The sequence below is a fragment of the Paenarthrobacter sp. TA1.8 genome, assembly GCF_048595705.1.
Lineage (GTDB): Bacteria > Actinomycetota > Actinomycetes > Actinomycetales > Micrococcaceae > Arthrobacter > Arthrobacter nitroguajacolicus.
The window spans coordinates 2,231,855-2,289,093 of record NZ_CP184287.1 but is presented as its reverse complement, the minus strand read 5'-3'; the positions used below and the strand labels follow the sequence as shown (position 1 = coordinate 2,289,093).

General features: G+C 61.0%; 53 protein-coding genes and 1 pseudogene (2 of these 54 running past the window's edge). 23 read left to right on the top strand and 31 right to left on the bottom strand.

The window, feature by feature from the left end:
• The 5 genes from ACNAOT_RS10560 to ACNAOT_RS10540 all read right to left on the bottom strand — a co-directional run.
• A protein-coding gene (locus tag ACNAOT_RS10560; protein WP_420181001.1) for an APC family permease crosses the window boundary here: on the bottom strand, positions 1-30 show its 5' portion. The gene continues 1,443 nt to the left of window position 1, outside the view; the window shows 30 of its 1,473 coding nt (coding positions 1-30); the start codon lies at positions 28-30; its stop codon lies beyond the left edge, outside the window.
• Positions 31-168: 138 nt separating this feature from the next.
• Complete coding sequence (locus ACNAOT_RS10555; RefSeq protein WP_420181000.1) at positions 169-1,149, bottom strand: NAD-dependent epimerase/dehydratase family protein; 981 nt, start codon at positions 1,147-1,149, stop codon at positions 169-171.
• Positions 1,146-3,854, bottom strand: a complete 2,709-nt coding sequence (locus ACNAOT_RS10550; protein WP_420180999.1) for an alpha/beta fold hydrolase — start codon at positions 3,852-3,854, stop codon at positions 1,146-1,148. The genes ACNAOT_RS10555 and ACNAOT_RS10550 overlap by 4 nt, the downstream gene beginning before the upstream one ends.
• Positions 3,848-4,870, bottom strand: coding sequence for a 3-oxoacyl-ACP synthase III (locus ACNAOT_RS10545; protein WP_091467199.1), 1,023 nt, complete (start codon positions 4,868-4,870; stop codon positions 3,848-3,850). Before ACNAOT_RS10545 ends, ACNAOT_RS10550 begins: the two co-directional genes overlap by 7 nt.
• Positions 4,871-5,020: 150 nt before the next feature.
• On the bottom strand, positions 5,021-5,446 hold the full coding sequence (locus ACNAOT_RS10540; protein WP_420180998.1) for a ChaB family protein: 426 nt from the start codon (positions 5,444-5,446) through the stop codon (positions 5,021-5,023).
• Between the two features lie 168 nt (positions 5,447-5,614).
• On the opposite strand from ACNAOT_RS10540, the gene ACNAOT_RS10535 reads away from it, so the two are divergent.
• Together ACNAOT_RS10535 and iolB are read left to right on the top strand one after the other, a co-directional pair.
• A complete protein-coding gene (locus tag ACNAOT_RS10535; protein ID WP_017199821.1) occupies positions 5,615-6,355 on the top strand; it encodes a GntR family transcriptional regulator in 741 nt (246 codons plus the stop codon).
• A gap of 44 nt (positions 6,356-6,399) precedes the next feature.
• Positions 6,400-7,293, top strand: a complete 894-nt coding sequence (gene iolB, locus ACNAOT_RS10530; RefSeq protein ID WP_420180997.1) for a 5-deoxy-glucuronate isomerase — start codon at positions 6,400-6,402, stop codon at positions 7,291-7,293.
• Positions 7,294-7,362: 69 nt separating this feature from the next.
• Here the strand turns inward: iolB and ACNAOT_RS10525 are convergent, their stop codons facing one another.
• The 23 genes from ACNAOT_RS10525 to ACNAOT_RS10415 form a co-directional block, all read right to left on the bottom strand.
• On the bottom strand, positions 7,363-8,397 hold the full coding sequence (locus ACNAOT_RS10525) for a Gfo/Idh/MocA family oxidoreductase (protein ID WP_420180996.1): 1,035 nt from the start codon (positions 8,395-8,397) through the stop codon (positions 7,363-7,365).
• On the bottom strand, positions 8,390-9,451 hold the full coding sequence (locus ACNAOT_RS10520; protein WP_420180995.1) for a Gfo/Idh/MocA family protein: 1,062 nt from the start codon (positions 9,449-9,451) through the stop codon (positions 8,390-8,392). Before ACNAOT_RS10520 ends, ACNAOT_RS10525 begins: the two co-directional genes overlap by 8 nt.
• Positions 9,448-10,446 (bottom strand): Gfo/Idh/MocA family oxidoreductase, encoded by a 999-nt coding sequence (locus tag ACNAOT_RS10515; RefSeq protein WP_420180994.1) that lies wholly within the window; start codon positions 10,444-10,446, stop codon positions 9,448-9,450. The genes ACNAOT_RS10520 and ACNAOT_RS10515 overlap by 4 nt, the downstream gene beginning before the upstream one ends.
• 125 nt (positions 10,447-10,571) lie before the next feature.
• The gene (locus tag ACNAOT_RS10510; RefSeq protein WP_091467187.1) at positions 10,572-11,498 is read right to left on the bottom strand and encodes an ATP-binding cassette domain-containing protein; all 927 of its coding nucleotides are present in this window, start codon (positions 11,496-11,498) and stop codon (positions 10,572-10,574) included.
• A 12-nt stretch (positions 11,499-11,510) separates the two neighbouring features.
• Positions 11,511-12,557: an ABC transporter permease gene (locus tag ACNAOT_RS10505; RefSeq protein ID WP_420180993.1), complete on the bottom strand. Its 1,047-nt coding sequence runs from the start codon at positions 12,555-12,557 to the stop codon at positions 11,511-11,513.
• 55 nt (positions 12,558-12,612) lie between these two features.
• A complete protein-coding gene (locus ACNAOT_RS10500) occupies positions 12,613-13,608 on the bottom strand; it encodes a substrate-binding domain-containing protein (protein ID WP_420180992.1) in 996 nt (331 codons plus the stop codon).
• A gap of 236 nt (positions 13,609-13,844) precedes the next feature.
• Complete coding sequence (locus ACNAOT_RS10495) at positions 13,845-14,717, bottom strand: sugar phosphate isomerase/epimerase family protein (RefSeq protein ID WP_420180991.1); 873 nt, start codon at positions 14,715-14,717, stop codon at positions 13,845-13,847.
• A gap of 12 nt (positions 14,718-14,729) precedes the next feature.
• Entirely contained in the window at positions 14,730-15,743 is a 1,014-nt protein-coding gene (locus ACNAOT_RS10490) for a Gfo/Idh/MocA family protein (RefSeq protein WP_091467175.1), read from the bottom strand.
• 88 nt (positions 15,744-15,831) lie between these two features.
• Entirely contained in the window at positions 15,832-16,749 is a 918-nt protein-coding gene (locus tag ACNAOT_RS10485) for a sugar phosphate isomerase/epimerase family protein (RefSeq protein ID WP_420180990.1), read from the bottom strand.
• Positions 16,750-16,781: 32 nt separating this feature from the next.
• Positions 16,782-18,293, bottom strand: a complete 1,512-nt coding sequence (locus tag ACNAOT_RS10480) for a CoA-acylating methylmalonate-semialdehyde dehydrogenase (RefSeq protein ID WP_091467171.1) — start codon at positions 18,291-18,293, stop codon at positions 16,782-16,784.
• A 30-nt stretch (positions 18,294-18,323) separates the two neighbouring features.
• Positions 18,324-20,270: a 3D-(3,5/4)-trihydroxycyclohexane-1,2-dione acylhydrolase (decyclizing) gene (gene iolD / locus ACNAOT_RS10475; protein WP_420180989.1), complete on the bottom strand. Its 1,947-nt coding sequence runs from the start codon at positions 20,268-20,270 to the stop codon at positions 18,324-18,326.
• 6 nt (positions 20,271-20,276) lie between these two features.
• Positions 20,277-21,239 (bottom strand): Cgl0159 family (beta/alpha)8-fold protein, encoded by a 963-nt coding sequence (locus tag ACNAOT_RS10470; RefSeq protein WP_420180988.1) that lies wholly within the window; start codon positions 21,237-21,239, stop codon positions 20,277-20,279.
• Positions 21,236-22,270: a 5-dehydro-2-deoxygluconokinase gene (gene iolC, locus ACNAOT_RS10465; protein WP_420180986.1), complete on the bottom strand. Its 1,035-nt coding sequence runs from the start codon at positions 22,268-22,270 to the stop codon at positions 21,236-21,238. Before iolC ends, ACNAOT_RS10470 begins: the two co-directional genes overlap by 4 nt.
• Before the next feature lie 161 nt (positions 22,271-22,431).
• The gene (locus tag ACNAOT_RS10460; protein ID WP_420180985.1) at positions 22,432-22,836 is read right to left on the bottom strand and encodes a tautomerase family protein; all 405 of its coding nucleotides are present in this window, start codon (positions 22,834-22,836) and stop codon (positions 22,432-22,434) included.
• 176 nt (positions 22,837-23,012) lie between these two features.
• Positions 23,013-24,596: an ATP-binding cassette domain-containing protein gene (locus tag ACNAOT_RS10455; RefSeq protein ID WP_420180984.1), complete on the bottom strand. Its 1,584-nt coding sequence runs from the start codon at positions 24,594-24,596 to the stop codon at positions 23,013-23,015.
• Positions 24,589-25,434, bottom strand: coding sequence for an ABC transporter permease (locus ACNAOT_RS10450; RefSeq protein WP_179018344.1), 846 nt, complete (start codon positions 25,432-25,434; stop codon positions 24,589-24,591). The genes ACNAOT_RS10455 and ACNAOT_RS10450 overlap by 8 nt, the downstream gene beginning before the upstream one ends.
• Positions 25,418-26,359: an ABC transporter permease gene (locus ACNAOT_RS10445; protein ID WP_420180983.1), complete on the bottom strand. Its 942-nt coding sequence runs from the start codon at positions 26,357-26,359 to the stop codon at positions 25,418-25,420. The genes ACNAOT_RS10450 and ACNAOT_RS10445 overlap by 17 nt, the downstream gene beginning before the upstream one ends.
• A gap of 38 nt (positions 26,360-26,397) precedes the next feature.
• Positions 26,398-27,987 (bottom strand): ABC transporter substrate-binding protein, encoded by a 1,590-nt coding sequence (locus tag ACNAOT_RS10440; RefSeq protein WP_420180982.1) that lies wholly within the window; start codon positions 27,985-27,987, stop codon positions 26,398-26,400.
• Positions 27,988-28,101: 114 nt separating this feature from the next.
• Positions 28,102-29,082, bottom strand: coding sequence for a D-2-hydroxyacid dehydrogenase (locus tag ACNAOT_RS10435; protein ID WP_420180981.1), 981 nt, complete (start codon positions 29,080-29,082; stop codon positions 28,102-28,104).
• A complete protein-coding gene (locus tag ACNAOT_RS10430; protein WP_420180980.1) occupies positions 29,079-30,197 on the bottom strand; it encodes a tartrate dehydrogenase in 1,119 nt (372 codons plus the stop codon). The genes ACNAOT_RS10435 and ACNAOT_RS10430 overlap by 4 nt, the downstream gene beginning before the upstream one ends.
• The gene (locus ACNAOT_RS10425) at positions 30,194-31,744 is read right to left on the bottom strand and encodes an aldehyde dehydrogenase family protein (protein WP_420180979.1); all 1,551 of its coding nucleotides are present in this window, start codon (positions 31,742-31,744) and stop codon (positions 30,194-30,196) included. The genes ACNAOT_RS10430 and ACNAOT_RS10425 overlap by 4 nt, the downstream gene beginning before the upstream one ends.
• A gap of 17 nt (positions 31,745-31,761) precedes the next feature.
• Positions 31,762-33,039 carry an NAD(P)/FAD-dependent oxidoreductase gene (locus ACNAOT_RS10420; protein ID WP_420180978.1) on the bottom strand — a complete coding sequence of 426 codons (1,278 nt, stop codon included), beginning with the start codon at positions 33,037-33,039 and terminating at the stop codon, positions 31,762-31,764.
• A gap of 26 nt (positions 33,040-33,065) precedes the next feature.
• Positions 33,066-33,740 (bottom strand): haloacid dehalogenase type II, encoded by a 675-nt coding sequence (locus ACNAOT_RS10415; RefSeq protein ID WP_420180977.1) that lies wholly within the window; start codon positions 33,738-33,740, stop codon positions 33,066-33,068.
• Positions 33,741-34,075: 335 nt separating this feature from the next.
• Between ACNAOT_RS10415 and ACNAOT_RS10410 the strand changes: the two genes are divergently transcribed.
• The 8 genes and pseudogenes from ACNAOT_RS10410 (at position 34,076) to ACNAOT_RS10375 (ending at position 41,383) form a co-directional block, all read left to right on the top strand.
• A complete protein-coding gene (locus ACNAOT_RS10410) occupies positions 34,076-34,996 on the top strand; it encodes an ABC transporter substrate-binding protein (RefSeq protein ID WP_420180976.1) in 921 nt (306 codons plus the stop codon).
• A 44-nt stretch (positions 34,997-35,040) separates the two neighbouring features.
• Positions 35,041-35,937: an amino acid ABC transporter permease gene (locus ACNAOT_RS10405; protein ID WP_420180975.1), complete on the top strand. Its 897-nt coding sequence runs from the start codon at positions 35,041-35,043 to the stop codon at positions 35,935-35,937.
• Positions 35,934-36,701 (top strand): amino acid ABC transporter ATP-binding protein, encoded by a 768-nt coding sequence (locus ACNAOT_RS10400; protein ID WP_420180974.1) that lies wholly within the window; start codon positions 35,934-35,936, stop codon positions 36,699-36,701. The genes ACNAOT_RS10405 and ACNAOT_RS10400 overlap by 4 nt, the downstream gene beginning before the upstream one ends.
• Before the next feature lie 2 nt (positions 36,702-36,703).
• Complete coding sequence (gene solA, locus ACNAOT_RS10395) at positions 36,704-37,837, top strand: N-methyl-L-tryptophan oxidase (RefSeq protein WP_420180973.1); 1,134 nt, start codon at positions 36,704-36,706, stop codon at positions 37,835-37,837.
• Between the two features lie 80 nt (positions 37,838-37,917).
• Positions 37,918-39,171 (top strand): aspartate aminotransferase family protein, encoded by a 1,254-nt coding sequence (locus tag ACNAOT_RS10390; protein WP_420180972.1) that lies wholly within the window; start codon positions 37,918-37,920, stop codon positions 39,169-39,171.
• 25 nt (positions 39,172-39,196) lie between these two features.
• Positions 39,197-40,651: an NAD-dependent succinate-semialdehyde dehydrogenase gene (locus ACNAOT_RS10385; RefSeq protein WP_420180971.1), complete on the top strand. Its 1,455-nt coding sequence runs from the start codon at positions 39,197-39,199 to the stop codon at positions 40,649-40,651.
• A gap of 33 nt (positions 40,652-40,684) precedes the next feature.
• Positions 40,685-40,861 (top strand): annotated as a pseudogene (locus tag ACNAOT_RS10380) (GntR family transcriptional regulator); the annotation flags it as partial.
• A gap of 30 nt (positions 40,862-40,891) precedes the next feature.
• The gene (locus ACNAOT_RS10375; RefSeq protein ID WP_420181152.1) at positions 40,892-41,383 is read left to right on the top strand and encodes a GntR family transcriptional regulator; all 492 of its coding nucleotides are present in this window, start codon (positions 40,892-40,894) and stop codon (positions 41,381-41,383) included.
• 80 nt (positions 41,384-41,463) lie between these two features.
• On the opposite strand, the gene ACNAOT_RS10370 is transcribed toward ACNAOT_RS10375, so the two are convergent.
• On the bottom strand, positions 41,464-41,820 hold the full coding sequence (locus tag ACNAOT_RS10370; RefSeq protein ID WP_054808428.1) for a cupin domain-containing protein: 357 nt from the start codon (positions 41,818-41,820) through the stop codon (positions 41,464-41,466).
• A 269-nt stretch (positions 41,821-42,089) separates the two neighbouring features.
• Between ACNAOT_RS10370 and ACNAOT_RS10365 the strand changes: the two genes are divergently transcribed.
• Positions 42,090-44,246, top strand: a complete 2,157-nt coding sequence (locus ACNAOT_RS10365) for a glycogen debranching N-terminal domain-containing protein (protein ID WP_420180970.1) — start codon at positions 42,090-42,092, stop codon at positions 44,244-44,246.
• A gap of 45 nt (positions 44,247-44,291) precedes the next feature.
• On the opposite strand, the gene ACNAOT_RS10360 is transcribed toward ACNAOT_RS10365, so the two are convergent.
• Positions 44,292-44,525, bottom strand: coding sequence for a hypothetical protein (locus ACNAOT_RS10360; RefSeq protein ID WP_402941562.1), 234 nt, complete (start codon positions 44,523-44,525; stop codon positions 44,292-44,294).
• Positions 44,526-44,774: 249 nt separating this feature from the next.
• On the opposite strand from ACNAOT_RS10360, the gene ACNAOT_RS10355 reads away from it, so the two are divergent.
• From ACNAOT_RS10355 to ACNAOT_RS10300, 12 genes are all read left to right on the top strand, one after another.
• Positions 44,775-45,464: a haloacid dehalogenase type II gene (locus tag ACNAOT_RS10355; RefSeq protein WP_402941559.1), complete on the top strand. Its 690-nt coding sequence runs from the start codon at positions 44,775-44,777 to the stop codon at positions 45,462-45,464.
• A 14-nt stretch (positions 45,465-45,478) separates the two neighbouring features.
• Positions 45,479-45,949: a RidA family protein gene (locus ACNAOT_RS10350; protein WP_402941556.1), complete on the top strand. Its 471-nt coding sequence runs from the start codon at positions 45,479-45,481 to the stop codon at positions 45,947-45,949.
• A gap of 118 nt (positions 45,950-46,067) precedes the next feature.
• On the top strand, positions 46,068-47,174 hold the full coding sequence (locus tag ACNAOT_RS10345; protein WP_420180969.1) for an alanine racemase: 1,107 nt from the start codon (positions 46,068-46,070) through the stop codon (positions 47,172-47,174).
• Positions 47,175-47,224: 50 nt separating this feature from the next.
• Positions 47,225-47,959: an SDR family NAD(P)-dependent oxidoreductase gene (locus tag ACNAOT_RS10340; protein ID WP_420180968.1), complete on the top strand. Its 735-nt coding sequence runs from the start codon at positions 47,225-47,227 to the stop codon at positions 47,957-47,959.
• 30 nt (positions 47,960-47,989) lie between these two features.
• Complete coding sequence (locus ACNAOT_RS10335) at positions 47,990-49,396, top strand: NAD(P)/FAD-dependent oxidoreductase (protein ID WP_420180967.1); 1,407 nt, start codon at positions 47,990-47,992, stop codon at positions 49,394-49,396.
• A 39-nt stretch (positions 49,397-49,435) separates the two neighbouring features.
• On the top strand, positions 49,436-50,569 hold the full coding sequence (locus ACNAOT_RS10330; RefSeq protein ID WP_420180966.1) for an FAD-dependent oxidoreductase: 1,134 nt from the start codon (positions 49,436-49,438) through the stop codon (positions 50,567-50,569).
• Between the two features lie 48 nt (positions 50,570-50,617).
• The gene (locus tag ACNAOT_RS10325; protein ID WP_420180965.1) at positions 50,618-52,072 is read left to right on the top strand and encodes an NAD-dependent succinate-semialdehyde dehydrogenase; all 1,455 of its coding nucleotides are present in this window, start codon (positions 50,618-50,620) and stop codon (positions 52,070-52,072) included.
• 25 nt (positions 52,073-52,097) lie between these two features.
• Entirely contained in the window at positions 52,098-52,760 is a 663-nt protein-coding gene (locus ACNAOT_RS10320) for a GntR family transcriptional regulator (RefSeq protein ID WP_420180964.1), read from the top strand.
• Between the two features lie 304 nt (positions 52,761-53,064).
• Positions 53,065-53,991 carry an ABC transporter substrate-binding protein gene (locus ACNAOT_RS10315; protein ID WP_420180963.1) on the top strand — a complete coding sequence of 309 codons (927 nt, stop codon included), beginning with the start codon at positions 53,065-53,067 and terminating at the stop codon, positions 53,989-53,991.
• A 45-nt stretch (positions 53,992-54,036) separates the two neighbouring features.
• A complete protein-coding gene (locus ACNAOT_RS10310; RefSeq protein ID WP_420180962.1) occupies positions 54,037-54,933 on the top strand; it encodes an amino acid ABC transporter permease in 897 nt (298 codons plus the stop codon).
• Positions 54,930-55,697 carry an amino acid ABC transporter ATP-binding protein gene (locus ACNAOT_RS10305; protein ID WP_420180961.1) on the top strand — a complete coding sequence of 256 codons (768 nt, stop codon included), beginning with the start codon at positions 54,930-54,932 and terminating at the stop codon, positions 55,695-55,697. The genes ACNAOT_RS10310 and ACNAOT_RS10305 overlap by 4 nt, the downstream gene beginning before the upstream one ends.
• A gap of 74 nt (positions 55,698-55,771) precedes the next feature.
• A complete protein-coding gene (locus ACNAOT_RS10300) occupies positions 55,772-56,446 on the top strand; it encodes a GntR family transcriptional regulator (protein WP_420180960.1) in 675 nt (224 codons plus the stop codon).
• Positions 56,447-56,521: 75 nt separating this feature from the next.
• Here ACNAOT_RS10300 and ACNAOT_RS10295 read toward each other — a convergent pair whose 3' ends face one another.
• Positions 56,522-57,239, bottom strand: the 3' portion of a protein-coding gene (locus ACNAOT_RS10295) for a haloacid dehalogenase type II (RefSeq protein ID WP_420180959.1). 2 nt of this gene lie beyond the right edge of the window; 718 of the gene's 720 nt are visible here — the last part of the coding sequence; the start codon is cut by the window's right edge — 1 of its three bases falls inside, at position 57,239; the stop codon is at positions 56,522-56,524.

The following is a 57,239-nucleotide window of genomic DNA, read 5'->3' as shown; positions in this document are numbered from 1 at the left end:
TTCCAAGGCGTTGTCTGACGTGGTGCTCATGGTCCACCCCCGGCCCGTACACGGCCCCCCGGACCATGTAAGTGATCTGATTTATCTCACTTTGATCCTGCGGTTAGGGTTTGGCAACACTGATCCGGTGAAAAGGCAGAACCGCTCTTCCAAACCCGGCCTGTTTCCCTATGTCCGGATACTCGAACCGTAGTATTCGGCCAGCCTGGCCAGTCCTTCATCAATCGAGACAGCAGGTGCCCAGTCGAGGAGGTCACGGGTCACTCGCTGGTCGAACCAATGCGCGGTGGAGAGCTGTTCGGCGAGGAACCTGGTCATCGGCGGTTCCTCTTTGCGCCCCGCCCAGGTCCAGAGTTTTTCCACTACTGCTCCGACTGCCCGTGCCGCACCGCCCGGCACAGACCACGACGGCGGGGCCACGCCACCCGCTGAGCAGATGCCGGCCAGCAGCTCGCCGATGGGCCGGGGCTCACCATTGCTCACCACCACGGCCTTGCCGTGGACGTGCTCCATCCGGCGCAGCGCAGCAACGATGGCGGACGCGGCGTTGTCCACATAAGTCGTATCGATCAGGGCAGCGCCGGCGTCGAGCAATGGCAGACGACTGCGACTGGCGCGAGCCAGGACGCGTTCCACCAACTGGGTGTCGCCGGGGCCCCACACAATGTGGGGCCGCACTGCTGCCACCCGGAATTCCGGTCGATCCGCCGCGAGGGCCAGCAATTCTGCCGCGGCCTTGGTACGGGCATAGTCGCCCCGCGCATGACGTGGGTCAGCCTGCTCCGCCCCCAATCCCACGATGGCGGCGCCGGAGTGGGCCACCGACGGAGACGAAACATATACGACGTCCCGCACCCCCGCCGTCCGGGCCTCATGAAGCAACCGGCGGGTTCCCTCCACATTCACTGCCTCAAACTCGGCCGTGCGCCCTGTGATGGACACTTTGGCGGCGAGGTGGATGATCCCTTCCGCCCCGGCGACTGCGTTGCGGAGAGCCGCAACATCGTCAATGGAACCGCAGAAGTCCTCCGCACCGTCCACGCCCGACGGGCGGCGCTGAAAGGTTGCGACGGCATGGCCTTGGCGAAGCAATTGCCGTGCAACTTCCCCTCCCAGGAGCCCGCTGGAACCGGTGACCAGAACCCTCATGGCTTCCCCGGACGTCCGCCAGCCAGCACTCGTGAAGCCCAGCGGGCCAGGCGGGTCCTGTCGATCTTGGCATTGTGCCGGATGTCGGTGGGCTGCGCGGGGACCACCAGCACGGCACTGACATCGACCCCGGCTTCGGAGGCCGCGCGTCGGACACGCCCCGCGAGTTGCGGCCCGGCGGGGCCGGCTTTGGGAACGGGAGGCGCGGTCTCCACCACCGCAACCACCGCTTGGGTTCCCGACGGTCCAACCCCGGCGATGGCAGCCACCCGTACGCCGTCCAGGCGTTCGATGGATTGTTCTGCCCCGACTGGCGTCACCACAGTCCCTGGTGCCGTCACAACATGGGCAAGGCGTCCCTCCACCCACAGTCGGCCAGCGGCGTCGAAGTGTCCCACGTCGCCCGTGCGGTGCCATCCGGTAACGCCGGCACTCTCCCGTTGGGTCAGCCAGAGCCTGTCATAGGCCTCCTTGACGTGCGGCGCGCTGACCAGGATTTCGCCGGTGACCCCCGCCTCTGTCACAAGGTTCGATCCGGTTGCGGTTCCATCCGCCGCCAACGGAACAACAGCCAGATCGGCTCCGTGTACCGGCTTCCCCACGCAAACCCCGTTCCCGGCTCCGATCACGGTCCCGGCAGCCGCGTCGGCTTCCGCCGCTTGAATTTCTTCCAGGCTGATGTCCGTGACCGGAAGCGCCTCCGTCATCCCGTAGGGAGTATGCAGGGACGCTTGGGGCATCAACTGCTGCACCTGTGCCAGGAGCCGCTCAGGGACGGGCGCGCCTGCGGACAGGAGCAGCTCAATGTTTTGAAGAGCAATGCGCCCTGTCCCGCTCAGGTCATCCCGGGTAGTAATGACATTACGCAACGCTGCGGGCGAGGCGAAGACCACGGTAGCGTCGATGGCGGCGACAGCGTCTGCCAGTGCCCGGGCAGTCAAGGTGCGGGGCGCAGTAACGTCCATGGCCGGGGTCACCGAAACTGCTCCGAGCGCCGGACCCAGTAAAGCAAAGGGGGCGAAGCCCGCTACAAGGCGGGCACCGGCACGGATTCCAAAAGTCGCGGCAACCGTATCCCGCATCGCGGCCAGCTGCCCGTGGGTGTACAGCACGCCCTTAGCGGGGCCAGTGGAGCCGGAGGTGAACAGGACAGCGGCGGGGGCAGCCGGGTCCACACTCGTCCTTGGCACCTCACCGCCGCGCCCGGCGTCGCCTGTTGCTCCACGCCGCCCCAAGGCCGCGAGCGAGGTCTCAACCCCCAGGATTCGACGGCGGGTGGCGGGGAGGTCCTGCACGCTGATGCGCCGCCCCGGCCAGCCGAGCACCGAGGCTGCCGCAAGTGCCTTGTCGATGCCAATGAGGAAGTCGGCAGTGGCACCCTTCACGGCGCGGCTCATGCCTTTGGTTCCCAGTCCGGCGTCGGCCACCACTACTACCGCGCCCAATTTCAGGCAGGCGTAGAGTGCCACGGTGAGCTCAGTGCCGGGCGGGACCATCAGGCTCACCCGGCTACCGCCCCCTACACCGACTTCCCGCAGGCCATCGGCCAAATCGCGGATGTTCCGGTCCAGCTGTTGCCAACTGAGCGCCCGACTCACGCTGCCGTCGGGCGACATTTCGGCCACAGCGATGCCGTGCTTTCCCGGACCAGCAGCCAGCTCGCGCAGCGAGTCCCACAGTGGACGGAACGCTGGATCCTTCTCTCCGGACACATCCTTGACCGGCTCTCCGCCGACAGTAGCAACGGCCACTTGGGAATCGTCGCCACTGATGACGGCACCATGTACAGCAAGCCAGTCAAAAACAGGCGTGGCAATGTCCCGGTCCTCCGGCAAGAGGTGTCCTGCTCCTTCGAAGCGATGGACGTCTGCGTGCGGAAGCCGGCCGATGAGATCTTTGAGGTACCGATCGGAAAATATCGGATCCTTGGGGCCCCAGAGCATCAGGACCGGCGCCTTCAGCCCGCGCAGGCCTTCCGCTACACGGGTCAGCGCAGAAAAGCTGGGATGGTCCGCATCCGCGGGGATATCCGCAACAAAATTCCCCACCCCTGCCCGGCGTCCGGCTCCGCGGTAGGGGGCCATGAAAGCCCTTCCTACGTCGGCCGGCAGCTGCGGGGTTGCCAGCGAGTGCGTCACGCGCAGGAAGGCGTCCGACGTCGTGGTGCCCCACCGGTGCACGGCGGGGTGCAAGGCGAGCCGCAGTGCCGACGGGATGGGCGAATCCGAAGGCTGATGGACGGCAGTATTAGTCAGCACCACACCCCTGACGAGCTGAGGGTGCTCCAGCGCCCAGCCTGTGCTGATCACGCCACCCCAGTCGTGGCCCACCGTCACAACCGGCCCCTCCAGGCCCAACGCATCTGTGAGATCACCCAGGTCATTGATCCTGTCAGCCAGGCGACGGAATGTTCCGGTGCGCTCTGAATAGCCCATGTCCAGCTGGTCCACAGCTACGACCCGCCACGGATGCGCGGCGTCTCCACCAGCGCTCAACAGCGTCCGCCATAAATAAGACCAAGTGGGGTTGCCATGCACGCACAGCAAAGTCCCGAGCGGAGTCAGGCCACGGCGTGCGAGCTGGGCACCGTTATCCAGCACATGCCAGCGGCGAACAGAGCCCGGCGCGTCCACCTCCGACGTGGAAACTACACGGATTGTCCGCGACCATTCCGGGTCCACACCGGGCCAGTTGGTGGCTACCAAACGATTTCCACCATTCCGGCATTCAGTCCCGAGCCCACGCCCATGCACAGGACCCGGTCACCCGAGGTCAATGACTGCGCCTGGGCGGCGAGCGTCATGGGGAGCGATGCTGGCCCCACATTGCCCCAGTGCGGGAACGTAATGGGAACCTTGTCCGGGTCCAAGTCGATGGCATTGATGATCGCCTGGGTGTAGGCGTTACTGACCTGGTGAGTGACGTAGCGGTCCATGCTGGCCCAGTCCCATTCAGGCTGGGCTTCATGCCAAGCGTCCACCACAAGCTGCAGGCCGCCGTCGAGCAAGCCCTTGGTATCGGTGGACATGCCATCGATACCGCCAACGCACAATTCGTGGTGTTCCGTGCCGGCACGCATCACGCCGCCCACAAGCCGGTGTGCTCCCGGGTGCTCGTCCACCGGGCCCAGGACGGCCGCGGCGGCCCCGGACCCAAGGGTCAACGTGGCAAACTCCCGGTTGAAGTCTTCGCGCGTGGTCTCAGGCCTCTGGAGTCGCGCCAGCGTAGCCTCTTGGGTGCCCTGCGCGTCCTCTCCGTTGACGATGACCGCATACCGGATCTGGCCCGAGTCGATCATGTTGGCCGCCAGGATCAAGCCGTTCACGAATCCGAGGCAGGCGTTGGCCAAGTCAAAGTTCATGGCCGACGACGGCAGGCCGAGTTCGTGGTGGATTTTGACCGCCACGGACGGCTCAAGGTTGCGCCTGGTAACCGAGGTGTTGATCAGCAAGCCGATTTCCGAGGCTTCGACGCCGGCTTCAGCCAAGGCTTTTGCGCCCGCCTCCACCGCAGCGTCATCGAACGATGTCCCTGCCGCCCACCAGCGGCGGTGCGTGATGCCGGCAACGCGCTCGAGCAATCGCGGTGGAAACTTCAGCCGCTGCAGGGTCGAAGCCAATCTCCGGTCGAAATCCGTGGAGCTCACTATCCTCGGAGCCTCGACGCTGCTCACCGAGAGCAGCGCGGTGTTGCTGTGCCGGAAGGTCGCATTCCCTGCCAAGTTAAGCCCCTGTTCGTTTCTGTCCTGCCTTCATGCGGTGACTGTACCCATAAAGTGCAACCCCAAGACGTTAACTATGCCGGTGTGAACCGGTTCCTGCATATTTGGCGCATGTCGGACCGACCCAAGACCAGGCGGGATGACCGGGGGCTAGCCTTCCCGAGCCTTTCGCGTTGCGGCGTCGTTGGCCTTCTGCAGTGGTTCCACCAGCTCTTTCTTGTCCATTTTCGAGCGACCCTTGATATTCAATTCCCGCGCCCGCCGGTAGAGGTGCTCTTTGGAAGCATTGGCATCCACACCCCCGGCCGTGGGCTTGGCTGAATCCACGCCCTCCTCGGCGTGGGCATCGGAAGGTCCGCGTTCCTCTTTGGGCTCCCAGTGGTCGCCCACCTTTTCGTAACTGTGCTTCAGAGCCGCAAAAGCCGTGCGGGCAGCCCGACTCGGATCATTGTCATAGGACTCCATGGCCGAATCGTAGGTCTTGGCGAAAGTGTCTTGGGCCTTCTGGTCCGAGCGCTGCAAGGTGGACGGCAACTCACCCTTGCGGGCGTGATCGTTTCTTCCGGTCTTCGGCATGGCACTCATCCTCCCGACGTCTTGTGCTCTGACATAAACCATTTGACCATCGAAAGTTCACTGCTACCATCGAGGGAGAAAGTATGTCCTATCAAGCGAACAAATGGCTACATACCTTGAGCATCCGCCAGGAGGCAAGAGGTTGCGCCTGAAACCCGGGGTATTCCAGTGGTTACAAAACTTGGTCTTAACATCGACCGTTCTTCTCCTGTGCCTCTCTACCACCAAGTTGTACAGGGTATCGAGGCCGCCATCCACAGCGGAGTATTGGAACCCGGCAGTCGCCTTGAGAACGAAATCGACCTCGCAGCCCAGCTCAACCTGTCCAGGCCAACCATGCGTAAGGCCATGGACGAGTTGGTCCGCTCCGGTCTCCTGGTTCGCAAACGCGGGGTAGGTACCCAAGTGGTATCCAGCCAGGTCCGTCGACCCTTGGAACTTTCCAGCCTTTTTGACGATCTCACCAATAATGGCAAGAAGCCCACAACTACAGTGCTCAGCTTTTCCCACGAGGAAGCCGACGCCGCCACCCTCGCTGCGCTTGAGCTGCCCGCTGGCTCCAAGGTCTACCACTTCACGCGTCTTCGTAAAGTTGGGGGCAAACCACTGGCCCTGATGGAGAACTGGGTGCGGGATGACATCGCCACCATGGACGAAGCCATGCTTGCGGCAGAGGGACTCTACTCAATCCTGCGCCGTGGCGGCGTCAACTTCCGTCTGGCCACGCAACGTATCGGCGCCATGATCGCCAATGACTACCAGGCACCACTCCTTGAGACCGAAGTCAATTCCGCCTTGGTCACCATGGAACGCACGGCTGTGGACGACACCGGCCGGCATGTGGAAACCGGCCACCACGTCTACCGCGCCGATTCCTACAGCTTTGAAATGACACTCGTACAGCGCTGATTCGGCCAAAACAACTAGCAGCTAATACAAAGGACTCCCCTTCCATGACGAATTGGGTTTACCCCTTGGGTTCCGCCGCCGACGGCGTGTGGGACATCTCGCTCGGCACTTCTGATTCCACCATTGCCATTGATGGCTGGGAACACACGGGCCTCAAGGTCGCCACCATTCCAGCGGGCGCCGCCGTCGAGCTTCCTGCTGTTGGTGAGGAACGCATTGTGGTGCCCCTCAGCGGCGCCTTCACCGTAACCGTCGACGGCGTCGATCATGCCCTTGAGGGCCGGGCCTCCGTGTTCCACGGACCCAGCGACATCCTGTACTCCGGTACCGGAAAGTCCGTCAGCATCAGCTCGGACGACGGCGGGCGTGTTGCCATCGCAACCGCCCCTGCGCAGACCGCCTACCCGACCCGCCTCGTCACTGCTGCCGAGACGCCCGTGGAACTCCGGGGCGCCGGTAACTGTTCGCGGCAGGTACACAACTTCGGTACCCCGGCAGCACTGGAGGCCGACCGCTTTATCGTGTGCGAGGTCATTACTCCCGCCGGGAACTGGTCCTCCTATCCCCCACACAAGCACGATGAGGAAAAGGACGGCGAAACCCACCTTGAAGAGATCTATTACTTCGAGACACAGGTAGCCGTCGGCTCAGGTGCACCGGCAGACGCCGACGCAATCGGCTACCAACGGGTCTACGCCTCGGACGAGCGTCCCATCGACGTTTCCGCCGAAGTCAGGACCGGCGACGTCGTCCTGGTCCCCTATGGTTGGCACGGCCCCGCCATGGCAGCACCAGGCTACGACATGTACTACCTGAACGTCATGGCGGGCCCTGGGCCCGTTCGCGAATGGTTGATCAGCGACGACCCCCACCATGGTTGGGTACGGCAGAGCTGGGAAGGCCAGGACATCGACGCCCGGCTGCCGTTCGGCGCCTAGCTCACGACACGAAAGTGCCCCTTCTTCGAATTCAACAGATTCGAAGAAGGGGCACTTTGGGCAGAAGCGTCAGTTGGATACTTTGAGAGCAACCCTCACAGGCGTACCGGTTGCCAGCGATTCCTGGGCCGCATCTGCCACACGGGAGGCTGCCACTGCGTCTTCCGGGGTGCAGGGATTTTCGCGCTCCCCCATCACCAACTCCACAAAGGCAACCATCTCGGAGCGGTACGCCTGGTCGAAACGCTCGGCGAAAGTCTGATGCGGTTCCCCTCCAGGGAAAGTGACCTCAGCCTCAGCCGACGTCAATGCGGCCTTCTCATCCAAGCCCACCATGACCGAACTGTTGGAGCCCTGTATCTCCAACCGCACATCGTGGCCGGCCCCGTTGTAGCGGCTGGCAGAAACCGTGCCCACCGTGCCGTCGTCGAAAGTGATGAGGGCCAAAGCCGTATCCACGTCACCCACGTTGCCGATGGCCGGGTCTCCATTGTTGGAACCCTTGGCATAAACCTCCACGATTTCGCGGCCCGTCAGCCACCGAAGGATGTCGAAGTCATGGACTGAGCAGTCCCGGAACAGTCCCCCGGATGTCGCCAGGAACTCGACCGGGGGTGGCATCATATCGCAGGTAACTGCGCGCAGGGAATGGATCCACCCCAACTCACCGGCCTGATACGCGCGCTTGGCCTCCAAATAGCCAGCATCGAAACGTCGCTGGTGGCCGATTTGCACCACGCCGTTGTTCTCGCTGATGTAGTCCACCACAGGCAGCGCATCGGAGACGTTCATGGCCACGGGCTTTTCGCAGAACACAGGAACGCCGGCATCCACTCCGGCGCGGATCAATTCCGGATGGGTTGCCGTTCCCGTGGCAATCACCAAGCCATCCACACCGGAGTCGAGCAGCTCCGACACCGAAGTCGCAAACTCTGCACCCAATCCAGCAGCGACGGAACGTGCATGCTCCGTAGCTACGTCGGTCAGCTTCAGGCGGATATTGACGCCCCTGCGACCCAGCGTTTCCTTGAGGGCGACGATGTTGTTGGCGTGCATGACGCCGATGCGTCCTACGCCAACCAAGCCAAGAATGACATCACTCATGATTTTCCTTTGAAGGTAGAAGGGTGACTGGTACCGGGAACACCACGCCCAGCTGGCGTCGAATCTCATCGGCGACTTCCAGGGTGCGGATGGAGGCCGCCAGCATCCGTTCGCTGGATTGCGTGCTGCCGGCGGCAATGGCCCTGGCCACGGCCGCGGCCTCATAGTGAAGGCCTTCGAAGTGTCCGCCTGCTGGTTCATCGTGGCGTAGTCGGGAACTGTCGGGAAACCTGATCTCGAATGCGCCGGGCATGTTGAAGGGACCGTCGATTACCAAGGTGGCCTTTGAACCAACAATGGTGGCTGCGGTGGGCGTGAAGTTATGGACGTGGGTGTTCACGACAGCCTGTGCACCGCCGTCGAACTGCATGACGGCGGACAGTTGCGCATTAACCCCGGACTCGTGGGGCTGGCCGACTGCCCGCAGATAGCGCGGACTGCCTAACACCTCTGTAACCAGCGCCAGGGGGTACGTGCCGAGATCAAGCAGCGGACCACCGGCCAGATCCGGATTAAAGATTCGATGCGAAGGATCAAAGTGCTCACCGTACTCCGCCACCACCGTGGTGATGGTGCCCAGCGTTCCGGCATGGAGTATCTGCCGGATCACATCGAATTTCGGCAGGAAGAAGGTCCACATTGCCTCCGCGGCAAAGACACCTGCAGCCTCCGCCCGCGCAGCGATGTCCCGTGCCTGATCTGCGTCGAGTCCAATCGGCTTTTCGACCAAGACGTGTTTGCCGGCGTCGATGGCCATGACCGCGGCCGCGTGGTGGCCGGTATGCGGCGTACACACGTAGACGATGTCTACGTCCGGGGCTGCCGCCAGTTCCTCATAACTGCCATAGGCGGCGGGAATGTCGAACGCCGCCGCAAACGCCTTGGACCGGTTCAGGGAACGGGAGCCGACGGCGGCGATCACCTGCCCGGTGTGTGCCTGGATGGATTCGGTGAACCGTTCGGCGATCCATCCGGGGCCCATGATGCCCCAGCGCAGACTCGGAGCATCGCGGGATTCCGGTACACGGGAGTGCGGGAGCCTCGTTGGCGTCACGAGTAGCTGACTTTCGTAGACGTCCCCTCGCTATGCAGCGACTGGATCATCGCTTGTGCAACGAGGGAGGCGTTGAGTCCGTCCTGTGCACCGGCAAGGGGGGTCGGCTCTCCGCCGGCGAGTGCAGAAATCCAGGCCTGCAACTGAAGCCGGTACGCGTCAGCGAAGCGGGGGCGCCAGTCGGCAGGGATCAGCCCCTGCCTTGCGCCGTCCTGTTCGACGCCCAGCAGGGACGATTCCTGAAGGGAAGTGGTACCCAGTTCTGAGACCACCTCGCAGCGCGTGGTGTAGCCGTACTGGGCGTTGAGGTACAGCTCCAGCGTAGTGAGTGTCCCGTCTGCGGTGCGCAACGTAATGAACGCCGGATCCTGCAGTCCGGTTTCGGCATGTCGAGTGCTTTTGCCGGCCTGCCATGACACTTCCGTAATAGGAGAACCCAGTAGCCAGGGAACAATGTCCAGTTCGTGGATGGCTGAGTTGGTGATGGCCGATTCCGCCGTTGTTCCTGGCGCTGCTGAGCCGTTCCTGCTGACGCAGTGAACCAGCAGGGGTTCGCCCTGCCTTCTCCCGCGCACGGATTCCCGCAGAGCCTCATAACCCGGATCGAAGCGTCGCATGAAGCCAAGCGAGAGCAGCGAAGCGCCCGTTGCGGCCACGATGTCGGCGTCAGCCGCAACTACTTCCAGGCTTTCAAGAAGTGTTGGTGCCAGCGGCTTTTCGCAGAGCACAGGGGTCATTGCTTCGAAGCATTCAAGGACCAGGCCGGCGTGCGTGGAATCGTGCGAGGCAACGACGACGGCGTCCACCTCGCTGGCATTGATCAGCTCCGATGGGTCTGAGGTAATACGCGCGGTGGGCGGTGCCGCCGCGGCGGCACGGTCGACGTCGAGGTCTGCCACAAAGGTGACTTCGGCGCCGCCGATGGTGGTGGAAAGGTTCCTGATGTGGTCCGCGCCCATGATTCCGGCGCCAATCACACCTACCCGGATCGACATGGTGTTCCCTTCTTTTCCTAAGTGTGTGCGTATTGTGCGCACAGTGTGGCGGGGTGTTCCGGGTAGACCGGAAGCACCCCGCCGATGCTGCTACTGGGCCTGCTGTTACTGAGCCTGTGCTGCTGCTACGCGTGCTTCGGAGCGCCGGCGTTCACGCTGTCCGTCACGTCCGCAACTTCCGCTTTGACCTCTTTCACCACGTCGCCGTGGCCACCCAGCTGCTCCAATTCATGTGCGAGTTCAGCCAGTTCAGCGCCACCGGCCATCTGGGCAGTGAGTTCGTCCAGGGTGATGTCCTTCTTGTCGTAGTAGCCAATGGATTTGCCGCGCTTGAGCAGCAGGAAACGGTCCCCGACCGGGAAGGCGTGGTGCGGATTGTGGGTGATAAAGATGACGCCCAGACCGCGGTCGCGGGCCTGGAGGATATAGCGCAGGACCACGCCTGACTGCTTCACACCCAACGCAGCCGTCGGTTCGTCCAGAATCAGGACCTTCGCACCGAAGTACACGGCGCGGGCAATCGCGACACACTGGCGTTCACCACCGGAGAGCTGACCAATGGGTTGCTCCACATCGCGCAGGTCGATGCCCATCTCGGCCAATTCCTTGAGCGTGATGGCCTTCATCTGTTCGACGTCCATGTACTTGAACGGTCCGAAGCCCTTGGTGAGCTCTGATCCGAGGAAGAAGTTCCGCCAGATCGGCATCAGCGGTACCACTGCAAGGTCCTGGTACACCGTGGCAATGCCGGCGTCCAGGGCATCTCGGGGGGATCCGAACTTCCGTTCCTCACCCATGATGTTCAGGACGCCTTCGTCGTGCTGATGGAGGCCGGCGATGATCTTGATCAGCGTTGACTTACCCGCGCCGTTATCTCCCAGAACACAGGTAACACGGCCGTTGTCCACGGCCATCGTGACGTCGCGCAGGGCGATGATGTTGCCGTAGTGCTTGCCGACCCCTTCCAAGGAGAGGAGATGGACGGGCGTGTGGGTGAGGGGATCGCGCTCATTCTGGAGCAACGTTTCCTGGTCGATCGCTTTGGCATTCATTTCCCGGGCCCCTTACTTGAGTTCCGCGCGTCGCTTGACGATGAGGTTGACGATGGTGGCGAGCAACAGCATCAAGCCCAGGAAGAACTTGAACCAGTCCGGGTTCCACTGCGCGTAGACGATTCCCTTGTTAGCCATGCCAAAGATGAAGGCACCAATAGCGCCACCCACGGCCGAACCATAGCCGCCGGTGAGGAGGCAGCCACCAATGACGGCCGCAATGATGTAGAGGAACTCGTTGCCCACACCTTCGCCGGACTGCACGGCATCGAAGGCAAAGAGGTTGTGCATGCCCAGGATCCAACCGCAGAAACCAACCGCCATGAAGAGACCGATCTTGGTCTTGGTTACAGGGACACCAACTGCGCGGGCGGCATTGGCGTCACCGCCCACGGCGAAGATCCAGTTGCCAACGCGGGTGCGCAGCAAGACCCAGGAGGCAACTGCCACCAAAGCGATCCAGATGAAAACGGTGATCTTCACTTCCACTCCGCCAATAGATACCGCTGAGGCGAAGACGGCCCTGGCTGAGTCGAAACCATCCATGTTGGAGATCGACGGCGAGGATACGGATCCGCCGATAAGCCGGGTAAGCCCGAGGTTCAGGCCGGTCAGCATCAAGAAGGTGGCCAGGGTGACGATGAAGCTGGGGAGTTTGGTCTTTACGAGAATCCAGCCGTTGACCAGGCCAATACCCAGCGATACAACCAGCGCCAGCGTGACACCTACCCAAACGTTGGTCGTGAAGTACCAGCTGAACAGCGATGCTGTCAGCGCTGAACTAATGACGGCGACACCGGTGGAAAGGTCGAACTCCCCGCCGATCATCAAAAGTGAGACGCCTACAGCCATGATGCCGATGGTGGAGCTTCCATAAAGTACGGTGGCGAAAGCGTTCGGCTGAATGAACGTTTGGGACACCGAAGCGAAAAAGATGAAGAGAACGATGGCGCCAACCAAAGCGCCAACCTCGGGCCGGCCGAGCAACTTTTGAAGGGGGTTCCGTTGGCCGACACGTTCATCTGTGACAGGGGATGGTTTTGCCAAGGTCTGGGTCATGATGGTCTCCTTTGGTGCCTGGTCCGGCGTCTCCGCCTTATCAGGCACACGGGTTTTAGCGGATACCCTGCTGGGCGAATGTAAGGGCGTTGGCCGCTCCGGCCTTGTCCACAATGGTGGGTCCGGTCAATACAGGAAGTCCGCCGCCAATCTTGAAGCCGCCCCGCTTTGCCTGCCACAGGGCGTCCACTGCTCCGTAACCCTGTAGCCAAGGCTGCTGGTCAACGGTGAAGAGTACGTTGCCGTCGGCGATCTTTTGCGCCAGCTCGGCATTCATGTCGAACGATGCCACCTTGGCCTGGCTCCCCGCAGTTTCAACAGCCTTCAGTATGGTGAGGGTGAAGGGCGCCCCGAGACCGATGATCACATCAGCATCCGGAGTGGCCTGCAGTTTAGCCGTAACGGTGGACGACACTTGGGTCATGTCCGTGCCGGTTACATAGAGGATTTCAGTGGCCGGAACCTTATCCTTGACGCCTGCGCACCGGGCTTCAAGGCCAACGTGACCTTGCTCCTGGATCACGCAGATTGGGTGTTTGAGACCTTCAGCAGAAATTTTGTCACCAGCGGCAGCCCCTGCAAGTTTCTCGTTGGATCCGAAGTGTGTGAAAGCCCCAAGCTGCGCGGAGACGGACTCTCCAGCGTTCAGGCTGACCACTGGAATCCCGGCATCGGATGCCTTCTTCAGCGCATCCTTCAACGCGTCCGGCTTGGCAAGCGTCACCGCAATCCCATCGACTTTCTGGTCCACAGCCTGTTGAATCAGCTGTGCCTGACGACCACCTTCGGGGTCAGACGTATAGAGAAGCTCCACGTTGTCCTTGGCCGCTGCTTCCTCGGCTCCCTTGCGGACAATGTCCCAGAAAGTGTCACCGGGAGCTGCGTGCGTGATCAGTGCGACCTTGATTCTGTCGGTGCCGGCTACTTGCCCTGCTGCCGCTCCCCCACCGGTATCAGCCGGTTTACCGCCTTGGCTCGAACAGGCGCTCAGTGCCACCAGGGGAACCACTGCCGCGACGACCGCCGCTTTGCGCCATGAGAATTTTGCCACCGTTATCTCCTTTGATTTCAGCTCTGGGTGTCCGGAGACTCGTGTCCGGAGCATCCGCTACTTAGATCATGGTGACTGCCCTCACACTTTGTCAAGACTTTGTCCTGACATTAGGATGTTTTTACGTAACGAGCTTGTGTGGCGGACCCTTGGACATGTCCGCAGCGCCTGCGATTGCGAACAGATAATGCCCCCAAGACCACGTCTTGGGGGCATTATCTGTTCACAAAGACCGACTATTTTATCCGGGCGACGTAGTCCACCATCGTCTTGAGCTGGTAGCGGGAAACATCTTCCGCGTTCTCATCCTCAGCGAAAACCGACGAGACCATCACGGTGTTTTCCTTGTCCAGGAAGCCGATCTCCTTCAGGCCGCCAAAGAACTCGTCCCAGTTCACGTCGCCGTCGCCGATCTTGAGGTGCTGGTGAACGCGGACGGCATTGCCGGGCGGGTTGGTGATGTAGCGGAGGCCGTGGGAGGCATGGTGGTTCATGGTGTCCGAGACGTGCACCAAGCGGAGCTTGTCCCCCGCTGCCCGCATGATCTCCAACGGCTTGTTGCCCATGTGGAAACTGTGCGAAGCGACGTAGACCATCCCGATGTTCGGGGAGTTAACGCCCCTGATGACACGGAGAGCGGCCAGGCCGTCCTCCACGAAGTCGTCCGGGTGCGGATCAATGAGGACGTCCAGACCTTCGCGTTCGATGATCGGGAGCAACTCCTCCATGGAACGGTAAAACGCACGTTCAGACTCCTCTGCTTTCTCCGGACGGCCGCTGAACTCGGTGTTCATGGTCTGGACACCGAGGTCTACCGTGATCTGGATGGCGCGCTTCCAGTACCGGACTGCGGCTTCGCGGGCGTCCTCGTCCGGACCTGACCACCGCAGGACCGGCAGGACCGAGGCGATTTCGACGCCGGTGTCCTTGCAGGCTGCCTTCAGCTTTCCTACGAGTTCGTCATCGGCCTTTGGGTGGTTATAGAACGGGATGAGATCCGCGTGCGGGGTCATCTGAAGGTATTGGTAGCCGAGATCGGCTGCCACGCGCGGGAACTCCAGCAGGGTGTGGCTGTGGTGGAACGGTGTGGGATCCAGTGCAATCTTCATGGTGAATGTCCCCTACTTATACAGGTCCGGCTTGGTGTTCAGCTGAACTTTGACCTTTTCGCCCGACTTCTGGGCTTCGACGCCGGCCTCGCAGCAGGCTGCGGTAGCGTAGCCGTCCCAGGCGGTTGGTCCGCCGATTTCGCCGCGAAGTGCGGCGTCTACCCAAGCCTGCACCTCGACGTCGTACGCAGCTCCGAAACGCTCTTCAAAACCTGGGGTGACGTTACCGCCCCACTTGCCCGCGGACTGGATGTACGGGCCGTTGTCGCCGCCGATACTCACAATGCCCTCTTCAAAGGACGCTTGCGTGGCCACCTGATAACCGAATTTGGCGTTGACGTAGATTTCGACGTCGGCCAGCACACCTGACTCGGTTTCCAGCAGCACATGCTGCGGGTCATGCTGGCCGTTCGGCGCGCTACGCGTGGGCTTGCCCAAGCGGACCTGCACGGAGGTGATTTCTTCACCCGTGAAGTAGCGGATCGCGTCGAACTCGTGGACTACGGAGTCGTTGATCAGCATCTCGTTGGTGAATCCCTCGGGCGTGCTCGGGTTGCGGTGCTGGTGGTGCAGCATCAACAGCTCCCCCAATTCGCTGTTGCGGATGATCGCACCCAAAGCCGAGTACTCGGCGTCGAAACGGCGCATGAAACCCACCTGGATGCGCTTGTGACCCAAAGCCTGCTCGGCCTGGACAACTTTCCAGGCGCTATCAGCGTCCGGGGTCAGCGGCTTCTCACACAAGATCGGGAAGTCTTTCTCCAACGCCTTATAAAGGATTTCCTCGTGGAGGAAACCAGGCGTGGCAATCAGGACGGCGTTGACGTCACCGTTGTTGAGCGCCTCTTCGGCACTGGCCAACGCCACGGCGCCGTCGATCCCTTCAATGGCGGCTTGCGCACGGGCAAGGTCGACGTCGACGACGGCGGCTACTTCAGCGCCGTGGATGCGGGTACTGAGGCGCTTGATGTGGTCCGCACCCATGCGGCCTGCGCCGATGACGGCAACGCGGAGAATCTTGGTCACTGTATCTGTCCTTCGTGAAATTTTGGTTTGCTACTGAACGGCGCTACCAGTGGATGGCGCTACTAGTGGATGGCGCTACTGAACGGCGTTATTGGACCCTGGTGCGTGATCCGCAGGAAAGCAGGTAGTTCCGGGTCCTCTTGGCGATTGGCATCGGCACATCGAACGCTACCGGGTACATATCCTGCTCCACGATGCCGAAGATGGGCCGGTTGAGGCCTTCCACGGCTTCGATGACAGCGCGCAGGTCCGGGAGGCCGTTCGGCGGCTCGGTCATGACGCCGGCGAGGTTGGCGGCTGCCCAGGTCATGTTCTTGTCGTTCACCTCGGCGAGGACCTCGGGGTTGATCTGCTTGAGGTGCAGGTAACCGATACGGTCCGGGTAGTTCTTGATGAGCTCCAGGCTCGATGCGCCGCAGTACTCGGCGTGCCCCGTGTCCAGGCACAGGTTCAAGTACTGCGGATCGGTGGCCGCCAAGAGCGTTTCGATGTCCTTTTGGGCACCGACGTGCGAGTCAGCATGCGAGTGGAACTGCTGGTGCAACCCAAAGTCTTCCAGCAGGACCTTGCCCATGCGGTTATGGCCAGCGAACAGGTCTGCCCATTGCTCGTCCGAGAGTTCACCGTTCTCAACGGCTTCACCTGTGACGTCGTCGCGCCACATGGCGGGGATGACCACAATATGTTCTCCGCCCATGGCTGCCGTCAGTTCGGCAACCTTTCGGGCTGGTTCCCATGCTTCGTCGTATTGCTTGGCACCACGGTGGAAGGCCGTGAAGACCGTACCTGCGGTGACCTGGAGGTCGCGCTGCTTCAGTTCCTCAGCCAAGCGGGTGGGGTCGTTCGGCAGGTAGCCGTACGGACCCAGTTCGATCCACTTGTAGCCGGACTCCGCAACCTCATCAAGGAACCGTTCCCACGGAGTCTGCTGGGGATCATCAGGGAACCAGACGCCCCAGGAATCAGGGGCGGTGCCGATGATCAGCTTGTTCTCAACATCAGTCATGACGGCGTTGTCTTCCTTTGTGGCGATGCGGATTAGTTGGAAGGGAAGTTGTAGGAGGCGCCGGAGGCGTGGGTGGGTTCGGGCCAGCGGGAAGTGATGACTTTACCGCGCGTGTAGAAGGAGACGCCTTCGGGTCCGTAGATGTGCTTGTCGCCGAAGAGCGAGTTCTTCCAACCGCCGAAGGAGTGGTAGGCCACCGGGACGGGCAGGGGCACGTTGATGCCCACCATGCCGACGGTCACGGAGCGTTGGAACTTCCGGGCTGCGGCGCCGGACGAGGTGAAGATCGCGGTGCCGTTGCCGTAGGGGTTGGAGTTGATCAGCGCGATGCCTTCCTCGAGGTCGGCGACGCGGACCACTACCAGGACGGGTCCGAAGATTTCCTCGGTGTAGGCGGTCATTTCGGTCTTGACGTGGTCAATCACTGTTGGGCCGACCCAGAAGCCGTCTTCGTGGCCGGGGACCACCAGGTCGCGGCCGTCCACCACCATGGCCGCGCCGGCGGTTTCGGCTTCGGTGACGATCTTGACGATCCGTTCCTTGGAGGCCGGGGTGATGACGGGACCCATTTCCGCGTCGGGCTCGGTGCCGTTCTTGACCTTCACGGCCAGGGCGCGTTCTTCGACCTTCTTCACGATCAGGTCAGCAGCGTCACCAACGGCGACGGCGACGGAGATCGCCATGCAGCGTTCCCCGGCGGAACCGAAAGCGGCGGCCGCGAGGTGGTCTGCGGCGTTGTCCAGGTCGGCGTCGGGCATCACGATTGCGTGGTTTTTTGCCCCGCCCAGGGCCTGGACGCGCTTGCCGTGCTTGGTGGCGGTTTCGTGGACGTACTGCGCGATCGGCGTGGAGCCCACAAAGGAGATGCCGTCCACGTCCGGGTGGGTCAGCAGCCCATCAACGGTTTCCTTGCCGCCGTGCAGGACCTGGAACACGCCATCGGGAAGGCCGGCCTGCTTCCACAGTTTCGCGAGCAGCATCGAGGCGGACGGGTCACGCTCGGAGGGCTTAAGGATGAACGCGTTGCCGGTGGCGATGGCCATGGGCGCCATCCACAGCGGCACCATGACCGGGAAGTTGAACGGGGTAATACCTGCCACGACGCCCAGGGGCTCGCGGAAGGAGAAAACATCGATGCCGGTGGACACTTGGTCCGAGTAGTCGCCCTTGAGCAGCTGCGGGATGCCACAAGCGAACTCGATGACCTCCAGGCCGCGGCCGATCTCACCCTTCGCGTCGGAGAGGACCTTGCCGTGCTCGGCGGTGATCAGCTCAGCGAGGTCGTCCACGTGCGCTGCAACGAGTTCACGGAACTTGAACAGCACTGCGGTTCGCTTGGCCAGGGAAATGTCACCCCACGAATCCGCCGCCTTGCGGGCCGCGGCAACGGTGGCGTTCAGATCGGCCTCGTTGGCCAGCCGCAGTTCGGCGGACACCTGCCCGGTGGCGGGGTTATATACGGGCTGGGTGCGGTCGCCTTCGCCTGTGGTTTCAGCGCCGTTGATGAAATGGTGAATGGTGGTCAGTGTGGTCGTCGTCGACATGTGCGGACTTCCTTCTAGTCTTTGGTGTTTCTAGCCGAGCAGCTTGCGCTGGCGGTTCTTGTGGTCGGTGTACGTCTTGTAGGCCTGCCGGGTGGATTCGAGCTCGGAAACCTGCGAGACCGGAACGTCCCACCAGGACTCGGAGCTCGGGGCATCCAGCAAAGGATCAGACTCAACGTGGATCACGATCGGGCCCGTTTCCGGGGCCGCCTTTGCTTCCTTGATCGCGGCGCCCAGGGCTTCAATCACGTGCTCCCCCGGTTCGATCCGGATAACCCTCGCGCCCAGGGACTCTGCGTTGGTGGCCAGATCGATGGGCAGGTTCTCACCGGCGTCGAAGCTGTGCTGTTCCTTGTCCAGGACCCGGTACTGCGTACCGAACCGCTGCGAACCAAGAGACTCTGACAGCGACCCGATCGAGGCATAGCCATGGTTCTGGATGAGGACCACAATCAGCTTGATGCGTTCGGCGACGGCGGTGACCAGTTCGGTGTGCATCATCAGGTAGGAGCCGTCCCCCACCATGACAACCACATCCCGGTCCGGGCCGCCGGCTGCGGCTTCGGCCAGCGCTGCGCGCTTCACGCCCAAACCGCCGGGGATCTCGTAACCCATGCAGGAGTACGCGTACTCCACGTGGTAACCGAAGGGGTCCCGGACCCGCCACATCTTGTGCAGGTCACCGGGCAGCGAACCCGCCGCGCAGATGACCACGTCCTGGTCATCCATGGCCTTGTTGGTGGCGCCGATGATCTCGTTCTGCGCAGGCAACGGCGTGTAACGGGTTTCGAAGGCCTCGTCCACAATTCCGTTCCAGCGCTTCTTCTCGGCTGCGACCTTGTCTTCAAGATCACCACCAACCCGGTAACCGCCCAATGCCTGGTTGAGCTTCACCAGTGCCTTGCGCGCGTCAGCAACGATCGGCAGCGTGGTGCCGTGCTTGTACGCATCGATCGGCGCGACGTTGATGTTCACGAACTTCACGTCCGGGTTCTGGAACGCTGTCCGGGACGCGGTAGTGAAGTCCTCGTAACGGGTGCCGATCCCGATGATGAGATCCGCTTCGGCTGCGATGGCGTTGGCCGCCGTCGTGCCCGTGGAACCAATGGCACCGAGGGAGAACTTGTGGTCCCACGGCAGGACGCCAACACCGGCCTGGGTGTTGCCCACCGGGATGCCGGTCAGCTGAGCAAATTTGGCGAGTTCCTCGTTGGCGTACGCGTAGAGGACGCCGCCACCTGCGATGATCAGCGGACGCTTCGCGGCGCGGATGGCCTCGGCGGCGCGGCGGATGTCGTCGTCCTCTGCCTCGGGCCGGCGGATCCGCCACTCCCGCTCGGCCAGGTACTCTTCCGGAACATCGAAAGCCTCCGCCTGCACATCCTGCGGCAGCGAAATAGTCACGGCGCCGGTCTCGGCCGGGTCCGTGAGAACGCGCAATCCGTGGTGGAATGCAGAGAACATCTGCTCCGGGCGGGACACCCGGTCGAAGAATCTGGACAACGGACGAAACGCGTCGTTGACCGTGATGTCGTACGCGTACGGGAGCTCCAACTGCTGCAACACCGGGTCAGCCGCACGGGTCGCGAAGGTGTCGCTCGGGAGCAGCAATACCGGTAAGCGATTGGTTGTAGCCAAGGCAGCACCTGTCAGCAGGTTCGAGGAACCCGGACCAATGGAGGTGCTGATCGCAAACGTCTGGCGACGACGCGTATGCCGGGCATAACCCACAGCCTGATGCACCTGGGCCTGCTCATTGCGGCCCTGGTAATACGGCATGATCGTGGGGTCCGCTGCCTGATACTGCTTCAGCGCCTGACCCACACCTGCCACGTTCCCGTGCCCGAAAATACCGAACGTCCCCGGAATCAACCGCTCGCGATACTCCACACCATCGATCGAATCCACGGTGTACTGCTTGGAAAGGAACTCGACCACAGCCTGCGCCACGGTCATCCGACGGGTTGCTGTACCCATTACTAGCTACTCCGATACTTTCACTGGGATACGGTCTGACATGGTTCGCTCATCCGCCGCGGAGGGCAAGGGCGCAGAGGTTTTCAACAACGAGGCCGCCGTTGCAACAGCTCCTGCTACATCGTCGTCATGAGGGTAGAGCAGCGTCCTTCCGACAGTGAGGCCTCGAACACCGGGCAAGGCAAGGGCTGCCTGCCAGCTGGCGAAAACCTCGTCCTGGCTGCCGTCGGGGTCACCGCCCAACAGCACGGTAGGCATGGTTGTGGACGCCATGACGCGTTCCATCTCTGCCACAACCGGCAATTTCATCCAGGTGTAGGCACTGGTGGAACCGAGGCCTTCGGCAATGCCGACAGATTTGATCACGGCGTCAGCGCGGAGATCGTTGCGGACTTTTCCGTGTGCATCACGGACGGAAAGGAACGGCTCCACCATGGCGATGAGCTTGCGCTCGGCCAACGAATCAATGGCTTTCGCCGTGGCTTCAAGGGTGGCTACCGTGTCGGGGTCACCCAGGCAGATGCGCGTGAGCATTTTGCCGCCATCCGCACCGAGCGCCTCCAAAGCAGCAGCAGTGTGCCCGGTGAAGCGATCGTCGAACTCGTTGACCAGCCCTGCCAAACCACCCCGGTTCATGGAGCCGAAGACGAGCTTGCCTTCCAAGGCACCCAACAACAGAAGGTCATCCATGATGTCCGGCGAGGCGAGGATGCCATCAACTGCAGGGTTCGCCAACGCGATCTGCAGGCGATCCAAAAGGTCCCTGCGATCGGCCATGGCCATTGGCTGAGCACCAACGGCGAGGGCGCCCCGCGCCGGGTGGTCCGCGGCGACAATGAAGTTCTGCGCGCTGTGTTTCAGGCCAGGATGGCGACGTCGGGTGGCTGCTGCCCGAGCTACGGCCTCGGGGTCCTCCAACCGGATACGGCTCAAGTGCTCGTAGCGGCGAGGATCGTCATTAAGGCTCAACGAACTGCTCCTTCACTGAAGGTGTCGGCTGTGAGGGCGGCGGCTGACAGAGAGGCACCGGGGATGGGGCGGCCGCGTTCTGCGAGCAGCGAGGTAACTTCCTCCGGCGTTGGCATGGCATCTGCACAAGAGAGACGCGAGGCGACGATTGCACCGGATGCGTTCGCGTAATCCAGGACTTCCGAGAGGGGCCAACCGGACAACAGTCCGTGACAGAAAGCACCGCCGAACGAGTCGCCAGCGCCCAAACCGTTAACGGTTTCCACCGGTACCGGTGCCGAAACCACACGCTCCGTGCGGGTCTTGGCCATGACGCCGTCCGGTCCGAGTTTGACCACGGCAATTTCGACGCCGGCAGCCAGCAGGCGGTCTGCCTGCTCATCAGGCGTCCCCTCACCAACGGCGACAGCGCATTCCTTGTCGTTGCCGATCGCGACGGTTACGTGCGGGAGGACTTTGGCAACCTCGGCGCGGGCTTCCTCTTCGGAGGCCCAGAACATCGGACGGTAGTCCAGGTCCAGGATGGTGAACTGACCGTCTTTGAGGCCGGCTCGCGGACGGGCTTGGTGTGCTTTGATGTGGGCCTCACGGCTGGGCTCCTGGCAGAGGCCGGTGACGGTGGACCAGAAAATCCCTGCATGCCGGATCGCCTCCAAGTCCAGCTCTTCCGCTTTGATCTGCAGGTCCGGAGCAGTGGGAAAGCGGCCGTAGAAGTACAGTGGGAACTCGTCTGTTGCCGGCTTGATCGCGCAGAAGGTCACAGCCGTCGGGTACTCCTTGACCGGGGAGACGAAGGAATCGTCAACATTGAACTTGCGCAATTCCCGGTGAAGGTAGTTGCCGAAAGCGTCGTCGCCCGTGCGGGTGATGATTCCCGCGCGGCGCCCGTGTCGCGCGGCGGCAACGGCCACATTGGAGGGCGAACCTCCAAGGTATTTGCCGAAGGACGTCACGTCCTCCAGGTCCACCCCAATGTCGTTCGGGTAAATATCAACGCTGATGCGCCCGATTGTAAGCAGTTCGTGGGTCACGATAATCGTTGACCTTTCTCTTGTGAACTCTGAACCTTTGAGCGCTGGGCCCCAATGCCTTGCCACCCCTCAGTGAGCGGGGCCACATGACTACTCTGCACCAGAATCAATGTCCTGTCAAAGGTTTGTACTGACATATTTACAACGTGACACGGACCGCTCTACTTGCGCGGCACTGCGAGTTCCCCAGTGACGTATTGGCTGCGCCCGAAGCCGAATGACCAGTCGCCCGGCGAGTTCTCCACATAACCCACGAAGACATCTTCACCCGGGATCCCCACCTCCGCGAGACCGCCCGCAATAGCTTGGAAAAGGGAGCTTTTGGCCTCCTGGCTTCGGCCACCCTGGGTGAAAATCTGGATCATGACAACACCGTTGCTGCGCTCAAAGCCAAGGCCTGCGTCCTGGGCAATGATCTGACCCTGCGGGTGCTCGGTAAGGATATGGAAATAGTCCCGCTCAGGGATCCCGTATTCCTTGAGGATGGCGTCGTGGATTTTGCGGCTCAGCGCCGCCAACTCTTCCGGCGAGCGGCCTTGGTTAACATCGATTCGAACAAGTGGCATTTCTTCACTCCTCAGTTTGTCCTGTCATACTAACAAACTGGTTCAGAGGAACTCAAGACTTCACCACTGACGAAAGGCGTTTGGACTTCGCCCTCCCAACGACGCCTAACCCCCAAGCTGGCTGGCGAGGGGGTTAGGTGTGCTGAGTATCTATTGAGGCAGTTAGCCGCGAGCCGCTAGAGCGCCGCCCTGATTTTCTTCAGGTGCAGGCCACGGCACGGAATGGCCGCAGAAACGAGGTCTTGGCTGTGCTGGTGCTGTGGATCTGAAAAGAACTTGTCCGTGTCGGTGAGCTCCACAAGGCGCCCTTGGTAGAGGACTGCGACCCGCTGGCACATGTGCCTCACCACATCCATGTCGTGCGTGATGATCATGAGGGTCAGTCCGCGGTCCCGGTGCAGGCGCTGCAACAGTTCAAGGATGGTCCGTTGGGTCAATGCGTCCAAGGCAGACGTTGCTTCATCACAGATGAGCACCTCTGGTTCCAACAACAAAGCCCGGGCGATGGTGACCCGCTGCAATTGCCCTCCGGAGCATTGACCCGGGCGCCGGTCCAGGAGGGCGGGATCCAGCTCCACTTCTTCCATGGCCGCTGTGAGCCTGCGGGACCGTTCAGCTGCTGTGAGCTCCTTTTGCGACCGGAGCGGCGCTTCCAGGCTGGCACGCAGGGTCATGCGTGGGTCGAACGAATCGTGTGGTTCCTGGAACACCAACTGAACGGCCGTTGCTCCTGCGTCAGCCGCGATCAGCGTCCTGGTGATGCTGCCACTGCTGATACCTTCCAGGCCAACAATGGCCCGAGCGAGAGTGCTCTTACCGCACCCGGATTGGCCAAGAACGCCCAGGATTTCGCCCTTTTTTACGTCCAGCGAAATCGAGTCCAAGGCAGGCCGCCCGCTGCGTTTGCCCGATCCGAACTGCTTGACCACATTTGTCAGCGTAAGGGCGCTGCGCTGGTGGGTCGGGGCAGCCGGGATGCTGGTGGGCGCCAAGTTGGACGCTTCGAGGAGCCTGCGCGTGTAAGCGGTCCTGGGGCTGCCCAGGACCGTTTCCGTGGTGCCTGATTCAACGATCACACCCGCATCCATCACCAACACCCTGTCTGCAAATGCGGCCACCGAAGCAAGGTTATGCGTGATGTAGAGGATGCCCAGACCGCGTTGGATTCGTTGCCGGTCCAGTAGTTCCAGGATTTGTTGTTCCAGCACCTTGTCCAAGGCCGACGTCGGTTCATCGGCCAGCAGAATCTCGGGCTGACCTGCCAAGGCCATGGCAGTCATGGCCCGCTGCGCCATGCCGCCTGATAGCTGGTGCGGGTATGAGCGCGCACCCCGTTGCGGATCCTCGAAGCCCACCTCTGCCAGCAATTGGAGAACCCTCGTCTTTGCAGCTTGGCCACGCAGGCCCGAATGCAGTTTAAGTGGTTCCCGGAGATGGGTGCCGATGGTCTTGTTGGGGTTGAACATCTTCTTTGGCTGCTGAAACAACATCCCTAGCCGGCCACCTCGAACGCGGTTCAGCTCTGCTTCGGAGGCTCCGGTTACGTCAAGCGCCCCAAGCCGGATGGACCCCGACTCAATGCTCAACTGTGGAGGCAACAACTGCAGCACCGACCGTGCAGTCATGGTCTTGCCCGAACCGGAACCTCCCACCAATGCGACAAACTCGCCGGGTTTCACGGCCAGGCTGACACCTGCGAGGATAGGGCGCCCCGTACCACCACTGCGGACCGTCAGATCCTCAACGACGAGCTCAGGCATGCTGTCCTTCCACCACAAGGACGTCCACCGGATCCGAGGCCCGACGTGATGCCCGTTGACCGATCAATGTCACGCACAGGGCCACCAGGAAGACGGCGAGTCCAGGGGCAATGATTCCCCACGGAGCCCTCTCTGCGTACGGTTGCGCCGCTGCCAGCATGGAACCCCAATCGGATTGCGGCGGTTGCACGCCGAGTCCAAGGTAGGACAGTGCTCCGACGCTGATCAGGAGCTGACCGAAGCGAAGTGTTGCCTGCCCCAGCATGGGGGCGGCCAGATGCGGGAGGATGTGGCGGAAAATAATGAACGACGGCGAACATCCCACCACTCGCGCTGCTTCGACAAAGCCGCGCGCCGAGACGTCATAAGCCAGGGTCCGGGCCAGTCGCGCAAACGGCGTCCACCCTGTCACGGTCAGTGCCACCAGCAGCGAGGTGAAGCCAGTGCCCATGGCAGCGACGATGAAAAGCGCCACCACCATCTCCGGAAGTGCCAGCAGGACGTCGTTGGTGCGGGTGAAAAACTCATCCAGCCAGCCCTTGCGGCGGGCGCTAAGAACACCCACCACCAAACCGATGACTCCGGTCAGCACTGTGGCCAGTGCGGCAACCACCAGGGAGAAGCGACCGCCGTCGAGCAAGCGGCTCAGCGTGTCCCGCCCGAGGTGGTCCGTTCCCAGCCAATGCGTAGCGCTGGGTGGCGCAAGTCGTGCGGCGAGGTTCTGGTCATCCGGAGGAAACGGCGCCAACCAAGGCGCAGCGGCCACGGCAGCGACAATCAGAACGAGGATTACGACGGCGGCAGCGTCGATCGCTGAACGGTTACGCAAGGGCTCCACTCACCTTCGGGCTAAGGATCCGGTGCAGGAAATCGGCAAGCGTGGTGATTGCGACAGCCAGTGCCACTACCAACACCACGCCGCCCTGGGCCAACGGTATGTCGCTGTTGATTACGGCGTCGTACAGAAGCCTGCCCATGCCGGGAATGGCGAAGATCACCTCCACAATGACAGAGCCCCCCAGCAGCCCCGCGAACCACACCGCGAACAGAGTGGACAACGGGACCAGGCCGTTGGGCACAACGTGCCGCAGGATTGTCTGGACGTGGCTCAGTCCCCGGGCTCGCGCGGCGGAAATGTGTTCGGCTTCGAGGGCATCGACCATTCCTGACCGCACAGCCGAAGTGAAGAAGCTAATGGGCCGCAATGCCAGTGTTGCCGCAGGGAGGACGATGGACGATGCCGTGTTCCACCCTGCGGAAGGCAGCAAGGAAAACTTGAGGGCGAACACGAGCACTAACAGCGGGGCCAACCAGTATTCAGGCATGGCGATGAAGGATTGTGTGACGGTGGTGATCAACTTGTCCGTCTTACTTCCTTGTTTCAGAGCCGCAACAATCCCCAAGGGCAGCGACACCAGCACTGCAGTGCCCAAGGCCAAGAACACCAGGCTCAGGGTGATGCCCAAAGCGGGTAGTACCTGGTCAACTACTGGCGTCCTGCTGATATGGGACAAGCCCATATCCCCGGTGAAGAAGTCCCCCAGCCAGCGCAGGTACTGAACGGGAAGAGGATCGTTGAGTCCCAGGCTCTCGCCCAAGGCCCGAACGGTGGCCTCATCCACCACGTCCCCGGCGACGCGGGAGCGGATGATCTTCCGTACAGGATCACCCGGGGTGACATAGGGAATAAGGAATACGGCGAAAGACGACAGCAGGACGGCGACCACGAGGGTCGCCGTCCGCTTCGCAAGGAACGTGATCATGCTGATTTGTCTGTTGTCTGTCGGTCCCGGTTTGGTTGCTAGGAGCCCGACTTGGCCGTTTGCGCGGTCAGTACGTAACGGGAAAGCGGATCCTGAACGTAGGACATGACGTTGCTGCGGACCGCGTCGGTGGCCTGTTCATTGACGAGCCAGAGGTTGACCGCCTGGTCATCCAGGAGCTGACCGGCTTTGGAGTACAGCTTGTAACGTTCTTCGGTGTTGGACGTGCGGGCCGCTTCGGTGATGATCGCGTCAAACTCTTCGTTGCAGAAGTGGCTGAGGTTGTAGGTGCCCTTGCACGTGTAGTCGGCCGTCAGGAAGCCGATCGGATCAGCGATGTCGATGAGTCGGTTGCGCTGGCTCAGGATCATGTCATAGTTCCCCGCCAGAACGTCCGGCTCCGCGGACGCGTATTCTTTGGCCTGGATGGCCACGGGTACGCCGATGTTCTTGAGGTTGTCCTGGATCACGGTTGCGACGTCGGCGAACTCGGCACGTTCTACAATCGCGATGATTTCCAACGGCTTATCGGCTGTGTATCCAGCGTCGGCGAGCAGCCTCTTCGCTTCTTCAGCGTTCTGCTTCGGCGAGCTTGCATTGCTCGATGCCCACGGCTCTGATGGCGCATAGGGTCCGGCCGCCGGAAGCGCTGCGCCCTCGTAGACGCTGGCAGCCAATGCCTCAAGGTCCAGTGCCGAGCGGAGTGCCTTGCGGAAATCGACGTTGTTGAAGGGCGCCCGGCCGTTGTTCATGTACAGCGTGGCCGTGCGTGGTGAGTCTGCCTTCAGCACGGAGACTTCGGGCGCATTCTCAAGCGAGGACAAGGCAGAGGCCGGGATTGAGAGGGAAATGTCCGCCTCACCGGTTTGAACCTGAGCCGCGCGTGTTGCGCCGTTGGTGATGAACCGCACTTCAGCCCCTGCGAGCTGCACATCTCCACCCCAGTAATTTTCGTTGCGGTCCAGTGTCAGGGATTGTTTAGCCTTCTCTGAAACCGGAGTGAACGGCCCCGTGCAGTGACCGAAGGGATTGACGGTGGCGCCTGCGTAAGCGGCAGGAGCAAGAACGCCGGTATTGACGCTTGCAAGGCGGAACGGTACCAAGGGGTTTTCCACGGGCGTGGTTACGCGAACAGTCTTGGCATCCCGAGCCTGGACAGCACTGACGACGCTTGGGCTGAACGCCCTGGCAGGCACCTTGGCCTTGAGGACATGGTTGAGGGAAGCGGCCACGGCCTCTGCGGTGAGATCGGTGCCGTCCTGGAATTTCACGCCTTCACGTATGGAGAAGTCCCATTCCAACGGCGAAGCCTGCTTCCACTCCGTAGCCAGGAAAGGAACCACTTTTCCCTGGGCGGAATCATACTTGGTGAGGGTTTCCAAGCAGCCGGACAACGACAAGATGTACGCGGCGTCGGACTCCGGAGCCCAGTTGGCCACGGGAGCGCGGAAGTTGTCTACCACGATGCGCTGGTTGGTGTCAGCTACCTTCCCGGCGGATACGGGCTGGCCCCCGCTGAGGCCGCAACCGGAAAGTGTGAGAAGGGCTGCCAGCCCGAGAGCTGCCGTGGATCGGCTGGAAGTGCGCAAAGGGAACCGCCTGCTATTTATGCCCGAACGGGTGGGCATGGGGAAAGTGAAGACTATTAGGTTAGCCTTACCTCTTGCTTCCTGAAAATTGACGCTTCGAAGTGCCGTAACAATGTGCTCAGGTTCACGGCCATCCAATCCGGGTGACAGGGATCAGGAGACAGGAACGAAGCCGAGCCTTTTGTCCACGACGTTCCGTAATGGTTCACCCCGGCTGAACCGCCAGAGGTTCTCCACGAACAGCTTCCCAAGATCGTCCAGGTAATCTTCGGTGTCGCCGCTCATGTGAGGGGTAAGGATGACGTTGTCCATGCTCCACAGCGGGTGCTCCGCCGGAAGTGGTTCCGGATGGACCACGTCCAGCGCCGCGCCGGCGATTGAACCTGAGCGAAGCGCGTCCACGAGTGAGTCGGTGCGGACCAGCTCCCCACGCCCCACATTAATAAGGTGAGCCGTGGGCTTCATGGCCGCAAGGACAGCGGCGTCCACCAAGCCTCTGGTGTCGTCGGTCAGCGGCGCGGCCAGCACAATGTAGTCGAAGTCGCCGACCACCAAGGCCAGGTCCTTGGAAGAATGGATCTCTTCAAAGTACGCATCGCCTGGTCGGCCGCTGCGCCCGGCGCCGCTGACACGCAGGCCAACAGCGCGGAACAAGGACGCGATTTCCCGACCAATGGAGCCCGTTCCCACCACCAGGGTGCGCTGGCCCTGAATTTTCCGCGTGACGCGGTGCTGCCAGCGCCTTCCCTGCTGCAGCCTCAGCGAACCTTGCGCATCCTTCGCTATGTCCAGGACAAACCCCAGGGCGAACTCGGCAATGGCGCGACTCAGGACGCCACGTGAATTCGTGTATTCCACGTTGCTGTTGATCAGGTCATCGAACAAGAGTTGACTCACGCCCGCAGCTGAGACGTGCACCCACTTCAGCGACGAAGCTGACGCCCAGTTCTCGCGCAGCGCAGGTGAGAAGGAATGCCATTGGTAAAGAACGTCCGCACCATCCATTGCCTCGGGGAGACCGTCAGCCTTGGTCAGGCGGACTTCGGCCAGCTCCGCGATTTCGTCCAATCTGGGCGGCAGGGACTCCCGGTACAGGACGGCGACGATTGGCCGATTGCCTTCGGCATTCGTCATGATGACGACGCCGCTGCTGCCGCTGGCTTGGGAGCACCGGGTTCCGCCTGTCCCAGAGCTTCCAAGACGTCAATGGCAGCCAGCACAGCCGCTGTGAACTCAGAGGTCGACGACGGTCCTCCAACGTCGCGGGTACCCAACCCCTCTCGCAACACGGACTCGAAAGCCAACTGCAGATGCTCGGCAGCCGCCGGGTGGCCCAAGTGTTGGAGCATCATTGCCCCTGACCAGATCTGACCTACCGGGTTCGCCAATCCCTTGCCTGCAATGTCCGGGGCAGATCCGTGGACGGGTTCGAAGAGGGACGGAAAGTCGCCTTCAGGATTCAGGTTGGCACTGGGGGCTACCCCGATGGACCCGGTGACCGAGCTGCCCAAGTCCGAAAGGATGTCCCCCAGCAGGTTGGAGGCAACGATGACGTCGAAGGTCCAAGGCTTCAGGACCAGGTGCGCAGCCAGTGCATCAACCAGTTCGCTGGTGAGTGTCACGTCGGGATACAGACGAGTGGTTTCTTCCACGACTTCGTCCCAGAAGGGCATGGTGTGGATGATGCCGTTGCTTTTCGTCGCGGAGGTCAGGTGACCTTTCCTGGATGAGGCGAGCGATGCCGCGTAATGCGCCGCACGCGATACTCCCAGGCGGGTGAAGATGGTTTCCTGGACGGCGGTCTCGTGCGGCAGCCCGCGGTAGGCCCGACCCCCGACCTCAGAATATTCCCCTTCGTTGTTTTCACGAACGATGAGGATATCGATCGGTTCCTTGTTCGCAAGAGGCGACTTGACGCCGTCGAGCGTTTTCACGGGTCGGAGGTTGATGTACTGCTGGAATTCGCGGCGAATGGGAATCAGGAGGCCCCACAGAGATTCAGCGTCCGGAACCTCCGGGGAGCCTACGGCGCCCAGGAAAATGGCATCGTGCTGCGCCAGCTGTTCCAGCCCGTCCAGCGGCATCATTCGCCCGTGCTCCCCGTAGTAGTCCGAGCCCCAATCGAAGTGGGTGAACTCAAGGCTAATGGCATGGAGCTGCACGATCCGTTCGAGGCATTCGATGGCTGCGGGAACAACTTCCTTTCCTATTCCGTCGCCCGCGATAACTGCGATTTTGTGGGTCGTCATGATGCATTCCGTTCTGAGGTGGCAGTGAGTTGCTGCCATCGGGTGGCGGGCTCGGCCAATTTGATGATGGTGCTTTTGGGTTCGGTCATCTCACGTACCGCATGTTTGACACCTTCGCGCCCCACACCGGATTTCTTGAAACCACCGAAGGGCATCGAATCGATCCGGACGTCACTGGTCTCATTAATGACAACGGCCCCCACGTGCAGCTTGTCGGCAATGGCCAGGGCCAGCTCGATCGACTCCGTGAACACGCCGGCTTGAAGCCCGTAGTCGGAGTCGTTGGCGGCGTGGATGGCGTCGGCGACCTGAATGAACGGCATGATGCTGACAACCGGGCCAAACACTTCTTCGCTGATGACCAAGGCCTCGGCTGGCACGTCAGTGAGCACGGTTGGCTGGTAGAACGCACCACTACGCCGGCCGCCCACCTGGACGCTGGCACCAAGTGTTGTGGCCTCCTCCACCCATTCCTCCACACGGCGGGCTTCGGCTTCGCTGATCAGTGGTCCGACGTCCGTGGTGCGATCGAATTTGGCCCCGACACGCAGCGCCCGGGTCCCGGCCACCACCTCTTCCAGGACGTGTTCGAACAGGGAGACGTGAACGTAGGCCCGCTGCACGGAAAGGCAGTTCTGGCCGGCCACGCCAAAGGCACCGGCCACGATCGCAGCAGCAGCTGCTTTGGCGTCGGCGTCCGCACAGACGATCGTCGCATTGTTGCCGCCGAGTTCGGACAGAATCTTCTTTGCTCCCGCAGCGGCAGCGATGCGATCGGCAGTTTTCGGTCCACCAGTGAAGGAGATGAGGTTCACTTGTGGGTCCGTCACGATCGCTTCCGAGACGCCCGGGCCGGAGACAATGGCGGCAAGGCGACCGGCGGGGACGCCCGCTTCAAGCAACAGTTGGATGAAGGCAAGGCCCGTAAGCGGCGTGCGGCCCGAGGGTTTAAGGACGACGCCGTTGCCTCCGATCAATGCCGGGCCCAGCTTATGTGCCACGAGATTGAGCGGATCATTGAAGGGGGTGATGGCCGCGATAATTCCCACTGGTTTGCGGTTGTACCAGCCAATTTTGTTGGCTCCGGCCATGCTGTCTTCAAAGGCGAGAGTCTCTCCGACGAGTTCGCTTGACGCGGCAGCGGAGAGCCGCAACGTCTCTATGCACCGACGCACTTCGCGCTCAGCCTCGTTGATGGTCTTGCTGCTTTCCGCGGCGATGATCTCCGCGAACCGCACGGCTTTGTCCGCGAGCAACACTGCAGCTCGTTCCAAAGCCTCCCTGCGGTCCCGCAGGGCCCAATCGTCTTCCTGGAGGTGGCGATGGATGAAGGCAACCGCGCGCCTGACATCCTGCGGGGTGGAGGAACACACGTTTCCCAAGAGAACGCCGTCTTCGGGATCCCTGACTTCAAGGATCCTGTCAGCTGTCTCCCAACGGCCTTCCAGGAACGCACCTCCTGGCAGGACCGCGATACTTGCCCGCCTGTAGGCCGTCTCCTGCCTTGTTTCCGGGCGCGCTTCAGCGACTTTGGTTGATGAACTCATGTGATCCTTTACCCTGCCTATTTGATGCGGTCGATGATCTTCGCGGCTCCGCCAATAAACGGCAGGAACCATGGCGGGCCGAAGTGGCCGGGCACAGGCGGGTTCTTCAGATCTTCCCAAACGTTGGCCTGCTTGTCCCCCGCCATGTAGTGGGCCATCCTCTTGCCCATGTGCGCAGCCATCTGAACACCATGTCCGCTGTAGCAAAGGGAGTAGAACAGGCCATCATGCTGGCCGGCATGGACCATCTGGTCCATGGAGAGGTCCACCAGGCCACCCCAGATGTAGTCCACCTTGACGTTGGACAGATAGGGAAAGAGTTCGGTCATGGCCTTGTGCAGGATCTCCGCACTCTTTACATCCGAATCCGGGCTGGACAGCGCAAAGCGTGCGCGGCCGCCGAACAACAACCTGTTGTCCGGCGTGATGCGGAAGTAGTACGTCAGCATCTTGCTGTCAGAGGCTTGGCGCCTGTTGGGCAGAATGCGGTTCACGACCTCTTCGGACAGAGGCTCGGTGCAGATGATGAAGCTGCCCACAGGAATCACGCGACGCTGCAGCCACGGGGTGACGTTGCCGGTGTAGCCGCTGGTGGCGACCAGGACCTGCTTGGCCCGGGTAATTCCACGGGTGGTGTGAACATCGTGCACTGTGCCCGAGACCTTGTTCAGCTCGGTGACCGATGCGTTTTCGCAGATAGCTGCGCCGTTGTCAGCTGCCACCTTCGCCAGCCCGTGCACGAACTTCCCTACATGGAGACCCGCGCCCAGCGGATCCATCATGGCACCCTGGTAGAAGTCGGTGCCGATTTCGCTGTGGATTTCGGACTTGGGAATGACCTTTACCTGGTGGTCAACCAGGTTGGCGAGCAGCTCCTGCGACTTCAGGAAGCCGTCGTAGTGGGACTTGTGGAACGCGAGGGAGAGCTTGCCGAAGCGCTTGAAGTCGCAGTCGATGCCGTTGTCGTGCACCAGCTTCTCGATGGTTTCAATAGCGTCGTTGTATTCGCGGAACATCTCAACGGCACGGGGAGCCCCGTAGCGCTTGACTGCCGTACTGAACCCAATGGCCAAACCAGTGGTAGCCATGCCCCCGTTGCGGCCTGACGCGCCCCAACCAACAGTGTGGCGTTCGAGGACAGCAACAGTGGCGCCTTGCTTGGCAAATTCAAGTGCGGCGGACAACCCGGTAAAGCCCGCGCCGATAATCGCGACATCTACGTTTTCCGGGACTGGAGTGCGGCGGTAGTCGCCGGATGGCTCTGCAGTGTCGAGCCAGTAAGGAACAAGTTTCACGGTTGGCCTTTCGCCTCGCAGTCGTTTTAGAGACCGAGGTACTTGTTGATCTCGTCCAGGGATTTGGCTGTGCTGAGGTCGTAGCCGTCGCCAATGGGGTCATAGCCGCGGTCCAGCATCCAGAGGTTCCGGAAACCCAGGTCGTGCATGGGATGCATGTCGTAGCGGGTGTGGGAGGAGATATGCAGGAAGTCCTCGGGCGTGGCATTCAGCGTGTCCAGCATGTACTCGAAAGCCTGGTATCGGGGCTTGTACGCCTGGGCTTGCTCGGCGGTGAGGACTGAATGGAAGTTTGCGCCGAGCTTGGGAATGCTGATGTCCAGGAAGCTGGTGTCCGCGTTGGATAGAGCTACGAGTTGGTAGTTGTCGCCCATGAGCTTCAGCGGGGCCGGCACGTCGTCGTGGGCAACCCAGCCGCGGACAGCATCAGCAAATGCTGCGCCTGCGCCTTCAGTAGGCCCAATTCCCCAGCGCTTGCACACACGATCAAAGGAATCCTGGAGGATCTGCTCATACGGCTTGTAATCCCCCAGTACTTCGTCAAAGCGGTATCCACGGAACTGCTTCTTGAAGGTGGGCCACTGCTCTTCAGAGATTCGGCCATCGAGCAAACGCCGCGTAGTGGGATCGATGTCGAAGTTGATGAGTGTGCCGTAGATATCAAAGGAGATGTACTTCGGCCGGGAATTGGTCTCTGCCATGTCAAGTCCGTTTCTTTTCGGGATATGGGGGCGGGCGGGCCGCGTGTAAGGGTGTCGAGTGAAGCGGATGCACCCGTAAAAACCTGCCGGGCAGTCCGGGAGCTTCTCGACCGCTGACTCGACTTTAGGCCGCCAAATTGTAAATTGTCAACAGTTTCTGCCGCCTGGTTAGAACGATTCTCAACCAGCGGATCTGTTGAAAAAAGTTTCTGTCAATTGTTGACAATCTACTGTTGAGGGGGTTGCATTGCAGTAGATGACGGAGAGATCCGGATCACATTACAACCAAGACCTTCTCCCCTCCCCACCGCCCGACTCCCCCGAAGGGAAGCACCATGAAGATTCGAACCAAGGCGCAAACCGCAGCTGCCGGACTTGCCGTACTGCTGGCACTGAGCGCTTGTGGAGGCACCGCGAACAGCGATTCCGCAGACAACAGCAAGACTGCAAACACCACCGACATTTCCGAGGGCGTCCAGCCTGATTCAGCTGCTGTTGCCCTGTTGCCGCAGTCCATCAAGGACAAGGGCGAGCTCACGGTTGCCATGGACCTGCACTACCCGCCCACCACCTTCCTGGCTGAGGATAATACGACTCCGATCGGCCTCAACCCGGACATCGCCAGGCTCATTGCGAAGAAGCTTGACCTGAAGCTGAAGTTCGTGGACACGAAGTTCGACACGATTGTTCCCGGCCTCGACGGCGGACGTTTCGATTTCACTGCCACCACCATGTCCAAGACTGAGGAACGCCTCAAGGTCCTGGACATGATCGATTACTTCAAAGCCGGCAACTCCGTGGCCGTGGCCGCAGGCAACCCACTCAAGCTGACCGTTGAGACCCTGTGCGGTAAGAACATCGCAGTGACGCAAGGTTCAACCGGTCAGCTCAAGCGCCTCCCGGCTCTCAGCGAGCAGACCTGCACTTCAAAGGGACAGCCGGCCATCAACGGCGTGACATTGCCCAACGTCCAGGACGCGCTGACCCAGTTGCACTCCAAGCGCATCGACGGAATCCTGTACGACACAACTGCTCTCGGCTGGGCTGAGAAGCAGCAGCCAGGCTCCTTCGAACTCGTGGGCCGCGTCGACGTCGGCTCCAGCGACCTGACGGCAATCGGACTGAAGAAGGGCTCGCCCCTGACGCCGGCCTTCCAGACTGCCCTCCAGTCCGTCCTTCAGACCCCGGAGTACAAGGAGTCCCTGGATAACTGGGGCCTGGACTCCGGAGCCATCACTGACGCCAAGCTGAACTAGCGGGTGCTCCGATGAAGCAAGTGATTATGGAAAGAAGCAATGTGATGAGCGGGTTGGATTCGGCATTGAAGCCGCGCCTTAAGCGGCGCAGCACGTTCGAGTACGTCTCCTGGGTGGTTTGCATCCTGGTCGGTATCGGCGTCCTGAGTTCGGTCGGGACGAACCCGAACTTCAAATGGGACGTCGTAGCGAAATACTTCACCCACGAATCCATCCTCCGCGGGCTGATGCTCACCATCTTCCTCACCGTGGCCAGCATGGCACTGGGCACCCTCCTCGGACTGGGCCTGGCCATCATGCGGGCCTCCACCATCAAACCCATCGCCGCCCTCGCCGGGGTCTACATCACGATCTTCCGCGGCACCCCGGTCCTGGTCCAACTGATCTTCTGGTTCAACCTCTCCGCCCTCTACCCGAACCTAAGCATCGGCATCCCCTTCACCGACATCGGCACCGCGATCGACACCAACGCCCTCATGGGCCCCATCACCGCAGCCCTGATCGGCCTGACCCTGAACGAAGCCGCCTACATGGCCGAAATCATCCGCGGCGGATTCTCCTCAGTGGGCAAAGGCCAAATCGAAGCCGCCGACTCCCTGGGCATGAGCGGAGCCATGAAAATGCGCAAAGTCATCATCCCCCAAGCCATGCCCTCCATCATCCCCGCCACCGGCAACCAGGTCATCGGTATGTTCAAAGGCACCTCCCTGGTCTCCGTCCTCGGAGTGGCCGAACTACTCCAAAGCGCCCAACTCATCTACGCCCGGACCTACGAAACCATCCCGCTGCTCATCGTCGCCAGCCTCTGGTACCTCGTCATGACCATGCTGCTGAGCTACCCCCAATCAAAACTCGAACAAAAATACTCCCACACCTCCGCCCGGGTCCCCCGCAAAGCCCGCAAAGTGACACTCACCGCACCGGAAGGCATCGCACGATGAACGCTGACGGCACTATCCACGCCCAAAAAATCCGGAAATCCTTCGGACCAAAAACAGTCCTCAAAGACGTCGACCTCGACATCGCCAGCGGAGAAATCTGCTGCATCATCGGCCCCTCCGGCTCCGGCAAATCCACCCTCCTACGCTGCATCAACGGCCTCGAAACCGTCGACTCCGGCATCCTCAAAGTCAACGGCGAAGACTTCGGCTACTACGAAACCGACACCGCCTACCACGCACTCCCCCCCAAAAAACTCGCCCAACAACGCACCCGCGTCGGCATGGTGTTCCAGTCCTTCAATCTCTTCCCCAACATGACCGCCCGCGACAACGTCATGGCAGGACCCGTCCTGGTCAAACACGCCGACAAGAAACAATCAGCCAAACAAGCCCAGGAACTCCTCACCAGCGTCGGCCTCGGCGCCTTCGCGGACCGCTACCCAGCCGAACTCTCCGGCGGGCAGCAGCAACGCGTGGCCATCGCCCGTTCCCTGGCCATGAACCCCGAAATCATCCTCTTCGACGAACCCACCTCCGCCCTGGACCCCGAAAAAGTCGGCGAAGTCCTCAACGTCATGCAAGACCTCGCCAAAAAAGGCATGACCATGGTCGTCGTCACCCACGAAATGGGCTTCGCCCGCGAAGTAGCCGACTCCCTGATCTTCATGGACGAAGGCAACGTCGTAGAACGCGGCGACGCCCGCGAAGTCCTCACCAACCCCAAAGAACCCCGCACCCAAGCCTTCCTCAAGCAGGTCCTCTAACCATGGACGGAAAGCTCGCCGTCATCGGTTTGGGCAGTATCGGCAGCATGTCCCTCTGGCAAGCCTCGCGACTCACCGACTCCGTAGTGGGATTCGAAGCGCACTCCCCTGCACACGCACGCAGCGCCGCAGGCGGAGACACCCGGCTCTTCCGCATGATTTACCGCGGCAACCCTGCCTACTACCCCATCCTGGAACGCTCCCGCGAACTTTGGGCAGAACTCGAAGCGGAGACCGGGCAAGACATCTTCACCCGCTGCGGCGGACTGTCCATCGGCACCACCGACGGACCATACCTCCGCAGCCTGCTCGAAACGACACGAATCACCGGCGCCGCCCACCAGATCCTCAGCCGTGAGGAAATGGCCGCCCGCTACCCCCAACACAACCTCCGCTCCGACGATATCGCTGTCTACGACCCCAACGCCGGCGCCCTGCGAACCGACCGCGCCATCACCGCGGCCATCACCGCGGCGGAATCCAACGGTGCATCGGTCAAGACCAACACTCCGATTGACAGCATCACTGAAACTGACGACGGCGTCGTTATCACGTCCGGTCAAAACTCCTGGACCTTCGAACGGGTCATCGTTGCCTCGGGCGCCTGGTCCAAACAACTCATGCCCGAATACCTCAAAGCCCACACCGAAACCAAGCGGATCTTCCTCTCATGGTTCGTTGCCCGCGAAGCAGAACAATTCTCACCGGAAAAATTTCCGATCTTCATCAGGATTTCGGGAAATCGCTCCATGTACGGGGCGCCGGCAGTGGACGGCGTAACCGTCAAAGCCACTCTCGATGGTCGCGGGGCACCAACTCCCGCTGCCGACTCCGTGCCCCGTGATCTCAGCACAGCGGAGATCACGGAAACCATAGAGACAGTTTCGGAGTTCTTCCCGGGCTTGATTCCCAGCATCGTGCGCTCGGATGCGTTCCCGGACCTCTTCACCTCCGATTCGCAGCCCTTGATGGGTTTCCTCGGCAAATCCGCCAGGGTCTACTCGGCAACCGGATTCTCCGGAGCCGGCTTCAAAATGGCCTCCGGCTACGGAGAAATTGCAGCCAACGAAGCGCTCGGCAAGCGCTGGTTCGACGGTCTGGACTTCCTGCGGCCCCAGCGGTTTCAAGAACCCTGACAAGTTCCGCGTGAGCAACGGCAATAACACACGATTCGCCAATTGTTGACAATCTACAGTTCCTAAGAAAGTATGAAGCCATGGCAACACTTAGCCCCATCCTGAAGCAGGCAACCACCGTGGTTGTCGACCACGCGGCCGGTAGCTGGATCCACGCGACCGACGGCAAGAAATACCTGGATTTCACCACCGGGATTGGTGTCACCAGCACCGGTCACTGCCACCCCGATGTTGTGGCCGCCGCCCGCGAACAGGTGGGCAAGATTGTCCACGCCCAATACACCACCGTGATGCACAAGCCGCTGTTGGAGCTCACCGAGCTGCTGGGTACTGTGTTGCCGCAAGGTTTGGATAGCGTTTTCTACGCAACATCCGGCTCTGAGGCCGTAGAAGCCTCAATCCGCTTGGCCCGTATGGCCACCGGCAGGCCCAACATCATCTCCTTCCAAGGTGGGTTCCACGGCAGGACAGTCGCCGCGGCCTCCCTCACCACAGCTGGAACAAAGTTCCGTTCAGGGTTTTCACCCATCATGGGTGGCGTGCACGTAGCCCCGTTCCCGCACTGGTACCGGTATGGCTGGGACGAAGCGACCGCCGTCGAATTCGCGCTGAAGGAACTGGACCACCTCCTCCTGACCATCAGTGCGCCCAGTGACACAGCCGGGTTCATCATCGAACCCGTACTCGGTGACGGCGGCTACATCCCCACCCCCGTAGCCTTCCTCCAAGGCCTGCGTGAACGAGCGGACAAACACGGCATCGTGCTGATCCTCGACGAAGTCCAGGCCGGCGTTGGCCGCACCGGTAAGTTCTGGGGCCACGACTGGGCCGGAATCCTGCCTGACGTAGTGATTACCGCCAAGGGCCTCGCCAGTGGCTTCCCCATCTCGGCAATCGCCGCCTCCGCAGAGCTGATGGGGAAAGCCTGGCCAGGCTCCCAGGGCGGGACCTACGGAGGGAACGCCGTCGCGGCAGCAGCCGGAGTGGCCACCCTTGGTGTCATCAAGCGCGAAAACCTCGTGGAAAACGCTCTACTCCGCGGCGACGAACTCAGGGCAGGACTGGAGACACTGCAAACCGAGTTTGCCGGAATCGGCAACGTCCGCGGCCGGGGCCTGATGCAGGGCGTCGAATTCACTGCAGCAGACAACACCCCGGACGCGGCAACTGCACTGGCCGTTCAGCAGGCTGCCATCAAGGAAGAGCTCCTCCTCCTTACCTGTGGGCCGCACGGCAACGTCATCCGCCTCATCCCCGCACTGAACGTCAGCAGCGACGAGATCCAGCTTGGCCTGTCCAGGTTCTCGCAGGCACTCAAGTCGGCCACCTCCTAGTCCCCCGATCACTGAAAGAGCCACCATGACCCCCTCATTTGATCCCAGCTCACTGCAGACAGACCTGTTCATCAATGGACGCTGGCAGCAGGCCGCAAACGGCGCCACCTTTGCAGTGGAAAACCCCGCAACGAACGAAGTCATCGCCCACGTTGCCGATGGCAGCCCCGAAGATGCCGCCCTGGCCATTGAGGCCGCCGGACGCGCCCAAGCAGCGTGGGGAAAATCCACGCCTCGGGAACGCGCGGACATTCTCCGCCGCGCTTACGAACTCGTCATTGCCAATACGGACCGATTGGCAGCCATCATGACTGCCGAGATGGGCAAGCCTCTCACGGAGGCAAAGGGCGAAGTGGCCTATGGCGCCGATATGCTCCGCTGGTTCTCCGAAGAGGCAGTACGGATCGGCGGAGACAACGCCAGCTCCGTTGATGGCAACACCCGCATCCTCATCACCAAGGAACCTGTTGGTCCTTCCGTACTGGTGACGCCATGGAACTTCCCGCTCGCCATGGGCGCGCGGAAGATCGCGCCGGCAGTTGCTGCCGGTTGCACCATGGTGTTCAAACCGGCGGAGCTGACGCCCCTCACATCGCTGGCGCTCGTTGCAATCTTCAAGGAAGCAGGACTCCCCGACGGCGTACTGAACGTTGTGACGACGTCGAGCGCTTCCAGCGTGGTCAGGACCTGGACGGACAGCGGGATTGCGCGCAAGATCAGCTTCACGGGTTCCACGGAAGTGGGAAAGGTCCTCCTGCGCCAGGCTGCTGACAACGTCATGCGGTCCTCCATGGAACTCGGCGGAAACGCCCCCTTCATTGTGCTGGCCGATGCGGACATCGAGAAGGCCGTGGATGGAGCCATGAAGGCCAAAATGCGGAACATGGGCGAGGCCTGCACGGCCGCCAACCGCTTCTTCGTCCACCGCTCCGTAGTGGAAGAGTTTGGCGAGAAGTTCTCCAAAAAGATGTCAGAATTGCAGGTAGGCAATGGCGCTTTGGCAGGGACCGACGTCGGGCCCCTGATTGAACAGAAGGGCCTGGAAAAGGTCGAAAGCCTGGTCGCGGACGCCGTGTCCAAGGGCGCACGTGTCCTGACCGGCGGCAGCCGTCCGGAAGGGCCTGGCTACTTCTACTCCCCCACCGTCCTGGTGGACGTACCCACGGACGCAGCGTTGATGTCCACGGAAATCTTCGGCCCTGTAGCTGCCATTACACCGTTTGACAGCGAAGACGAAGTCCTGCGCCTGGCCAACGATACTGAATGGGGCCTGGTGGGGTACGTCTTCACGGAGAGCATGGACAAGGCCATGCGGTTCTCCGCCGATCTGGAAGTGGGAATGGTCGGGCTGAACACCGGCTTGGTATCCAATCCCGCCGCGCCGTTCGGTGGGATCAAACAGTCCGGGTTGGGACGCGAAGGCGGCAAAATTGGGATTGAAGAGTTTTTGGAATACAAGTACACCGCAGTAGCGGTCTAATAAATTCAAATTGCCGAAGCATGGAATGAGGGGATGTCAATGGCGGCACCGGAGGGAATGTTCGTTTTGGAGGGCCGGCCCACGGCGCAGCTGATAGCTGACCAATTGCGGGAGCTTATTGTCCAGGGAGCTTTCAGGCCTGGACAACAAGTCAACGAATCGGCACTCGCCAGTCAGCTCAGCACGTCCAGGGGCCCGCTCCGCGAAGCTCTGCAACGGCTGTGTCAGGAAGGCATCCTGGTGAGCAAGCGCAACCGCGGCGTCTTCGTACTGGAACTATCCACGGATGACGTCAGGGAGATCTATGCCGTCCGTGAAGCTGTGGAACTGGCCGCCGCCAACACGCTTCTGGATTCCGAACCGGATCAGGTCGCTGATACCTGCCGGGAACTTAAGGGCATCATCCGAAGTATGGCCAAACAGGTCGCGGCTTCGGATTGGCAGGCTATCGCCCGGCTGGATATGCAATTCCACACTGCCTTTGTTTCAGGAACAGGAAACACGCGCCTGATCCGGATTTACGAGACCCTGGCTGCGGAATCCAGGATGTGTATCCTCAGCTTGGAAGTGGCCTACCCACGTATCGATGCGCTGGTGCAGGAACACCAAATGATCCTGGACCTGCTCGAAGCGCGCGATCGGAGTGGCCTGCAAAACGCCATCAAACGTCATATGCAGAAAGCCGTGGAGGACCTGACGTCCAAGCCTGAAGTGACTGGAATAACCGCCTAAGCATCGTCGAATATCCGAATGGAGGGAAGGGTCCGGTTCAATGAACCGGACCCTTCCCTCTATCTATTGGACGTTCGCTATTAGACCTTGGGAAGGTCGGCAACTACCCACATCTTCCGCAACGTTTCATGGATGGTCCACGTTCCCGTCCAGCCGGCCGGCGTGACGAACAAGGAGCCGGGACCGACTTCGAAGCTGGTTCCATCTTCTTCGGTAATGGTCGCTGTGCCACTGAGGATCTGGCAGATCTCGTCATAGCCGGGCCTGGTACTCGTGGAGACACCGGGCGTTGCCTCCCAGATGCCGGTTTTCAGTCCTTCCCGGGCCCAAAGGCGGAGGGACACTTCAGTCTGGCCGGGAGTGCTTGATGTGGGCTTCGGAAGGTGTTCGCCAGGGTTCTCGGTATTTGCATTTTTCATGACAGTGGCCTTGACCATTGATTACTCCTTCTGGGGCCTGAGCCCCGCGTGACTGTGCCCGCCGTCGTTGGAAGAGCACAGGTTCCATCCTATCAATTGTCAACAATCGACGATAGACATTGCTGAGAATAGCCTCAGAATGGACGTTGTCCCCAGGCTCAGGCCAAATGCTCCCGACGCTGACTGCCGGCCCCGGGTCTGGCCCACACCGCCGTCCGGGAGTAGCGTCACTGTGAGGATGTAGCAGGACAGCGAGGACTTAGCAGGAGCGCTAAAAGGAGCCGGACATGGCTGGATGGAATGCCGATACCGCGGCAGGTCCCCTGGGTGCCGGGACGGTCACCTTGGTAGAGGGCACGTCCTTCTGCATTTCGCTGCCCAGCGGTGATATCAATCCGGACCATCCCCACGGCCTCTTCTTCCAGGACACGCGCATTCTGTCGGCATGGAGCCTCAGTGTGAACGGACAGTCCGTGGAACCTTTGACCGCCCAAACGAAGGAACCGTACAGGGCGGTCTTCGCTGGACGCATCACCATGCCTGACGGATACGCTGACACTCCGCTCATCGTGGAACGCACCCGGGAATTGGGTTTTGGGATGGTGGAACACCTCACCGTGCGCAACTATTCGATGAAGCCCGCGGAATGCCTCATCGCGATCACCGTAGCTTCCGACTTCGCCGATGTCTTCGAGGTGAAGGAAGCGCGCGTGCAAACGCAGTGGGACGAAAATCGCGAGGCCGATGCCAATTCATTGACCATTCACGCCCGATGGCAGGAAGTCCGGAAGTCCGTCATCGTGACTTCCGACGTCGCTGAAGCGGACCTCGAAGGTTTCACCTACCGGACCACTATCCCGGCACGGGGCTCCTGGAGCACCCAACTCATAGTGTTGCCCGGCCTCGAAGGGGCTGCGCCATCGGCGCCCGTGGTGCGTCCCGCCGTCGGACAACTGTCCCGGAGTGATCGACGCCGGCAGGAATGGGTGGCCAAAATTCCCATCCTGCAGATGGGCAACCACTCCATCGAGAGAACCCTCCGACGGAGCTATGACGATCTTGGCGCCCTCCGCATCGAAGACCCCGCCCACCCGGAGAGAGTGGTTGTGGCGGCAGGAGCCCCGTGGTTCATGACGCTGTTTGGACGGGACTCCTTGTTGGCGTCCGAAATGGCCATGCCTGTTGATCCCTCGCTGGCCCTGGGAACGCTGCAAACGTTGGCTGAGCGGCAGGGCACGGTGGTTGACCCCGTGACCGAGGAAGAACCGGGCAAGATTTTGCATGAGGTCCGGTTGGATGTCTCCAGCAGCCTGGCTCTGGGCGGCAAGTCCATCTACTACGGCAGCGTCGATGCCACTCCGTTGTTCGTGGTGGTATTGGGTTCGGTCAGCCGTTGGGGGTTCGCTAAGGACACCATTGCCGCCCTACTCCCCCATGCAGACCGGGCCCTCGACTGGATACGGGACTATGGCGACAGTGACGGCGATGGCTTCGTCGAGTATGAGCGCCTCAACGATCGCGGGTTGATCAACCAGGGTTGGAAAGACTCCTGGGATGGGATCAACTTCGCGGACGGCCGCCTTGCCGAGCCTCCCATCGCGCTGTGTGAGGTCCAGGCCTATGTTTATGACGCGTACATGGCCAGAGCCTGGATGGCTTACGACGCCGGCGACGCACCCCTGGCGCGCGAGCTTGCCGATCGCGCGGCCCAGTTAAAGGCCCGTTTCAACGAGCAGTTCTGGATGCCGGACCGCGGCTACTACGCGATCGCACTGGACGGCAAAAAACGCCAGGTGGACTCTTGCGCCTCCAACATGGGGCACTGCCTTTGGGTCGGTTTGGTGGATGATGACAAGGCGCCACTGGTAGCTGAGCGGCTGATGTCACCCGAGATGTTCAGTGGTTGGGGTGTGCGCACTCTGGCAACCGACATGGGCGCGTACAACCCGGCCAGTTACCACAACGGATCAGTTTGGCCGCACGACAATGCCGTTATCGCTGCCGGACTGGTGCGCTACGGATTCGTGGAGGAAGCTCAACGAATCGCCACAGCCCTGTTCGACGCGGCCGCCTTCTCCGAGGGGCGCCTCCCCGAGCTGTTCTGCGGGTTCAGCCGCGAGCAGTACAGCGAGCCGGTGCCCTATCCCACGGCCTGCTCACCCCAAGCCTGGGCAGCCACCTCACCCATCCAGCTGATCACGAGCCTGATGAGGTACGACGCCCACGTGTCCCACGGGGGATTCTGGATGGATCCGCAGCTGCCGGCCTCGTACGGCGACTTGCACATCACCAACGCACCCATGGCAGGCGGCAGGGTAACCATTGACATTTCCGATTCGGTCCCCAGAGTGCGGGGACTGCCGGACGGGATGGTGTTCCATCAAGGACACCGGCCGTGGTTGACCGAACTCGTGGAACAGGCAGGGCTGCGGAAGAAGGCCTAGTTCACAGCTTCAGTGGCCGGGTAGCCCATGACGCGCAGGTAGCTTCTAGGACGCCGCAAGCAACGGGGTTGCGCCTGCGCGGCTGTAGCTGGCCGTCTCACGCAGAATCCACACGGTCGGCACGCCGCCCACGGCCGGCATCACCTGCCCTTCTGTGATGAACATAGTGGCCTCTTCATTCCACTTCAGTGACCACCATCCCGTTACCGGGCAGTGGTGACCGGTGTTGGCCGTCGCAAAGTGGTCCAGGTTGGAGGCAGCAGGGCGTCGCTTCTTCATGAGATGTCCTTCGTTCGCTTAGCGTGTCGGGGATAAAAGGAAGACATGAACAGAGCCTATCAATTGTCAACAATCTACGAAAGGGATTGGCGAAAGAATCTCCAAGTCACGGCATAGGCGACGACTAACCCTGCGAGATGATTCTTCGGTACCCGTTGACAATCCAGTCCACACGAGCGTATTGTCGACAATCGACGCAGACATTTGTTCTCTCGTCGACAATCGACATTATCCGTACCGGAGGAAAAAATGGCATTCGCAACCAAGCCAAAGTTCGTTACGTTCGACATGAACGGAACGCTGATCAAGTTCGCCATCAACGATGCGATTCGTGAAGTCTTGGGCGACCGGCTGCCGGCCGGGATCGCCGATGACTATTTGCAGGCCTGCAAGGCGTACCGCATCGACGAATGCATGGGCGACTACAAGCCGTTCCACCAGATCGTTGCCGACTCCATGGAGCGCGCCTCGCGCCGGGTCGGTCTGGAGTTCACTGCGGCCGATGCACGGGCAGTGTACGAGAAGGTCCCCTCCTTTGGCCCGTACCCGGGTGTCACGGAGGCACTGAACCGCCTGGCGGAGGAAGTCCCGCTGGTCATCATCACGAACAGCGACACCGCCCAGGCTGTGCGCCTGGCAGAGAACCTCAATGCCCCGTTCGAGGTCATCATCACCGCCGAGCAGATGGGCATGTACAAGCCGCGGCTCGGTGCGTTCGAGTACTTGTTCGAAAAGCTGGGAGTGACACCAGACGAGATCGTGCACGTTTCCGCCAGCCCAATGTACGACCACCGTTCAGCAGCAACCATGGGCATCAAGAACAAGGTGTACGTTGACCGCGGCTTCGAACACGACGAGCACTGGCTCGGATACGAGCGAATCACCGACATCGCTGATCTCCCTGTTCTCTTCGGCCTGCCGCGACCTTCAACCTCCTAAGGGAGCCTGTCCGGATGAGCGTCACCAAGGCGAGTTCGGCTTCGGATCGGCTTGAGGCCCTGGGCCTTGATTTGCCGCTCCTTGCTGATAACCCGTACTACGTAGACCACCGGGGTGTGGGTGCGGGCATCCATATCTCGGGCCAGCTGCCTTTCAAGGACGGCGTACTGCTGGGGCAAGGGATTGTTGGCCGGGATGTGGATCTGGAGACGGCACGGGAGCTTGCACGCCATGCGGTGCTGAACTGCCTCGCGGCCGCTGTCCAGGCAGTGGGGGATCTGGAGCGGGTTCGAATTGTTCAGATGCTGGTCTTTGTTGCCAGCACGCCCGACTTTGGTCTGCAGTCGCGGGTGGCCAACGCGGCCAGCGAATTGCTCATTGAGGTATTGGGTGAGAACGGACGGCATGCACGGACCGCCATTGGCGTCGTTGGGCTACCGCTCAATACGCCTGTCGAAATCCAGATGATCTGCACGGCTGTCTAGGAACTCCGAACAGCGGCTTGGACCGGGACCCGGTGAACCGGAGTCCCGGTCCACAAGCAAACGAGGGAGCCTGTTTACGCTCTCCTCCACCAATTACGTACTTCATGAGGAGAACAGCGTGAACAGGCTTCAACAAGCACTGGACAGCTTGCTCGACCGGATCGATACTCCGGCGCCGATCGTGTTGGTCGATGTGATGCAAGAAAATATCGATCGCATGCAAGCCTTCGCCACCCTGCGCAATCTCGACGTCAGGCCGCACGTTAAGACGCACAAGTGTGTCGAAATCGGCCGGCGCCAGGTAAAAGCCGGTGCTGTCGGAATCACCGCAGGCAATGTGGGTGAGGCAGAGGTGTTTGCTGCGGCTGGCTTCGATGACATTTTCATCGCCTACCCGATCTGGCCTTCAGGGACCAAGGGCGTGCGGATCCGAAAACTTGCCGTCACCACCCGGCTAAGGGTCGGCGTCGATAATTTTGCGGCAGTCGATGCCCTGGCAGATGCGATGGGCTCTGAAGCCGGGCGTCTGGAAGTCGTGATTGAGGTCGACTGCGGTGCCCGCCGTTCCGGCGCACCGCCCGAGGCAGCCGGCGACCTCGCCGTTGCCGCCCGCAAGAGAGGCCTGGTACCGGTAGGCGTCTTCACCTACCCGGGCCATGGCAGTTCCCGCCGGGAAGCCCGAAAGCAAGCCGCAATGGATCAGGAAGCCGCGCTAACCGACGCCGTGCGCAGCTTCAACGGCGCAGGCATCACAGCCGATGTGGTCAGCGCGGGCTCCACTCCCACCATCGAATACGCAACCAGCAGCATCATCACCGAGATCCGGCCCGGCGAATACGTCTTCAACGACCTCAACAACACCAGGTTAGGTGCCTGCACAGAGGATCAAATCGCACTGTTCGTCGCTGGCACGGTAGTCAGCGATTGGGTTCCCGATCAAGTCATCCTCGACGTAGGCACCAAGGCACTCAGTCGGGAGGGCAATGCTGAGATCGGTTACGGTTCCGTCGCCGGTACCCAGGCAGTGCTGTCCAAGCTCAACGAGTATCACGGCTTCCTTCCATTGCCCGCCAGCGACTTCAGTCCAGGCATCGGCGCCGTGCTTCCGATCGTGCCCAACCACGTTTGCCCCGTAATCATCAACTTCGAAGAGCTGATCGTCACCGACAGTACGGGCACCTCTCTGGAGCGCTGGAAAGTGGACGCGCGTGGATTCCTCAGCTGATCCATTACCAGCGCTTCACCAAGCACCTACATCACAACGGAGTGACCGACATGAGACTTGAAAAGACCACGGCTGTAGTAACCGGAGCCAGCAGCGGAATCGGCGAGGCAGTGAGTTCACATTTCCGCCGTGAAGGGGCGCGTCTGCTCCTGACTGGCCGCAGGGAACAACTTCACAGCGCCCAGCCAGAGGACCTGTACGTCCCCGGCGACCTCAATGACGAAGCGTTCGTCGAAAGCCTGGCCAGCCAGGCTGCAGAGTCGTTCGGCACTGTGGACGTGGTTGTCCTTAACCACGGACTGCAAGTCAGCGGCCCCCTGATAGGGATGAGCTACGACGACGCGAAGAACGTGCTTCACAGCAACCTGCTCAGCTCGTTCCTGATGATGAAGCACTTCGCACCCCTGATGCCCGCCGCCGGAGGCTCGTTCGTCCTGGTCAGCTCACGGCTCGGCATAGTGGGCAAGCCCGATGAAGTCATGTACTCCGCCGCCAAGGGCGGCCTCATCATGTTGGCCAAGGGCGCCGCCATCGAGTGGGCTTCACGGAACATCCGCGTCAACGTCGTCGCCCCCGGGCTGACTGTGACCCCTGTCATCGAGGCATCGTTCCAACGCAGGGATGACCCCGAAGCCTACCGTCGGCAGCGCGAAGGCCAAATCCCGCTCCAACGCCTCGCCACCCCCGAAGAGATCGCCGACGCCATCCTCTTCATGGCGTCACCGGAATCCTCGTACATCACCGGAGCAGTACTCCCCGTCGACGGCGGCTACACCGCCTTCTGATCACCGTTTCCACCCAAAGAAGGATCAACAATGACAACCGTCGCGGCAGCACCCCGAAACGGAGACCTCGGCTTCTGGATGGCCGGTCTCGAAAACAAGCGCCACGCCTACCCACACTTCGCAGGAGACCAAGCCGTAGACCTGGCCATTGTCGGGGGCGGCTACACGGGCCTGTGGGCAGCGTACTTCGCCAAGAAGCTCGAGCCCTCACTCACGGTGGCCGTTTTTGAAGCAGAGCAGATAGGCTACGGCGCCTCCGGCCGGAACGGCGGCTGGCTCTCTGCCATGCCGGCAGGAAACCGCGCCAGGTTCGCCCGCACATCCAACGGAGGCGTCGAGGCCAGCCGCGCCTTGCAGCGGGAGTTCGTCGCCGGCGTCGACGCTGTCCTGGAGATCCTGCGCTCTGAAGGCATAGATGCAGATCAGCACAAGAGCGGCGCGCTGGTCGCTGCCCACACAGAAGCCGGGCTTGGGCGGCTGGTCGCCAGACGTGACGCCGACTGGAAGTACGGATTGACCGAAGACGATGTCTATCTGATCGGCCGTGAAGACTTCCGGAAACACATCAACATCTCCACCGTCCACGGCGGCCTCGTCTACAAGCACTGCGCCCGGCTTAACCCGGCAAAACTCGTCTACGGACTCGCCGACACCCTCACCTCCATGGGGGTCAGCATCTACGAGGGCAGCCGCGTCAGCAGCATCAACGGCAACACCCTCACCCTCGACAGCGGGCGGGTTACTGCGACAAAGACCTTCATCTGCACCGAGGGCTACTCCGGAGCACTGCTCGGCAACAGGAGCCTGATACCAATAAACTCCTCGATGATCGTCACCAAGCCGTTGTCAGACCAAGCGTGGCAGCAGATCGGCTGGAATGGCCCGCAGTGCCTCAGCGATTCCGCGCACACCTTCATCTATTCGCAACGAACAGCGGACGGGCGCATCGCCATCGGCGGCCGAGGCAAACCTTACCGCTACGGCTCGGGGACGGGCGGCGCAGGCTCAACCCCCCAGTCCACGGTTGATCTGCTGTCCACCAAGCTTCGTTCGTTTTTCCCGGAGATCGACTTCGACGTGGATCATGCCTGGTCCGGAGTTCTGGGCGTTACGCGCGACTGGAACGGCGGCGTCCAATGGGATCAAACAGCCGGGATCGGTTCGTCTACCGGTTATGCAGGGCACGGCGTGACCGCAGCGTTCCTGGGCGGCAGAACCTTGGTGGAACTGGCCTTCGAACAAAAGACCGAACGAACGTCCCTTCCCTGGGTGGGATACCGGGCACGAAAGTGGGAACCCGAACCCATCCGCTGGCTTGGAGTCCACAGCATGTACAGCCTCTTCGGCCTTGCAGACACGTGGGAAGAGCACCGGGATTCCACCAAGACGTCATTGCTGGCCAAATTCGGCAGCAGGCTCGCCGGGCTTCACGAATAGGCCGCCGCTACATCTGACACTTGAAGGAGTGAACAACCCATGGATGGAAAACTCGCAGTCATTGGACTGGGCAGCATTGGCAGCATGGCCTTGTGGCAGGCCTCTCGGCTGACTGACGCCGTCACCGGGTTCGAGGCACACTCACCCGCCCACGGTAGAAGTGCCGTGGGTGGTGACACCCGTCTGTTCCGCATGATCTACCTCGGCTCCCCCAGCCTCTACCCCATCTTGGAACGCTCCCGTGATCTTTGGGCTGAACTGGAAGCGGAAACGGGACAGGACATCCTCACGCGGTGCGGCGGACTGTCCATTGGCACCGCAAACGGCTTTTACATCAACAGGCTCCTGCAAACTGCGCATCTCAACGGGGCTGCCCACGAAATTCTCAGTCGCGAAGACCTCACCGAACGTTATCCGCAGCACAAGCTCCGCGCAGATGACGTCGCAGTCTACGACCCGAATGCAGGGGTCCTGCGCACGGACCGGGCTGTCACTGCCGCTATCGGCGCCGCGGAAGCCAATGGGACTACCGTGCACATCAACACCCCGATCGACAGCATCAGCGAAACCGATGATGGCGTTGTCATCACCTCAGGCAACAGGTCCTGGAGCTTCGAGAACGTCATCGTCGCCTCGGGGGGCTGGTCCCAGCGACTCATGCCTGACTATCTTAAGGCGCACACCGAAACACGCAGGGTCTTCCTGTCGTGGTTCGTTGCCCGCGATGCAGCCCACTTCGCGCCGGAGAAATTCCCCATCTTTAGTCGTATGTACGAGGACCGCGCAATATATGGAGCCCCCACCGTCGACGGGGTAACAGTCAAGGCCACCTTGGATGGCCGGGGAACAGTGACCGGTGATCCCGACGTCTTCCCCAGGGAACTTTCTGAAGCCGAAATCGCCGAAACCTTGGAAACGGTCTCGGACTTCATCCCGGGCCTGATTCCCACCATTGTCCGCTCAGACGCGTTTCCGGACCTCTATACCAAGGACCGCAACCCGCTGTTGGGATGGATTAGCAAATCAAGCCGGATCTATTTCGCCACAGGCTTCTCCGGAGGCGGATTCAAGAACGCCACCGGGTACGGCCACATCGCCGCGCATGAAGCGCTCGGTAAACAACCCATCGAAGGTCTGGATTTCGTGCGCCCGGAACGGTTCAGGACCGCCTAATTCCAGCCATAACCACTGCCACCACTCCCCACAACCTGAAAGCGTGAAATGACCACTACATTTGACCCCTCCGCTCTTCGCACTGAGCTATTCATCGACGGTGAATGGCAAGGGGCGGCCAGTTCAGCCACCTTCCCGGTGGAGAATCCAGCCACGAACGAAATTATTGCCCACGTTGCCAACGGTGGCCCTGAGGATGCAGCCCTTGCCATCACAGCAGCTGGGCGGGCACAGGCCGCCTGGGGAAAGTCCACGCCCCGTGAGCGGGCCGACATCCTTAGGCGGGCCTTCGAGCTCGTGATCGCCAACACCGAACGGTTAGCGGCAATCATGACAGCGGAGATGGGCAAGCCCCTTTCAGAAGCCCGGGGCGAAGTGGCCTACGGCGCCGATATGCTCCGCTGGTTCTCCGAAGAAGCTGTCCGCATCAGCGGCGATAGCACCACCGCCACCGACGGCACCACAAGGATCATGATCACCAAAGAACCCATCGGTCCGTGCGTACTGGTTACCCCATGGAATTTCCCGCTTGCCATGGGCGCCCGCAAAATCGCGCCTGCCGTAGCAGCCGGCTGCACCATGGTCTTTAAACCCGCGGCTTTGACTCCGCTCACCTCTCTCGCCCTTGTGGAGATCTTCCGCGAGGCCGGCCTGCCTGATGGGGTATTGAATGTCGTCACCACTTCCAAAGCCTCAAGCGTGGTGGATCACTGGATGAGCAACGGCATCGCCCGCAAGGTAAGCTTCACCGGCTCTACCGAGGTGGGCAAGACATTGCTGCGTCAAGCGGCAACCAACGTCATGCGTTCCTCCATGGAACTCGGAGGAAACGCCCCCTTCATCGTTCTGGCCGATGCAGACATCGAAAAGGCCGTCGAAGGCGCGCTGAAAGCCAAAATGCGCAACATGGGCGAAGCCTGCACCGCCGCGAACCGCTTCTTCGTACACCGTTCCGTCGTCGAAGAATTTGCCGAAAAGTTCTCTAAAAGGATGTCGGAACTTCAGGTGGGCAACGGCGCTGAGGCTGGTACCGACGTCGGACCCCTCATCGACCGAAAAGGCTTGGAGAAGGTCGAAAGCCTGGTGGCTGACGCCGTCAGCAAGGGTGCACGTATCCTAACCGGCGGCAGACGCCCGGAAGGTCCCGGCTATTTCTACTCCCCCACGGTGCTGGTGGATGTGGCTCTGGACTCCGATCTGATGAGTACGGAGATCTTCGGTCCGGTGGCTGCGATCACGCCTTTCGACAGCGAGGAAGAAGTTCTTCGCCTTGCCAACGACACTGATTGGGGCCTGGTGGGCTACGTGTTCACCGAGAGCGTTGATAAAGGCATGCAGTTCTCCTCTCAGCTTGAGGTAGGCATGGTCGGCCTCAACACCGGGCTTGTTTCCAACCCGGCGGCACCCTTTGGTGGCGTCAAGCAATCCGGCCTTGGCCGGGAAGGTGGAAAAGTAGGCATCGACGAATACCTGGAGCACAAGTACACGGCGCTGGCGGTATAATCGACAATCGACGAGGAGGCGCACGGTGGATCGCAGGTTTGAGTGGCAGGAACAGCGGACGACCACGCCGGATGGCGTCTATCGTGTGCTCCGTTCCGCGATCCTGGACGGAACCGTCTCCCCCGGTGAACAACTGCGCGAAACGCACATCGCCGCGGATCTCGGCATTAGTCGTTCGCCACTGCGTGAGGCGTTGACCAAGCTTGAAGAAGAAGGCCTCGTGGTAAAGGTGCCCTTCCGGGGGTCATTCGTCGTGGAGGTAAGTGCTCGGGATGTTGCCGAGATCGCATCGATCCGCATGCTTGTTGAACCTTATGCTGCTGAGCTTGCTGCCCCGACACTGCGGGATGCGGAACGGCTTCGCCTCAAACAAACCATCGAGGAATTTTACCGGGCAACGGACACAAACGATATCCCGGCGAGCATTGATGCCCACCTTCGCTTCCATCGGCTGTTCTACGAATTCTCCGGAAACTCAGCACTACAAAGTCTCTGGAATGGTTGGGAGAACAAGCTGCGCCTCTACTTCGCCGCGGATCACCCCACTTACAGCGACCTCCATCAAATTGCCGTTGAACACGACAAGTTGGCAGAGCTTGCTTTGGTGGGCGACATCGAGGGCTACCGCAAGGAAATGCTGAGCCAATTCCACAATGCGCTGGGCGCTCAAGCCACGGACCCTGCCTGACGTCCAGCGGATGATCCAGGAAGCCCTGCCAGCAAAACCGCTGCTTGACTTCCAACTTTTCTGCCGGCCACTACCCCTTGGCCATTTCCCCTCCTGAAAGCGCTGCCTTTTAAGTTGCAGCTCAACTGTTGAACTGTTGACAATCGCGGATAAAGAGCGTTTCATAGCACTAGAGCCGAGACCTAAGTCACATCTCGCCAAAGCACGAGATTCCCCTTCGCCTGTCCCACCGATGCGGCACGCGGAAGCAATTAAGAAACGTACTTCAGGCGGCATTGCCCCTGATTCCTTGAAGGGAAACAACATGAAGACCAACCATAAACTCCAGACCGCGGCGACAGGGCTTGCTGTCCTGCTGGCCGTGAGCGCTTGCGGCGGCACGGCCGCCGGCAGCCAGGCCACGGACATCCCCAAAACCCAGAACACCCGCGACATCTCAGAAGGCGTCCAGGCAGACCCCGACGCTGCCGCGCTGCTACCCGAGTCCTACAAGGCTAAAGGCGAGCTCACAGTCGCGATGGACCTCAGTTCCCCGCCCATGACATTCCTCGCCGAGGACAACACCACACCCATCGGCGTGAACCCGGACCTCGCCCGCCTGGTAGCAAAAAAGCTCGGACTGAAACTGAAGTTCGAAAACACCGCTTTCGACACCATCATCCCCGGCATCGACGGCGGCCGCTTCGATTTCACTGCCACCACCATGTCCGCCACCGAAGAACGCCTCAAGGTCCTGGACATGATCAACTACCTCAAAGGCGGCTCCGCCATCGCCGTACCTGTAGGCAACCCGCAGAACCTGACCAACGACACCCTCTGCGGCAAGAATATCGCCGTCACCAAAGGCTCCACACAGCAACTCAAACACCTGCCTAACGTCTCCAAATGGACCTGCGAAGAGAAAGGCAAACCGGCCATCAATGCAGTAACACTGCCCAATGTCCAGGAAGCCCTGACCCAACTGGACTCCAAACGTATGGACGGTGTCTTCTACGACGCCAGCGGCCTGGCGTGGGCACAAGTCCAACAACCAGACCACTTCGTCATGCTTGAACCCAGAATGGACACCCGCACCAACACCAACGTCGCCATGGGTCTGAAAAAGGGATCACCCCTAACGCCAGCACTGCAAAAAGCCATCCAGTCCGTCCTCGAAACCCCCCAATACAAGCAATCCCTGGACTACTGGGGCCTCCACGAATCAGCCATCACCGAAGCGGCCATCCGCTGAGAAAGCTCTCCGATGAAGCAAGTGATTTTGGAAAGAAGCAAAGTGATGAGCGGTTTGGATTCGGCGTTGAAGCCGCGGTTGAAGCGGCGCAGCACGTTTGAGTACGTTTCCTGGGTCGTGTGCATCCTGGTCGGGATCGGTGTCCTGAGTTCGGTCGCGACTAACCCGAACTTCAAATGGGACGTCGTCGCGAAATACTTCACGCACGAATCGATCCTCCGCGGGCTGATGCTCACCATCTTCCTCACCGTGGCCAGCATGGCCCTGGGCACCCTCCTGGGACTGGGCCTGGCCATCATGCGGGCCTCCACCATCAAACCCATCGCCGCCCTCGCAGGGGTCTACATCACGATCTTCCGCGGAACCCCGGTCCTGGTCCAACTGATCTTTTGGTTCAACCTCTCCGCCCTCTACCCGAACCTAAGCATCGGCATCCCCTTCACCGACATCGGCACCGCGATCGACACCAACGCCCTCATGGGCCCCATCACCGCAGCCCTGATCGGCCTGACCCTGAACGAAGCCGCCTACATGGCCGAAATCATCCGCGGCGGATTCTCCTCAGTGGGCAAAGGCCAAATCGAAGCCGCCGACTCCCTGGGCATGAGCGGAGCCATGAAAATGCGCAAAGTCATCATCCCCCAAGCCATGCCCTCGATCATCCCCGCCACCGGCAACCAAGTCATCGGCATGTTCAAAGGCACCTCCCTGGTCTCCGTCCTCGGCGTAGCAGAACTCCTCCAAAGCGCCCAACTCATCTACGCCCGCACCTACGAAACCATCCCCCTGCTCATCGTCGCCAGCCTCTGGTACCTGGTCATGACCATGCTCCTGAGCTACCCCCAATCAAAACTCGAACAAAAATACTCCCACACCTCCGCCCGGATCCCCCGCAAAGCCCGCAAAGTGACACTCACCGCACCGGAAGGCATCGCACGATGAACGCTGACGGCACCATCCACGCCCAAAAAATCCGCAAATCCTTCGGACCAAAAACAGTCCTCAAAGACGTCGACCTCGACATCGCCAGCGGAGAAATCTGCTGCATCATCGGCCCCTCCGGCTCCGGCAAATCCACCCTCCTACGCTGCATCAACGGCCTCGAAACCGTCGACTCCGGCATCCTCAAAGTCAACGGCGAAGACTTCGGCTACTACGAAACCGACACCGCCTACCACGCACTCCCCCCCAAAAAACTCGCCCAACAACGCACCCGCGTCGGCATGGTCTTCCAATCCTTCAACCTCTTCCCCAACATGACCGCCCGCGACAACGTCATGGCAGGACCCGTCCTGGTCAAACACGCCGACAAAAAACAATCAGCCAAACAAGCCCAGGAACTCCTCACCAGCGTCGGCCTCGAAGCCTTCGGAGACCGCTACCCAGCCGAACTCTCCGGCGGCCAACAACAACGCGTCGCCATCGCCCGCTCCCTGGCCATGAACCCCGAAATCATCCTCTTCGACGAACCCACCTCCGCCCTGGACCCCGAAAAAGTCGGCGAAGTCCTCAACGTCATGCAAGACCTCGCCAAAAAAGGCATGACCATGGTCGTCGTCACCCACGAAATGGGCTTCGCCCGCGAAGTAGCCGACTCCCTGATCTTCATGGACGAAGGCAACGTCGTAGAACGCGGCGACGCCCGCGAAATCCTCACCAACCCCAAAGAACCCCGCACCCAAACCTTCCTCAAACAGGTCCTCTAACCATGGACGTCTCCCATTGTCATCGAAAAGGTGGTCTACAGCACTACAGTTGATATCACCTGTAGCATGAAGCCATGGTTGAGCAGATAAAAATTGTCCATTCATCTACGGTGCAGCAGGTCGCAGATGGCCTCACCGCGATGATCCTCAGCGGAGGTCTAAAACCCGGTGAACGCTTGAGGGAGAGCCTGCTCGCCGAGAATTTGGGGCTTTCCAGGAATACTGTTCGCGAGGCCGTCCGCATAGTCCAAGCGGGCGGTCTCATTCGTCATCGTGCGAACCAGGGCGCAATCGTGTGGGATCCCACGGACGCTGAGATAATGGACGTCTATAACGCGAGATATCACCTGGAAACCACGGCGGCACGGAGCATTTCCGAAACCACGTCCATGGATGAAGTGCATGCAGCCATGGAGGAATTCCGCTTGGTCTTGAAAAGCGGAGACCCTTTCAAAATTGTCGAGAAGGACCTTGCGGTTCACAGTGCGATTGTAGGACTGCTCGGAAGCCAAAAATTGCGGATCTTCTATCAGCAACTGGTGACCGAATTGCGGTACTTCATGTTTGTGCTGTCAATTGAGAACCATGAGTACGAGGATCCGGACTCACTGGAAGCTGAGCACCAGAACATCGTTGATGCGCTCGACTCCCGCGACCCCGTCCTGGCCGAAAAGGTCATCTCGGACACGATCATCCAGTATCGGGAATCAATTCGTCAGGTTGTCGCCCAGAGACATTCAGCCAACTAGGGCAACGTCAAGCCCGACCTGGACGTTCCCAGGCCGGGCTTGATGGTTTAGCAACGGTCTTTGGAGCCCAGCCTCTTAGAGGCCGAGGTAGTGGTTAATCTCGTCCAATGACTTCACAGAGTTGTAGTCGTAGCCCCCAGTAATGGGGTCATAACCACGGTCCAGCACCCACAGGTTACGGAAGCCCATGTCGTGCATGGGATGCATGTCATACCGCGTGTGCGAGGCGATGTGCAGGAAGTCCTCCGGCCTGGCATTCAGGGTGTCCAGCATGAATTCGAAGGCCTGGTATCGAGGCTTGTAAGCCTGGGCCTGCTCAGCGGTTAAGACTGCATGGTAATCGGCGCCGAGTTTGGGAATGCTGATGTCCAGGAAGCTGTCGTCAGCATTGGACAGAGCCACTAACTTGTAGTTATCGCCCATGAGTTTCAACGGAGCCGGCACATCGTCGTGGGCGCTAAAGCCGCGGACCGCCTCCGCGAATACCGCACCTGCACCAGGGGTCGACCCGATGCCGAAGAACTTGCAGACCCTATCGAAGGAATTCTGAAGGATCTGTTCATAGGGTTTGTAATCGCCGAGAACTTCGTCGAATCGGTACCCGCGGAACACCTTCTTGAACGCGGGCCACTGCTCGTCAGGCAAGCGGCCCGCGAGAAGCTGGCGGGTGGTGAAATCAGTATCCCAGTTGATCAACGTGCCGTAGATGTCAAAGGAGATGTACTTCGGCCGTGAATTGCTGTCTGCCATGAGTCGTCCGTTCTTTGTGTGTCCGTAGGTCCAGAGGCCGTTC

What these genes read in the sequence shown, in the direction of transcription:
- ACNAOT_RS10340 (WP_420180968.1), top strand. Translation starts at nt 47,225, where the DNA reads ATGAGACTTGAAAAGACCACGGCTGTAGTAACCGGAGCCAGCAGCGGA.
- ACNAOT_RS10365 (WP_420180970.1), top strand. Translation starts at nt 42,090, where the DNA reads ATGGCTGGATGGAATGCCGATACCGCGGCAGGTCCCCTGGGTGCCGGG.
- ACNAOT_RS10355 (WP_402941559.1), top strand. Translation starts at nt 44,775, where the DNA reads ATGGCATTCGCAACCAAGCCAAAGTTCGTTACGTTCGACATGAACGGA.
- ACNAOT_RS10555 (WP_420181000.1), bottom strand. Translation starts at nt 1,149, where the DNA reads ATGAGGGTTCTGGTCACCGGTTCCAGCGGGCTCCTGGGAGGGGAAGTT.
- ACNAOT_RS10510 (WP_091467187.1), bottom strand. Translation starts at nt 11,498, where the DNA reads ATGAATGCCAAAGCGATCGACCAGGAAACGTTGCTCCAGAATGAGCGC.
- ACNAOT_RS10495 (WP_420180991.1), bottom strand. Translation starts at nt 14,717, where the DNA reads ATGAAGATTGCACTGGATCCCACACCGTTCCACCACAGCCACACCCTG.
- ACNAOT_RS10350 (WP_402941556.1), top strand. Translation starts at nt 45,479, where the DNA reads ATGAGCGTCACCAAGGCGAGTTCGGCTTCGGATCGGCTTGAGGCCCTG.
- ACNAOT_RS10300 (WP_420180960.1), top strand. Translation starts at nt 55,772, where the DNA reads ATGGTTGAGCAGATAAAAATTGTCCATTCATCTACGGTGCAGCAGGTC.
- ACNAOT_RS10325 (WP_420180965.1), top strand. Translation starts at nt 50,618, where the DNA reads ATGACCACTACATTTGACCCCTCCGCTCTTCGCACTGAGCTATTCATC.
- ACNAOT_RS10435 (WP_420180981.1), bottom strand. Translation starts at nt 29,082, where the DNA reads ATGACGAATGCCGAAGGCAATCGGCCAATCGTCGCCGTCCTGTACCGG.
- ACNAOT_RS10515 (WP_420180994.1), bottom strand. Translation starts at nt 10,446, where the DNA reads ATGTCGATCCGGGTAGGTGTGATTGGCGCCGGAATCATGGGCGCGGAC.
- ACNAOT_RS10425 (WP_420180979.1), bottom strand. Translation starts at nt 31,744, where the DNA reads ATGAGTTCATCAACCAAAGTCGCTGAAGCGCGCCCGGAAACAAGGCAG.
- ACNAOT_RS10385 (WP_420180971.1), top strand. Translation starts at nt 39,197, where the DNA reads ATGACCCCCTCATTTGATCCCAGCTCACTGCAGACAGACCTGTTCATC.
- ACNAOT_RS10370 (WP_054808428.1), bottom strand. Translation starts at nt 41,820, where the DNA reads ATGGTCAAGGCCACTGTCATGAAAAATGCAAATACCGAGAACCCTGGC.
- ACNAOT_RS10445 (WP_420180983.1), bottom strand. Translation starts at nt 26,359, where the DNA reads ATGATCACGTTCCTTGCGAAGCGGACGGCGACCCTCGTGGTCGCCGTC.
- ACNAOT_RS10410 (WP_420180976.1), top strand. Translation starts at nt 34,076, where the DNA reads ATGAAGATTCGAACCAAGGCGCAAACCGCAGCTGCCGGACTTGCCGTA.
- ACNAOT_RS10430 (WP_420180980.1), bottom strand. Translation starts at nt 30,197, where the DNA reads ATGACGACCCACAAAATCGCAGTTATCGCGGGCGACGGAATAGGAAAG.
- ACNAOT_RS10455 (WP_420180984.1), bottom strand. Translation starts at nt 24,596, where the DNA reads ATGCCTGAGCTCGTCGTTGAGGATCTGACGGTCCGCAGTGGTGGTACG.
- ACNAOT_RS10480 (WP_091467171.1), bottom strand. Translation starts at nt 18,293, where the DNA reads ATGTCGACGACGACCACACTGACCACCATTCACCATTTCATCAACGGC.
- ACNAOT_RS10505 (WP_420180993.1), bottom strand. Translation starts at nt 12,557, where the DNA reads ATGACCCAGACCTTGGCAAAACCATCCCCTGTCACAGATGAACGTGTC.
- ACNAOT_RS10390 (WP_420180972.1), top strand. Translation starts at nt 37,918, where the DNA reads ATGGCAACACTTAGCCCCATCCTGAAGCAGGCAACCACCGTGGTTGTC.
- iolD (WP_420180989.1), bottom strand. Translation starts at nt 20,270, where the DNA reads ATGGGTACAGCAACCCGTCGGATGACCGTGGCGCAGGCTGTGGTCGAG.
- ACNAOT_RS10335 (WP_420180967.1), top strand. Translation starts at nt 47,990, where the DNA reads ATGACAACCGTCGCGGCAGCACCCCGAAACGGAGACCTCGGCTTCTGG.
- ACNAOT_RS10360 (WP_402941562.1), bottom strand. Translation starts at nt 44,525, where the DNA reads ATGAAGAAGCGACGCCCTGCTGCCTCCAACCTGGACCACTTTGCGACG.
- ACNAOT_RS10485 (WP_420180990.1), bottom strand. Translation starts at nt 16,749, where the DNA reads ATGACTGATGTTGAGAACAAGCTGATCATCGGCACCGCCCCTGATTCC.
- ACNAOT_RS10440 (WP_420180982.1), bottom strand. Translation starts at nt 27,987, where the DNA reads ATGCCCACCCGTTCGGGCATAAATAGCAGGCGGTTCCCTTTGCGCACT.
- ACNAOT_RS10310 (WP_420180962.1), top strand. Translation starts at nt 54,037, where the DNA reads ATGAGCGGTTTGGATTCGGCGTTGAAGCCGCGGTTGAAGCGGCGCAGC.
- ACNAOT_RS10525 (WP_420180996.1), bottom strand. Translation starts at nt 8,397, where the DNA reads ATGAGTGATGTCATTCTTGGCTTGGTTGGCGTAGGACGCATCGGCGTC.
- ACNAOT_RS10315 (WP_420180963.1), top strand. Translation starts at nt 53,065, where the DNA reads ATGAAGACCAACCATAAACTCCAGACCGCGGCGACAGGGCTTGCTGTC.
- ACNAOT_RS10540 (WP_420180998.1), bottom strand. Translation starts at nt 5,446, where the DNA reads ATGCCGAAGACCGGAAGAAACGATCACGCCCGCAAGGGTGAGTTGCCG.
- ACNAOT_RS10460 (WP_420180985.1), bottom strand. Translation starts at nt 22,836, where the DNA reads ATGCCACTTGTTCGAATCGATGTTAACCAAGGCCGCTCGCCGGAAGAG.
- solA (WP_420180973.1), top strand. Translation starts at nt 36,704, where the DNA reads ATGGACGGAAAGCTCGCCGTCATCGGTTTGGGCAGTATCGGCAGCATG.
- ACNAOT_RS10305 (WP_420180961.1), top strand. Translation starts at nt 54,930, where the DNA reads ATGAACGCTGACGGCACCATCCACGCCCAAAAAATCCGCAAATCCTTC.
- ACNAOT_RS10405 (WP_420180975.1), top strand. Translation starts at nt 35,041, where the DNA reads ATGAGCGGGTTGGATTCGGCATTGAAGCCGCGCCTTAAGCGGCGCAGC.
- iolB (WP_420180997.1), top strand. Translation starts at nt 6,400, where the DNA reads ATGACGAATTGGGTTTACCCCTTGGGTTCCGCCGCCGACGGCGTGTGG.
- ACNAOT_RS10330 (WP_420180966.1), top strand. Translation starts at nt 49,436, where the DNA reads ATGGATGGAAAACTCGCAGTCATTGGACTGGGCAGCATTGGCAGCATG.
- ACNAOT_RS10400 (WP_420180974.1), top strand. Translation starts at nt 35,934, where the DNA reads ATGAACGCTGACGGCACTATCCACGCCCAAAAAATCCGGAAATCCTTC.
- ACNAOT_RS10415 (WP_420180977.1), bottom strand. Translation starts at nt 33,740, where the DNA reads ATGGCAGAGACCAATTCCCGGCCGAAGTACATCTCCTTTGATATCTAC.